The organism is Streptomyces sp. BK022 (genome assembly GCF_004217355.1).
Classification (GTDB): Bacteria; Actinomycetota; Actinomycetes; order Streptomycetales; family Streptomycetaceae; genus Streptomyces; species Streptomyces griseoluteus.
Map to the genome: position 1 here is coordinate 623865 of NZ_SHKU01000002.1, position 57671 is coordinate 681535.

At 72.9% G+C, this 57671-nt stretch carries 48 protein-coding genes and 1 tRNA gene (1 of these 49 only partly in view); 36 read left to right on the forward strand and 13 right to left on the reverse strand.

Features of this window, described 5'->3' with window-relative positions:
* On the reverse strand, positions 1 to 1876 hold a 1876-nt coding region (locus EV284_RS08985), incomplete at its 3' end, for a DEAD/DEAH box helicase (RefSeq protein WP_242625651.1).
* Between the two features lie 507 nt (positions 1877 to 2383).
* Here EV284_RS08985 and EV284_RS08995 point away from each other — a divergent pair.
* Positions 2384 to 3136, forward strand: coding sequence for a ferritin-like fold-containing protein (locus EV284_RS08995; protein ID WP_130332087.1), 753 nt, complete (start codon positions 2384 to 2386; stop codon positions 3134 to 3136).
* 17 nt (positions 3137 to 3153) lie between these two features.
* Here the strand turns inward: EV284_RS08995 and EV284_RS09000 are convergent, their stop codons facing one another.
* From EV284_RS09000 to EV284_RS09015, 4 genes are all read right to left on the reverse strand, one after another.
* On the reverse strand, positions 3154 to 3423 hold the full coding sequence (locus tag EV284_RS09000; RefSeq protein ID WP_130332089.1) for a hypothetical protein: 270 nt from the start codon (positions 3421 to 3423) through the stop codon (positions 3154 to 3156).
* Positions 3424 to 3592: 169 nt separating this feature from the next.
* The gene (locus EV284_RS09005; protein ID WP_030807269.1) at positions 3593 to 3820 is read right to left on the reverse strand and encodes a DUF3107 domain-containing protein; all 228 of its coding nucleotides are present in this window, start codon (positions 3818 to 3820) and stop codon (positions 3593 to 3595) included.
* 136 nt (positions 3821 to 3956) lie between these two features.
* The gene (locus EV284_RS09010; protein WP_030807272.1) at positions 3957 to 4598 is read right to left on the reverse strand and encodes a TetR/AcrR family transcriptional regulator; all 642 of its coding nucleotides are present in this window, start codon (positions 4596 to 4598) and stop codon (positions 3957 to 3959) included.
* Between the two features lie 144 nt (positions 4599 to 4742).
* Positions 4743 to 4970 (reverse strand): hypothetical protein, encoded by a 228-nt coding sequence (locus EV284_RS09015; protein ID WP_130332091.1) that lies wholly within the window; start codon positions 4968 to 4970, stop codon positions 4743 to 4745.
* A gap of 211 nt (positions 4971 to 5181) precedes the next feature.
* On the opposite strand from EV284_RS09015, the gene EV284_RS09020 reads away from it, so the two are divergent.
* The 13 genes from EV284_RS09020 (at position 5182) to EV284_RS09075 (ending at position 19836) form a co-directional block, all read left to right on the forward strand.
* Positions 5182 to 6162, forward strand: a complete 981-nt coding sequence (locus EV284_RS09020) for an alpha/beta fold hydrolase (protein WP_130332093.1) — start codon at positions 5182 to 5184, stop codon at positions 6160 to 6162.
* Between the two features lie 8 nt (positions 6163 to 6170).
* Positions 6171 to 7475 carry a DUF3152 domain-containing protein gene (locus EV284_RS09025; RefSeq protein WP_242625629.1) on the forward strand — a complete coding sequence of 435 codons (1305 nt, stop codon included), beginning with the start codon at positions 6171 to 6173 and terminating at the stop codon, positions 7473 to 7475.
* Positions 7476 to 7556: 81 nt separating this feature from the next.
* Positions 7557 to 7652 carry an Ms4533A family Cys-rich leader peptide gene (locus EV284_RS33675; RefSeq protein WP_341866572.1) on the forward strand — a complete coding sequence of 32 codons (96 nt, stop codon included), beginning with the start codon at positions 7557 to 7559 and terminating at the stop codon, positions 7650 to 7652.
* 184 nt (positions 7653 to 7836) lie between these two features.
* Positions 7837 to 9549, forward strand: a complete 1713-nt coding sequence (locus EV284_RS09030; RefSeq protein ID WP_130332097.1) for an ABC transporter substrate-binding protein — start codon at positions 7837 to 7839, stop codon at positions 9547 to 9549.
* Between the two features lie 4 nt (positions 9550 to 9553).
* Positions 9554 to 10549 carry an ABC transporter permease gene (locus EV284_RS09035; protein ID WP_130332099.1) on the forward strand — a complete coding sequence of 332 codons (996 nt, stop codon included), beginning with the start codon at positions 9554 to 9556 and terminating at the stop codon, positions 10547 to 10549.
* Positions 10546 to 11544: an ABC transporter permease gene (locus EV284_RS09040; RefSeq protein WP_130332101.1), complete on the forward strand. Its 999-nt coding sequence runs from the start codon at positions 10546 to 10548 to the stop codon at positions 11542 to 11544. The genes EV284_RS09035 and EV284_RS09040 overlap by 4 nt, the downstream gene beginning before the upstream one ends.
* Entirely contained in the window at positions 11541 to 13136 is a 1596-nt protein-coding gene (locus tag EV284_RS09045; RefSeq protein WP_130332103.1) for an ABC transporter ATP-binding protein, read from the forward strand. Before EV284_RS09040 ends, EV284_RS09045 begins: the two co-directional genes overlap by 4 nt.
* 202 nt (positions 13137 to 13338) lie before the next feature.
* A complete protein-coding gene (locus EV284_RS09050; protein ID WP_130332105.1) occupies positions 13339 to 14994 on the forward strand; it encodes a DUF3492 domain-containing protein in 1656 nt (551 codons plus the stop codon).
* Positions 14995 to 15023: 29 nt separating this feature from the next.
* Positions 15024 to 16157, forward strand: a complete 1134-nt coding sequence (locus tag EV284_RS09055; RefSeq protein ID WP_242625652.1) for a hypothetical protein — start codon at positions 15024 to 15026, stop codon at positions 16155 to 16157.
* A gap of 180 nt (positions 16158 to 16337) precedes the next feature.
* Positions 16338 to 17297, forward strand: coding sequence for an NAD-dependent epimerase/dehydratase family protein (locus tag EV284_RS09060; protein ID WP_030807303.1), 960 nt, complete (start codon positions 16338 to 16340; stop codon positions 17295 to 17297).
* The gene (locus tag EV284_RS09065) at positions 17285 to 18025 is read left to right on the forward strand and encodes a spherulation-specific family 4 protein (RefSeq protein ID WP_130332109.1); all 741 of its coding nucleotides are present in this window, start codon (positions 17285 to 17287) and stop codon (positions 18023 to 18025) included. Before EV284_RS09060 ends, EV284_RS09065 begins: the two co-directional genes overlap by 13 nt.
* A 64-nt stretch (positions 18026 to 18089) precedes the next feature.
* Complete coding sequence (moeZ, locus tag EV284_RS09070) at positions 18090 to 19268, forward strand: adenylyltransferase/sulfurtransferase MoeZ (protein ID WP_130332111.1); 1179 nt, start codon at positions 18090 to 18092, stop codon at positions 19266 to 19268.
* A gap of 124 nt (positions 19269 to 19392) precedes the next feature.
* A complete protein-coding gene (locus tag EV284_RS09075) occupies positions 19393 to 19836 on the forward strand; it encodes an SUKH-3 domain-containing protein (protein WP_130332113.1) in 444 nt (147 codons plus the stop codon).
* Positions 19837 to 19914: 78 nt separating this feature from the next.
* Here the strand turns inward: EV284_RS09075 and EV284_RS09080 are convergent, their stop codons facing one another.
* Complete coding sequence (locus EV284_RS09080; protein WP_130332115.1) at positions 19915 to 21456, reverse strand: alpha/beta fold hydrolase; 1542 nt, start codon at positions 21454 to 21456, stop codon at positions 19915 to 19917.
* 137 nt (positions 21457 to 21593) lie between these two features.
* On the opposite strand from EV284_RS09080, the gene EV284_RS09085 reads away from it, so the two are divergent.
* Both EV284_RS09085 and EV284_RS09090 read left to right on the forward strand, forming a co-directional pair.
* Positions 21594 to 22133: a winged helix-turn-helix domain-containing protein gene (locus EV284_RS09085; RefSeq protein ID WP_130332117.1), complete on the forward strand. Its 540-nt coding sequence runs from the start codon at positions 21594 to 21596 to the stop codon at positions 22131 to 22133.
* Complete coding sequence (locus tag EV284_RS09090; RefSeq protein WP_207228978.1) at positions 22130 to 23425, forward strand: MFS transporter; 1296 nt, start codon at positions 22130 to 22132, stop codon at positions 23423 to 23425. The genes EV284_RS09085 and EV284_RS09090 overlap by 4 nt, the downstream gene beginning before the upstream one ends.
* 36 nt (positions 23426 to 23461) lie before the next feature.
* Here EV284_RS09090 and EV284_RS09095 read toward each other — a convergent pair whose 3' ends face one another.
* Positions 23462 to 26218: a lysylphosphatidylglycerol synthase transmembrane domain-containing protein gene (locus tag EV284_RS09095; RefSeq protein ID WP_130332119.1), complete on the reverse strand. Its 2757-nt coding sequence runs from the start codon at positions 26216 to 26218 to the stop codon at positions 23462 to 23464.
* 184 nt (positions 26219 to 26402) lie between these two features.
* Here EV284_RS09095 and EV284_RS09100 point away from each other — a divergent pair, with 184 nt between their 5' ends.
* The 5 genes from EV284_RS09100 (at position 26403) to nudC (ending at position 36453) form a co-directional block, all read left to right on the forward strand.
* Positions 26403 to 26774 (forward strand): MGMT family protein, encoded by a 372-nt coding sequence (locus tag EV284_RS09100; RefSeq protein WP_207228979.1) that lies wholly within the window; start codon positions 26403 to 26405, stop codon positions 26772 to 26774.
* A gap of 157 nt (positions 26775 to 26931) precedes the next feature.
* Positions 26932 to 30441: an ATP-dependent DNA helicase gene (locus tag EV284_RS09105; protein WP_130332123.1), complete on the forward strand. Its 3510-nt coding sequence runs from the start codon at positions 26932 to 26934 to the stop codon at positions 30439 to 30441.
* An 85-nt stretch (positions 30442 to 30526) separates the two neighbouring features.
* Positions 30527 to 33940: an ATP-dependent DNA helicase gene (locus tag EV284_RS09110; RefSeq protein WP_130332125.1), complete on the forward strand. Its 3414-nt coding sequence runs from the start codon at positions 30527 to 30529 to the stop codon at positions 33938 to 33940.
* Between the two features lie 10 nt (positions 33941 to 33950).
* Entirely contained in the window at positions 33951 to 35357 is a 1407-nt protein-coding gene (locus tag EV284_RS09115) for a dipeptidase (protein ID WP_130332127.1), read from the forward strand.
* Between the two features lie 151 nt (positions 35358 to 35508).
* Positions 35509 to 36453, forward strand: a complete 945-nt coding sequence (nudC, locus tag EV284_RS09120) for an NAD(+) diphosphatase (RefSeq protein WP_031181100.1) — start codon at positions 35509 to 35511, stop codon at positions 36451 to 36453.
* Positions 36454 to 36513: 60 nt separating this feature from the next.
* On the opposite strand, the gene EV284_RS09125 is transcribed toward nudC, so the two are convergent.
* The gene (locus EV284_RS09125) at positions 36514 to 36771 is read right to left on the reverse strand and encodes a mycoredoxin (RefSeq protein ID WP_130332129.1); all 258 of its coding nucleotides are present in this window, start codon (positions 36769 to 36771) and stop codon (positions 36514 to 36516) included.
* Positions 36772 to 36970: 199 nt separating this feature from the next.
* On the opposite strand from EV284_RS09125, the gene EV284_RS09130 reads away from it, so the two are divergent.
* From EV284_RS09130 to EV284_RS09145, 4 genes are all read left to right on the forward strand, one after another.
* Positions 36971 to 39196 (forward strand): ATP-dependent DNA helicase UvrD2, encoded by a 2226-nt coding sequence (locus EV284_RS09130; protein WP_207228980.1) that lies wholly within the window; start codon positions 36971 to 36973, stop codon positions 39194 to 39196.
* A 141-nt stretch (positions 39197 to 39337) separates the two neighbouring features.
* Positions 39338 to 39658, forward strand: a complete 321-nt coding sequence (locus tag EV284_RS09135) for a hypothetical protein (RefSeq protein WP_165425489.1) — start codon at positions 39338 to 39340, stop codon at positions 39656 to 39658.
* A gap of 177 nt (positions 39659 to 39835) precedes the next feature.
* Positions 39836 to 40204: a WhiB family transcriptional regulator gene (locus EV284_RS09140; RefSeq protein ID WP_030807350.1), complete on the forward strand. Its 369-nt coding sequence runs from the start codon at positions 39836 to 39838 to the stop codon at positions 40202 to 40204.
* The gene (locus EV284_RS09145) at positions 40201 to 40542 is read left to right on the forward strand and encodes a hypothetical protein (RefSeq protein ID WP_130332133.1); all 342 of its coding nucleotides are present in this window, start codon (positions 40201 to 40203) and stop codon (positions 40540 to 40542) included. Before EV284_RS09140 ends, EV284_RS09145 begins: the two co-directional genes overlap by 4 nt.
* 201 nt (positions 40543 to 40743) lie before the next feature.
* Here EV284_RS09145 and EV284_RS09150 read toward each other — a convergent pair whose 3' ends face one another.
* Both EV284_RS09150 and EV284_RS09155 read right to left on the reverse strand, forming a co-directional pair.
* Entirely contained in the window at positions 40744 to 42162 is a 1419-nt protein-coding gene (locus EV284_RS09150) for an AarF/UbiB family protein (protein ID WP_130332135.1), read from the reverse strand.
* A complete protein-coding gene (locus tag EV284_RS09155) occupies positions 42155 to 43417 on the reverse strand; it encodes a TOMM precursor leader peptide-binding protein (protein WP_130332137.1) in 1263 nt (420 codons plus the stop codon). Before EV284_RS09155 ends, EV284_RS09150 begins: the two co-directional genes overlap by 8 nt.
* Before the next feature lie 247 nt (positions 43418 to 43664).
* Here EV284_RS09155 and EV284_RS09160 point away from each other — a divergent pair, with 247 nt between their 5' ends.
* From EV284_RS09160 to EV284_RS09175, 4 genes are all read left to right on the forward strand, one after another.
* Positions 43665 to 44243, forward strand: a complete 579-nt coding sequence (locus EV284_RS09160; protein WP_130332139.1) for a M48 family metallopeptidase — start codon at positions 43665 to 43667, stop codon at positions 44241 to 44243.
* Between the two features lie 111 nt (positions 44244 to 44354).
* Entirely contained in the window at positions 44355 to 45968 is a 1614-nt protein-coding gene (locus tag EV284_RS09165; RefSeq protein WP_130332141.1) for a TerD family protein, read from the forward strand.
* 11 nt (positions 45969 to 45979) lie between these two features.
* Positions 45980 to 46660, forward strand: coding sequence for an AIM24 family protein (locus EV284_RS09170; protein WP_086694703.1), 681 nt, complete (start codon positions 45980 to 45982; stop codon positions 46658 to 46660).
* Positions 46661 to 46677: 17 nt separating this feature from the next.
* The gene (locus EV284_RS09175; protein WP_130332143.1) at positions 46678 to 47433 is read left to right on the forward strand and encodes an AIM24 family protein; all 756 of its coding nucleotides are present in this window, start codon (positions 46678 to 46680) and stop codon (positions 47431 to 47433) included.
* 154 nt (positions 47434 to 47587) lie between these two features.
* Here the strand turns inward: EV284_RS09175 and EV284_RS09180 are convergent, their stop codons facing one another.
* Both EV284_RS09180 and EV284_RS09185 read right to left on the reverse strand, forming a co-directional pair.
* Positions 47588 to 48109, reverse strand: coding sequence for an NUDIX hydrolase (locus EV284_RS09180; protein WP_130332145.1), 522 nt, complete (start codon positions 48107 to 48109; stop codon positions 47588 to 47590).
* Positions 48106 to 49569 carry a zinc-dependent metalloprotease gene (locus EV284_RS09185; RefSeq protein WP_130332147.1) on the reverse strand — a complete coding sequence of 488 codons (1464 nt, stop codon included), beginning with the start codon at positions 49567 to 49569 and terminating at the stop codon, positions 48106 to 48108. Before EV284_RS09185 ends, EV284_RS09180 begins: the two co-directional genes overlap by 4 nt.
* 191 nt (positions 49570 to 49760) lie before the next feature.
* Between EV284_RS09185 and EV284_RS09190 the strand changes: the two genes are divergently transcribed.
* The 4 genes from EV284_RS09190 to EV284_RS09200 all read left to right on the forward strand — a co-directional run bounded on the left by EV284_RS09190 (position 49761) and on the right by EV284_RS09200 (position 52894).
* Positions 49761 to 50888, forward strand: coding sequence for an SDR family oxidoreductase (locus EV284_RS09190; protein ID WP_130332149.1), 1128 nt, complete (start codon positions 49761 to 49763; stop codon positions 50886 to 50888).
* Positions 50889 to 50967: 79 nt separating this feature from the next.
* A complete protein-coding gene (locus EV284_RS09195) occupies positions 50968 to 51429 on the forward strand; it encodes a molybdenum cofactor biosynthesis protein MoaE (protein ID WP_130332151.1) in 462 nt (153 codons plus the stop codon).
* Positions 51430 to 51573: 144 nt separating this feature from the next.
* Positions 51574 to 51747, forward strand: a complete 174-nt coding sequence (locus tag EV284_RS32640) for a hypothetical protein (protein WP_165425490.1) — start codon at positions 51574 to 51576, stop codon at positions 51745 to 51747.
* Positions 51748 to 51796: 49 nt separating this feature from the next.
* On the forward strand, positions 51797 to 52894 hold the full coding sequence (locus tag EV284_RS09200; protein WP_130332153.1) for a PDZ domain-containing protein: 1098 nt from the start codon (positions 51797 to 51799) through the stop codon (positions 52892 to 52894).
* A 66-nt stretch (positions 52895 to 52960) separates the two neighbouring features.
* On the opposite strand, the gene EV284_RS09205 is transcribed toward EV284_RS09200, so the two are convergent.
* Complete coding sequence (locus EV284_RS09205) at positions 52961 to 53509, reverse strand: PPA1309 family protein (protein WP_130332155.1); 549 nt, start codon at positions 53507 to 53509, stop codon at positions 52961 to 52963.
* A 157-nt stretch (positions 53510 to 53666) separates the two neighbouring features.
* Between EV284_RS09205 and EV284_RS09210 the strand changes: the two genes are divergently transcribed.
* From EV284_RS09210 to EV284_RS09220, 3 genes are all read left to right on the forward strand, one after another.
* Positions 53667 to 56543 (forward strand): UPF0182 family protein, encoded by a 2877-nt coding sequence (locus tag EV284_RS09210; RefSeq protein ID WP_242625653.1) that lies wholly within the window; start codon positions 53667 to 53669, stop codon positions 56541 to 56543.
* 43 nt (positions 56544 to 56586) lie between these two features.
* Positions 56587 to 56660: transfer RNA gene (locus tag EV284_RS09215), tRNA-Met, on the forward strand.
* A 205-nt stretch (positions 56661 to 56865) separates the two neighbouring features.
* A protein-coding gene (locus EV284_RS09220) for an SEL1-like repeat protein (RefSeq protein WP_207228982.1) crosses the window boundary here: on the forward strand, positions 56866 to 57671 show its start. 1027 nt of this gene lie beyond the right edge of the window; 806 of the gene's 1833 nt are visible here — the first part of the coding sequence; the start codon lies at positions 56866 to 56868; its stop codon lies off the right edge, out of view.

The following is a 57671-nucleotide window of genomic DNA, read 5'->3' on the forward strand; positions in this document are numbered from 1 at the left end:
CGGGCGCCTCGACCGCGTCCACGGCCGTCTCGGCGGCAGCCGCCTTGCGGGTGCGGCGCTTCGGCGCCTCGGCGACCGGCGCCTCGGCGACGGCCTCGGGAGCGGCCTCCGCGGCCTTGCGCGTACGGCGACGCGGCTGCTTCGGGGCCTCGGCGACGGCGGTCTCGGGGGCCGTCTCCACGACGGGCGCCTCGGCGACGGCCTCGGGAGCCGTCTCCGCGGCCTTGCGCGTACGGCGACGCGGCTGCTTCGGGGCCTCGGCGACGGCGGTCTCGGGGGCCGTCTCCACGACGGGCGCCTCGACGACGGCCTCGGTCACGGCCGGAGCGGCCTCGGCGCGCTTGCGGGTGCGGCGACGCGGCTCGGCCGGAGCCTCGGCCACGACCTCCGGCGTCTCGACCGCCTCGACGACGGCGGCGGGGGCAGCAGCCGCCTCGCCCGACCCGCCGCGCGTACGGCGACGGCGGCGCGGGGTGCGGGGAGCCTGCGGCTCCTCGACCGAGGTGGTCTCCGCCGGGGCGGCACCGGCCTCCACCGGGGCGGCACCGGCCTCCACCGGGGCACCGCCGCGCATCCGGCGGCGACGGCGCGGAGTGCGCTCGGAACGCTCCGCACGCTCGCGCTCCGGAGCGGCCTCGGGACGCCCGCCACGGGCGGGACGGCCACCGCGCGCACCGCGGCCGCCGGTCTCGCCGAGGTCTTCCACCATTTCCGCGTCGAGCCCGGCGCGCGTGCGCTCCGTGCGCGGCAGGACACCCTTGGTGCCCGCGGGGATGTTCAGGTCGGAGAAGAGGTGCGGGGACGTCGAGTACGTCTCCACCGGCTCGTTGAAGTCCAGCTCCAGCGCCTTGTTGATGAGCTGCCAGCGCGGGATGTCGTCCCAGTCGACGAACGTGACGGCCGTGCCCTTGGCGCCCGCGCGGCCGGTGCGGCCGACCCGGTGCAGGTAGGTCTTCTCGTCCTCGGGGGACTGGTAGTTGATGACGTGGGTCACGCCGCCGACGTCGATGCCGCGCGCGGCCACGTCGGTGCAGACCAGTACGTCCACCTTGCCGTTGCGGAAGGCGCGCAGCGCCTGCTCGCGGGCGCCCTGGCCGAGGTCGCCGTGGACCGCGCCGGAGGCGAAGCCCCTGCGCTGGAGCTGCTCGGCGATGTCGGCGGCGGTGCGCTTGGTACGACAGAAGATCATCGCCAGACCGCGGCCCTCGGCCTGCAGTATGCGGGCGATCATCTCCGGCTTGTCCATGGAGTGGCCGCGGTAGACGAACTGCTTGATGTTGGCGACCGTCGCGCCCTCGTCGTCCGGCGAGGTGGCGCGGATGTGCGTGGGGCGGGACATGTAGCGGCGGGCGAGACCGATGACCGCGCCCGGCATGGTGGCCGAGAACAGCATGGTCTGACGCTTGGCCGGCAGCATGTTGACGATCTTCTCGACGTCGGGCAGGAAGCCCAGGTCGAGCATCTCGTCCGCCTCGTCCAGCACCAGGCACTTGACGTGGCTGAGGTCCAGCTTCTTCTGGCCCGCGAGGTCCAGCAGTCGGCCGGGGGTGCCGACGACGATGTCGACGCCCTTGTTCAGGGCCTCGACCTGCGGCTCGTAGGCACGGCCGCCGTAGATGGCGAGAACGCGCACGTTGCGCACCTTGCCGGCGGTCAGCAGGTCGTTGGTGACCTGGGTGCACAGCTCGCGGGTGGGCACGACGATGAGCGCCTGCGGCGCGCTGGTCAGTGCCTCCGGGGCGGCACGGCCGGCCTCGACGTCGGCGGGAACGACGACGCGCTCCAGCAGCGGCAGGCCGAAACCGAGGGTCTTGCCCGTGCCGGTCTTGGCCTGGCCGATGACGTCACTGCCCGACAGGGCGACCGGAAGGGTCAGCTCCTGGATCGGGAAGGGGTTGATGATGCCGACGGCTTCCAGGGCCTCGGCGGTCTCGGAAAGAATGCCGAGGTCACGAAATGTCGTAGTCAGGGTTTTGCCTCTTCTTGTGTGTGCGGTGCGAGGCGAGCGCGCGGATCATGTCTGACCGTGCCGGGCACGTCGGCCGCCGTACGGGCGAACCGACTGGGGCAAGCCGTAAGGCACGGGACATATGCCGACGCTCTAGCGCTCGAACCGCTAAGGATGTCCCTCCGCTCGCCGTACGCGCGGTGCCGTACGGCCCAGGAGGGCTGTCAGGTCGGAGCCGATCGGGCCACCGACCGGGCATCCTCATACGTGCGCCGCTGCCACAAAGGCGTTGAGCGCACCGAACACCGTCGGCGCACTCAGCAGGCGCATTACCACCATACCCCGGATTGCCGCACACGCGATGGCCGAATTGGTCACGTAGTCGTGGTCACAGTGGTTGACCAGGGGCTTCCGGGACGGGGCGAGCGGGCTATTGTGCGCCTCATGACTAGCTCTGACAAGCCTGAGAACTCCGAGAACGCGGGCGCCCCCACCGGTGTGGCCGCCCAGGACTGGGCGACGGCCGCGGCGGACCCGCAGTACCGCGCCGCGGTCGTGGACCTGCTCGGCGCGCTCGCGTACGGCGAGCTGGCCGCGTTCGAGCGGCTCGCGGAGGACGCCAAGCTGGCGCCGACCCTCACGGACAAGGCGGAGCTGGCCAAGATGGCCTCGGCGGAGTTCCACCACTTCGAGCGGCTGCGCAACCGGCTGACCGAGATCGGCGCCGAGCCCACCGCCGCGATGGACCCCTTCGTCGCCGCGCTGGAGAGCTTCCACAAGCAGACGGCGCCCTCGGACTGGCTGGAGGGCCTGGTCAAGGCGTACGTCGGCGACTCGATCGCCAGTGACTTCTACCGCGAGGTCGCGGCCCGCCTCGACACCGACACCCGGGAACTCGTCCTCGCCGTGCTGGACGACACCGGGCACGCGGAGTTCGCGGTGGAGAAGGTGCGTGCGGCCATCGACGCCGACCCGCGCGTGGGCGGCCGGCTCGCGCTGTGGGCGCGGCGGCTGATGGGCGAGGCGCTGTCGCAGTCGCAGCGGGTCGTCGCGGACCGGGACGCGCTCTCCACCATGCTGGTCGGCGGGGTCGCGGACGGCTTCGATCTCGCGGAGGTCGGCCGGATGTTCACCCGGATCACCGAGGCGCACACCAAGCGGATGGCCGCGCTGGGCCTCGCGGCCTGACCGTCCGTCAGGGGCGGCTACGCGGGCGCGGATCGCCGGCGGAGCCGCCCGGCCGGGCGCAACAGCAGCGACAGCGACGCGGCGGACACGACGGCCGCGCCGAGCAGGGTGAGCAGGACCGGGGCCGGGCCCAGGGCGCTGTGCGTGACGAAGTCCCCGAAGAGCGCACCCGCCACCGCGGTGGCGAAGACCAGCGGGCGGGCGGGCATCCGGTGCGGCAGGCGGTGCGCCGCCGCGAAGGCGAGGACGAGTCCGAGCGCGGCCGAACCGAGCACTTCGAGGATCATCGAGGGGTCCCTCCCACGTCTGCGTGCTCATACGGTCACAGCCCGACATACCCGTGACCTGCGCGTTGCAATCCTCCCCCGGGCCCACCGGGTGCGCGAGCCGTGCGCGCCGGGGACAACGGAAAGGGCCCGGTGGCGGATGCCACCGGGCCCTTCACGGGTGTCGCGCCTACAGCGTGCCGAAACCGACCTTGCGCGCGGTCGGCGCGCCGATCTCGACGTACGCCAGACGGTCCGCGGGGACCACGACCTTGCGGCCGCGCTCGTCCTCCAGGCTCAGCAGCGGCGACTTGCCGGCCAGGGCGTCGGCCACGACGCGCTCGACCTCCTCGGCGCTCTGACCGCTCTCCAGAACGATCTCGCGGGGCGCGTGCTGCACGCCGATCTTGACCTCCACGGCTATGTCCCTCCGACGGTCAGTGATGTGCGCGTTCTGCCGCGCCGTACCCAGCACACATTAGCCCGGTGAGGGGACGCGCATGCTTCCGGCGGGAACGCCATCAGCGAACACGCCCCACCGGCGCCCCGGCCGGTCAGTGGTGGTCGGTGCCGTGCAGCGGGAAGCCGGCGATGCCGCGCCACGCCAGCGAGGCGAGCAACTGCACCGCCTGGTCGCGCGGCACGCTGCGGTCGCTGTGCAGCCAGGAACGCGCCACCACCTGGGCGAGGCCGCCGAGCCCGGAGGCCAGCAGCATCGACTCCGCGCGGGACAGGCCGGTGTCCTCCGCGATGACCTCGCAGATCGCCTCGGCGCACTCGGTGGTCACCTTGTCGACGCGCTCGCGCACCGCCGGCTCGTTCGTCAGGTCCGACTCGAAGACCAGACGGAAGGCGCCGCCGTCGTGCTCGATGTACGCGAAATAGGCGTCCATGGTCGCCCGTACGCGCTGCTTGTTGTCGGTCGTCGAGGCGAGCGCGGCGCGCACCGCCTGGATCAGGGCCTCGCAGTGCTGGTCCAGCAGGGCCAGATAGAGGTCGAGCTTGCCGGGGAAGTGCTGGTAGAGCACCGGCTTGCTGACTCCGGCGCGCTCGGCGATGTCGTCCATCGCGGCCGCGTGATAGCCCTGGGCGACGAAAACCTCCTGGGCAGCGCCCAGCAACTGGTTGCGCCGGGCTCGGCGCGGCAGACGGGTGCCGCGCGGGCGTGCTGCCTCTGTTTGCTCGATGGCTGTCACGCCGCCTCCCAATGTCGTCCTCATGCGGTGTCGGCCGCGCGGCCATCGTACTTTTCGGTAACCCCGGCGTGCGCGGTGCGAGCGCAGAATTTCACGTACCGGACGACGGCGAAAGCCGTTGCCCCGGCCCCGGCGCGCGTCCGGTCAGCGGTAGTCCTCCTCGTCGATCCTGACCACGCGGGCCTGCTCGATGAGATCGCCCTCGCTGCCCCGGGCCGGGTCCACCTCGGTCAGCGGCTCGTCCCGCTCCTCCGTGAGGGGCAGGCGCTGCTCGACGGCGTCGTGCTCGGGGGCCTCGACATCGGTGATCTCGGACTCGGTGTCGTCGTCGGGGCTCTCGATCTCGTCCGGCTCGATGGGGTCGTGGGCCATGACGGCCTCCCTTTCTTCCAGCTTCCGTCCGGAGAGCTCCTCCGGAACCTCTGGCTCGGGCGGGTACCCCGCGGCCGCGCTGTCATACGAGCCTAGGAGACCGCCCAGGGCCGCGCCATGCCGTCGGCGCCACCGGACGGCCGCCCCGGGTGCCCCCGCCTGTGAGGGCGAACACACGAGGTGCGGTGTGATCGTCTCGTAACATTGCCGCATGTCTTCGACCGAGTCACCTTCCGTGCCGGCCGCGAGCGTGCTCCCTCGGGTCGCACCCGTAAGGGTGGGCGAGGGCGAGCGGATGAGGTCGGTGCGGCTGCCCGGGGTCACCCTGACGGTGCGGTCCCGGCCGCCCGCGCGGGAGGGTCTGGAGCCCGCGCTGTTCGTGCACGGGCTCGGCGGTTCCTCGCAGAACTGGTCCCTGCTGATGGCCGCGTTGGACGGTGTCGTCGACCCCGAGGCCGTGGACCTGCCGGGCTTCGGCGACTCCCCGCCGCCGGACGACGGCGACTACTCGGTCACCGGGCACGCGCGCGCGGTCATCCGCCACCTGGACGCGGCCGGACGTGGGCCGGTCCACCTGCTGGGCAACTCGCTCGGCGGCGCGGTCTCCACGCGGGTGGCCGCCGTCCGTCCGGACCTGGTGCGCACCCTGACGCTGGTCTCGCCCGCTCTGCCGGAGCTGCGCATCCAGCGCAGCGCGGTCCCCACCGCCCTCCTGGGCGTGCCCGGTGTGGCCGCGCTGTTCAACCGCTTCACCCGTGGGTGGACCGCCGAGCAGCGGGTGCGCGGGGTGACGGCCCTCTGTTACGGCGATCCCACGATCGTGACGCCGGAGGCGTTCGGCTACGCGGTGGAGGAGCTGGAACGGCGCCTGAGGCTCCCGTACTTCTGGGACGCGATGACCCGCTCCGCGCGCGGGATCGTGGACGCCTACACGCTGGGCGGGCAGCAGGGGCTGTGGCGGCAGGCCGAGCGGGTACTCGCGCCGACCCTGCTGGTCTACGGTGGCCGTGACCAACTCGTCGGCTTCCGTATGGCCGCCAAGGCCGCCCGCTCCTTCAGGGACTCCCGTCTGCTGTCCCTGCCGGACGCCGGGCACGTGGCGATGATGGAATACCCGGAGCTGGTGGCCAGGGCGTTCCGCGAACTTCTCGCGGAGAGCGCCGCATCGGGCGCCACGGACGCGGAGAACTGAGGGCAGGGGTGGGACGACACAGTCGCCGAGGACCGGCTCCCAAGGGGGACGCCTCGGCCATAGAGGGCACCGACCCGGCGGCCGGGGGTACCCAGGACGTCACCGGGACGGGTGATGTCGCCGCGAGGTCGCGACCGCGCCCACGCGGCGGTGAGTCGTGGAGTGCCGGACCTCAGGAGTCCTTCGGCCCGACCGTCAGCGGTGCCGGACGCCATCTGCCGTCGGACCGGCGCGAGGGCGACCGGGTGCCGGGCGCCTCCGGGTCCGCGCGGGGCGGTCACCCCGAGCAGCACGAAGCGGGCGGCGGCTGGGGGGAGTTCGAGAACCGGCGCGCCACCCCGACCCCCTTCCCGAGGCAGCGGCGCGCGGAGTCGGCGGACCCGGGCTCCGGCCCCCGCCGGGAGTACCTGGACGCCTTCGCCGAGGGTGCCGCACCCCAGGCGCCCCGGCGGTCCGAGGTGCCCGGGCCGAGGACCGCGCCGGGTGAGGGCGGGGCACCTCCGGTGCTCGTGCCCGCCGCCCGGCACGGCGGCAGGGGGCGGGCCTTCACCGGCGTCGCGGCCGCCGCCGTGACCACCGTGCTCGCCGTCGTCGTCGCCGGGCAGGTGGCCGACGGCCGGGCCCAGGGAGAGTCGCGGGCCCAGGCCGCGGGAGGCGGCCTGCCGCCCGCGGCCCAGGCCGTGCCCTCCAGCGCGCCGAGCGCCGTCCCGCTGACGTACGCCCAGAAGATGGGCCGGCTCTATCCCCTGGGGGCGACCCTCAAGGGTTCCGGCACGTTCGACACCGTGCCCGGCTCGGCGAAGGCGCCCGGCAAGGGACCGAAGATGACGTACCGGGTCGATGTCGAGCAGGGGCTCGGCCTGGACGGCGCGCTGTTCGCCGACGCCGTGCAGCGCACCCTCAACGACGACCGGAGCTGGGCGCACGGCGGGGAGCGCGCCTTCGAGCGGGTCTCCACCGGCAAGCCGGACTTCGTGATCACGCTGGCCAGCCCCGGCACGACCGCCGAGTGGTGCGCCAAGTCGGGCCTGGACACCACCGAGGACAACGTCTCCTGTGACTCGGCGGCCACCGAGCGCGTGATGATCAATGCCTACCGCTGGGCGCAGGGCAGTGCCACCTACGGGGACGCCAAGATCCACGCCTACCGCCAGATGCTGATCAACCACGAGGTCGGCCACCGGCTCGGGCACGGGCACGTCAGCTGCCAGAAGGACGGCGCGATCGCCCCCGTGATGCAGCAGCAGACCAAGTTCCTGGACCACGACGGAATCCACTGCCTGCCCAACGCCTGGCCGTATCCCAAGAGTTGACGTACGAGTAGCCGCAGGAGTTGACGGGGGCCGACTCATGTCACATTGACATGAGTCGCAAGTTCGTTCATATTTCTGCGCATGTGGTCCCGTCACTCCGTCTTCCGCAGCGCCGCCATCGAGCTGGCGCTCATCGGTGTGACCGCCCTCTGCGTGGCCGACATCGACTGTCGCTGACGCCGCCTTCCTGGCGTCCGCGTCGATGCGTGCCGTTTTCATCCCGCCGCCCGTGAGCTTCCTCGCGGGATCTCTCGACGACTGACGCCGGGGCCGACACCTGTCCGCAGGTGTCTCATCCCTCGTCCCCATGTCTCACCCCTCGGACAATCCGGGGGGTCCCCCCGAGAGGTCGTCATTTCCGATGCGTCAATCGTCCGTCATAGCGCGCCGCGTGGCAGCGGCATCCGTAGGCCTGGTCGTGGCAGCGGGCGCCGCCGCCTGCGGCCCTGAGGACAACGATGCCAAGGGCGCCGGTGGCGACTCCACGCCCCACAAGGGCGGCACCCTCACCGTGCTGAACGCCGAGGCCCAGACCGACTTCGACCCGGCCCGCCTCTACACCTCCGGCGGCGGCAACGTCCCCTCGCTGGTCTTCCGCACCCTCACCACGCGCAACCGCGAGAACGGCGCCGAGGGCGCCAAGGTGGTCCCCGACCTCGCCACCGACACCGGCCGCCCCAACAAGGACGCGACCGTGTGGACGTACACCCTGAAGAAGGGGCTGAAGTACGAGGACGGGACGCCGATCACCTCGGCCGACATCAAGTACGGCATCGAGCGCTCCTTCGCCCCCGAACTCTCCGGTGGAGCGCCCTACCTGCGTGACTGGCTGAGCGGCGCCGCCGACTACCAGGGGCCGTACAAGGACAAGAAGGGCCTCTCCGCGATCGCGACGCCGGACGCGCGCACGATCGTCTTCCATCTGAACAAGCCCGAGGGCGAGTTCCCGTACCTCGCCACCCAGACGCAGTTCACCCCGGTGCCGAGAGCCAAGGACACCGGCACCAAGTACGAGCAGCACCCGGTCTCCTCGGGGCCGTACAAGGTGGTCAAGAACCAGAACGACGGCGAGCGCGTGCTGCTGGAGCGCAACCCGCACTGGAGCGGTGACGACGAGCGCAAGGCCTACCCGGACAAGGTCGACGTGCGCTCCGGGCTCGACTCCTCCGTCATCAACCAGCGGCTCGCCGCCTCCCAGGGCGCCGACAAGGCCGCCGTCACCACCGACACCAACCTCGGCCCGGCCGAACTCGCCCGTGTCAGCGGCGACAAGAGCCTGGCCGCCCGCGTCGGCACCGGCCACTTCGGTTACACCAACTACATCGCCTTCAACCCGAAGGTGAAGCCCTTCGACGACCCGAAGGTGCGCCAGGCGATCTCGTACGCCGTCGACCGCTCCTCGGTGATCAACGCGGCCGGTGGTTCCGCGCTCGCCGAGCCGGCCACCACCTTCCTGCCCGACCAGAAGTCCTTCGGGTACGCCCCGCACGACCTGTTCCCGGCGGGCAGGTCCGGCAACGCGGCCAAGGCGAAGGAACTGCTGAAGGAGGCCGGGCACCCGAACGGGCTGACCGTCACCCTCACGCATTCCAACAGCAAGGACTTCGAGACCAGCCCGGAGATCGCCACCGCCCTCCAGGACGCCCTGAAGAAGGCCGGGATCACGGTCAAACTCCAGGGGCTCGAGGACAACGACTACCGGGACAAGATCCACAGCATCAAGACGGAGCCCGGCTTCTTCCTCGCGCACTGGGGTGCCGACTGGCCCTCCGGCGGCCCCTTCCTCGCCCCGATCTTCGACGGCCGCCAGATCGTCAAGGACGGCGCCAACTTCAACACCGGTCTGCTGGACGACAAGTCGGTCAACACCGAGATCGACGCCATCAACAAGCTGACCGACCTGAAGGCCGCCGCCGCCCGCTGGGGTGCGCTGGACAAGAAGATCGCCGGACAGGCCCTCGTCGTCCCGCTGTTCCACCCCGTCTACAAGCGCCTGTACGGCTCGGACGTCAAGAACATCGTGATCAGCGACTGGACCGGCGTGCTGGACATCTCCCAGGTCGCGGTGAAGTGACCCGGTGAGCGAAGCACTCGTCGCCGTCGAGGCCGCCGGGGCGGACATCACCGCCCCGGCGGCCTCGGGGGCCCGTCAGTTCTGGCGGCGGCTGCGCGCGCAGGGGGCCGCCCTGGTCGCCGCGGCCGTCGTCGCGCTCCTCGTCCTGGTCGCGCTCGCCGCGCCCCTGCTCACCGCCGTCGAGGGCCAGGACCCCACCACGTACCACCCCGCCCTCGTCGACTCCGCGCGCGGCGGCGTGCCCATCGGGTCGCTCGGCGGGATCAGTGCCGAGCACTGGCTGGGCGTCGAACCGCAGACCGGCCGCGACCTGTTCGCCCGGCTGGTGGAGGGCGCCCGTGTCTCGCTGGGCGTCGCCTTCGCGGCCACCCTCATCCAGGTGCTCATCGGCGTCACCGTCGGTGTGGCCGCCGCCATGGGCAGCCGTTGGCTGGACCAGGTCCTCAGCCGGATCACCGACATCATCGTGGCCCTGCCGCTCATGATCATGGCGCTGGCGCTGCTGGCCATCGTGCCCGCGAGCTTCCCCCGCCCGGTGCTGGTCGCGCTCGTCATCGGGCTGATCGCCTGGGGCAACGTCGCCAAGATCGTGCGCGCCCAGACCCTCACCCTCAAGGGGCTCGACCACGTGGCCGCCGCCCGGCTCAGCGGATGGGGCGCCGTGCGCGTGGCCCGCCGCGAGCTGCTGCCCGGCCTCGCCGCGCCCGTCATCACCTACGCCGCGCTGCTGGTGCCCACCAACATCTCCGCCGAGGCGGCCCTGTCCTTCCTCGGGGTGGGGGTGAAGCCGCCGACGCCGTCGTGGGGACAGATGATCACCGCCGCCGACGTCTGGTACCAGGCCGCGCCGCAGTACCTGCTGTTCCCGGCCGGCGCGCTGTTCACCACCGTGCTCGCCCTCACCGTCCTCGGCGACGGCGTGCGCACCGCACTCGACCCCCGCGCCGCCTCCCGGCTGCGCGTCGGCACCGGCCGCGCCCGGAAGGAGGACGCCGCGTGAACGGCTTCGGCGGATTCCTGCTGCGCCGCGCGGCGGGCACGCTCATCACCCTGCTCGCCGTCTCGGTCCTCGTCTACGTGGTCTTCTACGCCACCCCCGGCAACGTCGCCCAGATCACCTGCGGCCCGCGCTGCTCCCCGGAGCAGGTGCACCAGGTCGCCGCCCAGCTCCGGCTCGACGACCCGCTCTACCTGCGCTACCTCCACTTCCTCCAAGGCCTGTTCACCGGCCAGGACTACTCCACCGGCACCTCGGTCGAGCACTGCGCGGCACCCTGCCTCGGGCTCTCCTACCAGAGCGACCAGCAGGTGCTCACGCTGCTGCTGGCCAAGCTGCCGGTCAGCCTCTCGCTGGTGGCCGGCGCGATGGTGCTCTGGCTGGTCATCGGTGTCGGTACCGGCGTCCTCTCCGCCTGGCGGCGCGGCCGGCTCTCCGAGCGGGTGCTCACCGTGCTGACCCTGGCCGGCTGGGCCACCCCCGTGTTCGTGCTCGGCCTGGTGCTGATGATCGTGGTCTGCGGCGAACTCCAGCTGCTGCCGTTCCCGCAGTACGTGCGCTTCGGCGACGACCCCGAGCAGTGGGCGTGGAACCTGCTGCTGCCCTGGCTGTCGCTGGCCCTGATCGAGGCGGCCGCGTTCGCCCGGCTCACCCGCTCGGCGATGCTGGAGACCCTCGCCGAGGACCACATCCGCACCTTCCGCGCCTACGGCGTGGGCGAGCGGGCCATCGTGGGACGGCACGCCCTGCGCGGCGCGCTCGCCCCCGTGATCGCCCTCAACGCCAACAACGTCGGCTCCGCCATCGGCGGCGCCGTCCTCACCGAGACGCTGTTCGGGCTGCCCGGCATCGGCCAGGAGCTGGTGCACGCGGTCAAGGTCGTGGACCTGCCCGTGGTCGTCGGCATGGTCCTGGTCGTCGCCTTCTTCGTCGTCATCGCCAACGCCGTCGCGGACGTCCTGTACGCGCTGGCCGACCGCCGGGTGGTCCTCGCATGAGCCTGGTCGAAGTCACCGATCTCACCGTCGAGTTCGGCGCCCTGCGCGCCGTGGACGGACTCTCCTTCACGCTGGAGAAGGGGGCCGCGCTGGCCCTGGTGGGCGAGTCCGGCTCCGGCAAGTCCACCGTCGCCGGCGCCCTGCTGGGCCTGCACCGGGACACCGGGGCACGGGTCGGCGGCTCGGTGCTGGTGGCCGGTACCGATGTGACCGCCGCCTCCGACGCCGAGCTGCGCGGGCTGCGCGGGGCCAAGGCCGCCATGGTCTTCCAGGACCCGCTGTCCTCCCTCGACCCGTACTACGCGGTGGGCGACCAGATCGCCGAGGTGTACCGCGTCCACACCCGCGCCGCACGGCGGGCCGCACGCGCGCGTGCCGTCGAGGTGCTGGACCGGGTCGGCATCCCGGACGCGGCCCGGCGAGCCCGTTCCCGGCCGCACGAGTTCAGCGGAGGCATGCGCCAACGCGCCCTGATCGCCATGGCGTTGGCGTGCGAACCCGAGCTGCTCATCGCGGACGAGCCGACCACCGCGCTCGACGTCACCGTGCAGGCCCAGATCCTCGACCTGCTGCACACCCTGCGCCAGGAGAACGGGCTCGGCCTGCTGCTCGTCACCCATGACGTGGGCGTCGCCGCCGAGAGCGCCGACGACGTGCTCGTGATGCGGCACGGCCGCGCGGTCGAGCACGGGCCGCTGCGCCAGGTGCTGGCCGCGCCCGGGCAGCCCTACACCCGTCAACTCCTCGCCTCCGTACCGCGCGTGGACGCACCCCGTACCGCGCCGGCCGAGGAGCCGGGGGAGACGGTGCTCGAAGCGACCGGTCTGCGAAAGCAGTTCGGGCGCGGGCGGGGGGCGTTCACCGCCGTGGACGACGTCTCGCTGACCCTGCGCCGGGGCGAGACCCTGGGCATCGTGGGGGAGAGCGGCAGCGGCAAGACCACCCTGGGCCGCATGCTGGTCGGGCTGCTGGAGCCGACCTCGGGCACCATCCGGTACGACGGGCGCGCGCACAGCGGGGTCGACCCGGCCGTGCAGATGGTGTTCCAGGACCCGGCGTCCTCGCTCAACCCCCGCCGGACGGTGGGCGAGTCGATCGCCGACCCGCTGCGCGCCAAGGGCGAGAGGGACGACACGGCCGTACGGGAGCGGGTGACCGGACTGCTGGAGCGGGTCGGTCTGGAAGCGGCCCACCACGACCGCTACCCGCACGAGTTCAGCGGCGGCCAGCGCCAGCGCATCGGCATAGCGCGGGCCCTCGCCGCCGACCCGCGCGTCATCGTCTGCGACGAACCCGTCTCCGCGCTCGACGTCACCACCCAGGCCCAAGTGGTCGCGCTGCTGGACGAGTTGCGCCGGGAGCTCGGGCTCGCGCTCGTCTTCGTCGCGCACGACCTCGCCGTGGTCCGCCAGGTCAGCGACCGGGTCGCCGTCATGCGCCGGGGACAGGTCGTCGAGACCGGTCCGGCCGACGAGGTGTACGAGAACCCGCGCGACCCGTACACCCGCCAACTCCTGGCCGCCGTACCGGCGCTTGACCCGGAGGTCGCCGCTCGGCGCCGGGCGGCCCGGCGGGAGCCCGCTCCGGCGTAACGTTTCGGGTGCGGAACGTCACCGCACGATCTCCTAGCGTGTCGGAACGCGGCTCGCCCGCGAAAGTTACGACCGTTCACCCCTTTTGGTGGCGCGACGGACAACCGTCCGCCGCGCCACCGCCCTCTCCGCGTACGTTCGTCCCGCTGCGAGCCGCCGGGACGACGGCGGCTCCCACACACGGGAGATCGGGGGTGCACGCGTGCGCATCGGACTGCTAACCGAGGGTGGCTATCCGTATGTCGGCGGTGACACCGGGCTCTGGTGCGACCGGCTCGTGCGCGGGCTCGGGCAGCACGAGTTCGACGTCTACGCGCTCAAGGGCGGCCGGCGGCAGGAGGACGACGGCTGGGTGCCGATCCCGCCGCAGGTCCGGCGGGTGCGCACCGCCCGGCCGTGGGCGGCCGGGGACGACGGCGCCCCGCTGGGCCGCCGCGCCCGCAGGCGGTTCACCGAGCACTACGGCGAGCTGCTCGGCGCGGTCTGCGCCCCGCAGGAGGACGCCGCCGCCGAAGTGGCGGACCGTTTCGGCAACGCGCTGTACAGCCTCGCCGAGCTCGCCCGCGACACCGGCGCCCTGATCGGAGCCCTCCGCTCCGACCACGCCGTGACCGCCCTGGAGCGCGCCTGCCGCGCCCCCGGCGCGCCGCGCGCGGCGCACGGGGCGCGCGTCCCCGACCTGCTGGCCGTCACCGACCACCTCGCCCGCGCCCTGTGCCCCGTCTCCCTCGACTGGTACGGCGAGGACGCCCTCGCCGCCGTCGACCTCTGCCACGCCACCTCCGGCGGCTCCACCGCCCTGCCGGGCCTGCTCGCCCGGCACTTCTCCGGCGTGCCCCTGCTGGTCACCGAGTACGGCGTCCAGCTCCGCGCTCACTACCTGGCTCTCGGCCCCGACAGCGCCGCCCCCGCCGTCCGCGCGCTGCTCGCCGCCTTCCACGGGCGGCTCGCCGGCGAGGTCTACCGGCGGGCCGAGATCCTCACCCCCGGCAGCAGCCACGCCCGCCGCTGGCAGGAGCGGTGCGGCGCCGACCGGGCCCGCATTCGCACCGTCCATCCGGGCATGGACGCCGACCGGTTCGCCGAGGTCGGAGAGGCGCCCGACCGTGCCGACGCCGGCACGCTGGTGTGGGTGGGCCGGATCGAACCCGGCCGGGACCTGGTCTCGCTGCTGCACGCCTTCACCGAGGTCCGCAAGGAGGAGCCGCACGCGCGGCTGCGCATCGTGGGCGTGCCGGTCGGAACCGAGGGGGAGGCGTACCTCGCGCAGTGCCGGGCGCTGGCCGCCCAGCTCTTCCCGGACGAGGCGGAGGGGCTGCACGCCGTGGGGGACAACCCCGTGTCGTTCACCGAGGTGGGGGCGCCCGAGGCGCCGACGCTGCCCGACGCGTACGCCGCTGGGGCCGTGGTCGTGCTGTCCAGCGTGGTCGAGGGGTTCCCGGTCAGCCTGGCCGAGGCGATGTTCTGCGGCCGGGCCACGGTCTCCACGGACGTGGGCGCGGTGGTGGAGGTCATCGGGGGCACCGGGCTCGTCGTACCGCCGCGCAATCCGAGGGCGCTCGCGGAGGCGTGCGTGGCGCTGCTGCGCGACCCCGAGCGCCGGGCGCGGCTGGGGGCGGCGGCGCGGGCGCGGGCGCTGGAGCTGTTCGGCGTCGAACAGAACATCGCGGCATTTCACGGCATTTACCTGGAGATCATGTCGCACTGTCCGGTGCGCCGGGTCGCGGTGGACGAGGCGGGGGAGCCCCTGCCGTTCGCCGTACCCGCCGAGGCCCACGTGCCCGGCCGCTGGACCGTCCCCACCGTGCTGCGCGACTCGCCGGCGCCGGTCCGCGCAGGGGCGGAGGGAGGGCGATGAGGGGCGTGGACGGCGCGGGCGCGGGCGCGATGGCGGCGTCCGGGGCCCCTTCCGGGGCCGAGGCCGCTCCCCGCAGGGGTGCCGTCGACCCGGTGAAGGCCCTGCTGCACCAGCACCGGGAGCTGTGCGAGCGGGCCGTGGACCCGCTGGAGATCGCGGCCGGGCTGGAGGCGCACGGCTTCACCGACCGCTCCGCCGCCCGCTACCGGCACCGGGACGTGTTCTCGCTCGCCGAGGAGCTGTACGCGCGCGTCCCCCGCGACGCCGACCCGGCCCCCGAGTCCGCCCCCGGCCCCGCCCCGCGCATCCGTACCGGCTGGGTCGTGCTCAGCCTGCTGCCCGGCGCGGTCGCCTGCGGCACCGTGGCGGGACTGCGGCTCGGCCCCGGCACCGCCCGCCCCCTGGTGGCCCTCGGCGGCCTCCTCGCGGTGACCCTCGCCGTACGCGCCGCCCTCGGCCGGGGCCCCCTCGCGGCCCGCCCCGGCGCCGCCCCGCGGCCCTCCGCGCCCCTGTGGACCGTCTGCCTGCTCGGGTACGCCCTCCTGGGCGACGGCCTGCTGGACGCCGTGGTGAGCGGCGGCCCCGACGCACTGCCCACCGGCGCGCCGGACGGCCCCTGGCCCGCCGCCACCGCGCCCGTACTGGCCCTCGCCCTCGCCTGTGCCCCCGCCGCCTGGTGCGCCCACCTGCTCGACCTCGGCGCCCGCCGGCGGCTCGCGGGCAGCCGGGGCCTGGAGGACTTCACCTCCGGGGCGCGCCCCCTGCTCCTCGGTGTCCTCGCGCTGTACCTGGCAGCCCTGACCGGTCTGCTCGCCCTGACCGGCGCCGTGCTGCACGAGGACCCGGCCTACCCGCAGGGACTCACCCTGGGCGCCCTGCTGTTCCTCGCCCGCCTCCTCACCGTCCACCGGCACCGGCACGCGCCGGCCGTGATCCTGGGCGCGGCGGCGGCCGCCGAGGTGGCGGGGCCGGCGCTGGTGCTGAGCGGGCGGCTCCCCGGCTGCGGGTTCCTCGCCGTGCCGGTGACCACGCTGGTCGACCCCCTGGGGGCGGCGGTGATCCCGGCCCTGAGCTGCGGCTGCGCGGCCCTGGTCCTGCTGGCCCACGCCCTGCGCACCCTCACCCGTGCCTCGGCCCACGCGCCCGTGGGGGGCCCGGAGTGAGCGCGCCCCGCCTTCCCCCACGGCACCGGCGCCCCACCGCCGCCCCGCCCTCTCCCCCCGCCATCCCTGAGACCTTCATCCCTGAGAAGGAGAACACCAGATGACCACCTCCCGACACGGAGTCACCGCAGTGGCCGGGTCCGTGGGAGCAGCCGCGGCGCACACCTCGGGGGCCGCCCTATGAGGGTCCTGCTGATCGGAGCCAACGGGTACATCGGCCGCTTCGTCGCCGACCGCCTCCTCGCCGACCCCGCCGTGCAGCTCACCGCGCTCGGCCGGGGCGACGACGCCGACGTCCGCTTCGACCTCGCCACCGGCAGCCCCGGCGCGCTCACCCGGTTCCTGGACGCCGTGCACCCCGGCGTCGTCGTGAACTGCGCCGGTGCCACCCGGGGCGGCGCCCGCGACCTCACCCGGCACAACACCGTCGCCGTTGCCACCGTCTGCGAGGCGCTGCGGCGCAGCGGCTGTGGGGCCCGGCTGGTGCAGATCGGCTGCGGCTCCGAGTACGGGCCGAGCCAGCCCGGCTCCTCCACGGCCGAGGACGCCGTACCCCGGCCGGGCGGCCCCTACGGGGTCAGCAAGCTCGCCGCGACCGAACTGGTCCTCGGCTCCGGGCTGGACGCCGTGGTGCTGCGGGTCTTCTCGCCCGCCGGACCCGGCACCCCGGCAGGGTCGCCCCTCGGGAGGCTCGCCGAGGCCATGCGCCGGGCCATGCAGGCGGGGGACGGCGAACTCAAGCTCGCCGGGCTCGGCGTACAGCGCGACTTCGTCGACGTACGCGATGTCGCCAGAGCCGTGCACGCCGCCTCGCTGTCCGCCGCGCAGGGTGTGATCAACATCGGCTCCGGCCGTGCCGTACGGCTGCGTGACGCGGCCACGGTCCTCGCCCGGGTCGCCGGGTACGGCGGTGCGCTGAACGAACTTGACGCGCCTCCCGGCCCGTTGCGCGGGCAGATCGGGCATCCGCGCGGTGACCTGGACCACGCGGTGCCGGTCGCGTACCCCTATCCGGACGGCTGCGGGAGCTGGCAGCAGGCCGATGTGCGCACCGCCCGCGACCGGCTCGGCTGGCGGCCCCGGATCAATCTGGAGGAGTCGCTCGCGGACATCTGGATGGAGGCGGCATGCCGCATCTGACCAGCGCGCCCGCTGTCACCGGGCTACGTACCGCGATCGGCGTTCCCGACTACGCGCATCCGCTGACCGCGCCCGCCCAGTGGTCCGAACTTGCCCGGCCCGGAACGCCGTTGGACTGGGTGGTGCTCAATGTCGCCGCCGGACCGGGCACCCGCCCCGACCCGCACTGCCTTCAGGCGGCGGGCCGGCTGCGGGGCGCCGGGGTCCGCGTGCTGGGCCACCTGGACCTCGCGCACGGCATGCGCCCGTTCGCCGACCTGGTCACCGACGCGCACCGCCACCTCGACTGGTACCGCGTCGACGGCTTCCTCCTGGAACGCTGTCCCGGTGACCGGACGGCACTGCCCGCGGTCCGGCGCGTGATCACCACGCTGCGCGCGCTCGCCGGGGACACCCACATCGTGCTCGGCCACGGGGAGCACCCCACTCCGGGGTACGCGGAGAACGCCGATCAGCTGGTGACCTTCCGGGGCTCCTGGGCCGACTACCGCTGGTCGCAGGTGGCCGAGTGGACCGCAGACCATCCGGAGAGCCGCTTCTGCCACTTCGTGCACGGGGTGCCGCGCGGCCATCTGGAGGAGGCGCTGCGCATCGCGCGCTGGCAGGGGGCCGGGACGGTCTACCTCACCGACCGCACGGACCAGGGCGGCCGGGCCAACCCCTGGGAGACGATGCCCGGCCACTGGGACGAATTCGTCTCGCGGGTCGGAACGGGTGTCTCGGAATGAAGAAGGCCGTGGCAGTGTTACGGGAAGAACAACCCGTAGTGATCGACCGACCAACGGAGTCCCCGTGTCGCTGCCACCCCTGGTCGAGCCCGCTTCCGAGCTCACCGTAGACGAGGTCCGCCGGTACTCCCGCCACCTGATCATCCCGGATGTGGGGATGGAAGGGCAGAAGCGGCTGAAGAACGCCAAGGTGCTCTGTGTGGGCGCCGGCGGCCTGGGTTCACCCGCACTGATGTACCTCGCGGCGGCCGGTGTCGGCACGCTCGGCATCGTGGAGTTCGACGAGGTCGACGAGTCCAACCTCCAGCGGCAGATCATCCACAGCCAGGCGGACATCGGCCGCTCGAAGGCGGAGTCCGCGCGGGACACGGTCAAGGGCATCAACCCGTACGTGGACGTGGTCCTGCACGAGGAACGGCTCGAGGCCGAGAACGTGCTGGAGATCTTCGGCCAGTACGACCTGATCGTCGACGGCACGGACAACTTCGCCACGCGCTACCTGGTCAACGACGCGTGCGTGCTGCTGAACAAGCCGTACGTGTGGGGCTCGATCTACCGCTTCGACGGCCAGGCGTCCGTCTTCTGGTCCGAGCACGGCCCCTGCTACCGCTGCCTCTACCCGGAGCCCCCGCCGCCCGGCATGGTCCCCTCCTGCGCCGAGGGCGGCGTACTCGGTGTGCTGTGCGCGTCGATCGGCTCGATCCAGGTCAACGAGGCGATCAAGCTGCTCGCGGGCATCGGTGACCCGCTGGTCGGCCGCCTGATGATCTACGACGCCCTGGAGATGCAGTACCGCCAGGTCAAGGTCCGCAAGGACCCCGACTGCGCGGTGTGCGGCGAGAACCCCACGGTCACCGAGCTGATCGACTACGAGGCGTTCTGCGGTGTCGTCTCCGAGGAGGCCCAGGAGGCCGCGGCCGGCTCCACGATCACTCCCAAGCAGCTCAAGGAGTGGATCGACGACGGCGAGAACATCGAGATCATCGACGTCCGCGAGCAGAACGAGTACGAGATCGTCTCGATCCCCGGCGCCAAGCTGATCCCGAAGAACGAGTTCCTCATGGGCACCGCCCTGGAATCCCTCCCGCACGACCGGCGCATCGTCCTGCACTGCAAGACGGGCGTCCGCAGTGCGGAGGTCCTGGCCGTCCTGAAGTCCGCGGGCTTCGCGGACGCGGTCCACGTGGGCGGCGGTGTGATCGGCTGGGTCAACCAGATCGAGCCGAGCAAGCCGGTGTACTGAGCCTTCCCGGCCTCTTGAGGCCCACGGTCCCTGATCACCGGGGGCCGTGGGCTTTCACCGTATTGCCGGCCGCCGACGTCGGTCGCGGGCTCTCCACCCCGATGCGCACCCGGAGGACCTCGATATGCACGACTGGACCCCCGAGGTCGCCGAGGTGCTGGCGGCGGCGGGGTGGGCGCCTGGGCGGAGGGTCGGCACCGGGCGCTGGCGGGCCATGTTCGAACCCGCCGGGCTTGCCCTGCACGGTGCCGCGGAGACCTTCCTGCGCGAGTTCGGTGGTCTGACCGTCAACGTCAGCGGGCCCGGAATCTCCTGCGCCCGCACCCCGTTCGCGCTCGACCCGGAGCTGGCGCGGGGCGAGGAGGACCGGTTCCTGGAGTGGGGCGAGTCCCTCGGGCGCAGCCTCTTCCCGCTCGGCGAGCTAGATCACGGCCGGTTCTTCCTGGCCATCGACGAGGCCGCCGAGATCTACCTCGTCGAGACCTGGCTCGCCTGCTTCGGCCCGGCGCCCCGGGCCCTGGAGAACCTCGTGCTCGGCGTGGCTCCGCACCGGATCGACGCGGGGTAGGGCTGCCGGGAGGGCACCCGTGTGCGCCCGGCGGGAATGCAGAGCCGGCCGTGCCGGAGAGCCGTCGTAGGTCAGCCGTCAGGAGCACACCGTGTTCGGCTCCGGGGTTCTGCCCGTCAGCAGGTAGTCGTCGACCGCCTTCTGGACGCACTTGTTCTTGCTGTCGTACGCCCCGTGTCCCTGGCCCTTGTAGGTGAGTTCGACGGCGACCCCCTTGCCGAGGGCGTCGACCATGGCGCGGGCGCCCTCGTAGGGGGTCGCGGGGTCGCCGGTGTTGCCGACGACCAGGATGGGGGCGGAGCCGGGGGCGCGGACGTCGGGGTGATCGGCGGCGCCGGGGACGGCCCAGTCGGTGCAGCCGGCCATGCCCCAGGCGAGGTAGTCGCCGAAGACGGGGGAGGCCCCGCGGAAGTCGGGCAGCTTGGACTGGATGTAGGCCGGGGTGTAACGGGGCTTCTCGTCCGAGCAGTTGATGGCGATGTTGGCCGGGGCGATGTTGCTGTACTCGCCGTTCTCCGACCGCCCGTTCATCGAGTCGGACAGCAGCATCAGCACCCTGCCGTCCCCGTCGTACGCCTGCTCCAGGCCCTCGGTGAGGTACTCCCAGAAGTCCTTTGAGTACAGCGACTGCGCGATGCCGTTGGTCGCCGCCGTCTGGGTCAGCTGGCGTGGAGGGATACCGGGGATGGGCTTCCTCTCCAGGTCCGCCAACAGCTTGGCGATACGGTTCTTCACGTCGTCAGCTGTGTCCCCGAGGGGGCAGTCCTCGACCTTGGACGTGCAGTCCTCGGCGAAGTTGTCCAGCGCGAGCTGGAACCCGCGCGCCTGGCTGAGCGCCCCCTCCTCCGGCGTCTCGGTGGGGTCCACCACCGCGTCGAAGACGGCGCGCCCCACGTGCTGGGGGAACAAGTGGGCGTACACACCGCCGAGTTCGGTGCCGTACGAGATGCCGAAGTAGTGCAGCTTGGCGTCGCCGAGCACCTGCCGCATCAGGTCCATGTCGCGGGCCGCGTCCGTGGTGCGCACATGGGGCAGGACCTTCTTGGACCGCTGCTCGCACGCGTCGTTGAACTTCCGGGTGCGGTCGATGAGTTGCCTCTGCTCGGCGGTGTTCTCGGGCGTGGCGTCCTGCTGGAAGAACGCATCGAGCTGGGAGTCGCTCTCGCACAGCACCGGCGCGCTGCGGCCGACCCCGCGCGGGTCGAAGCTGACCAGGTCGTACCGGGTGCGCAGCGCCGCGTAGTCCTCGCCGAACGCGGGCAGCGTGGTGACGCCGCTGCCGCCGGGACCGCCGAAGTTGAAGACCAGCGAGCCGATCCGGTCCTTCGCCGGGCCGTCCGCCCTGGCGCGGATCAGCGCGATGCCGATGGTGTCGCCCTTGGGCTTGCCCCAGTCCAGCGGCGCCTTCATGGTCGCGCACTGCCACATCGTGCCACCGGGCAGCGGTGAGGGGGCCGAGCCGCCGCCCTCCGCCTCGGAGGGGGCCGGACAGTCCTTCCACTCGAGCTTCTGCTTCGTCAGATCCCCGTGCCCCGACCCGCCGCAGCCGGCCAGCAGGGTGGCCATCAGCACGGCACTGGTGGTCAGGGCGGCGGCGCGCGGCCGGGAAGGGTTCGGCATACAGCCATCCTCACGGCGCGCCCGCGACCGCGCGCGGGGCGCGGGCCGTAAGGAGTACGGCGGCGCCGGGCGGCGGATTCCCGGAGCCGGCGCACATTCCCTTGCCTAATGGTCAAGAATCGTTGACCATTAGGGGCATGCCTAGCGACGATCTTCCAGAGGCCTTCCACGTCACCACGGACGACCAGCTCCGCGCGGTCTCCAACCTCACCCGGCACCGGATCATGGCCGTGCTCCGCTTCGAGCCCGCGACGATCACCCAGATCGCCGAGCGGGTCGGCCTGGCGAAGGGAAGTTCCAGCTACCACGTGCGGCTGCTCGAAAGGGCCGGGCTGGTGAAGGTGGTGCGGACGCGGAAGGTCCGCGGCGTCACCGAGCGGTACTACGCGATGGCGGCACGGTCGATCGTGCTGCCCGATCCGGGCGAGGGCGGACCGGACGTGCTGATGCGGCACGCGGTCGCGGACCTGGAGGCGTCGTCGGCGCAGAGCGAGCGGCACGTACGGATGGCGCATCTGCGGCTCACCGACGAGCAGTTCGCGGAGCTGGGAGCGCGGCTGGAGGCGCTGGCGGACGAGTTCCGGGAGCTGTCCGATCCTTCGCTGCCGGACGCGTCACTCGTCTTCGCGCTGTTCCGTCCGGCGCGCCGCGACCAGGCCGAGGAGGGCGCCAAGTGAGTGCAGACAGAAAGGAGTTGCCGACCGGTTTCGGGCGTCTCTGGACCGCGCAGACGGTCTCCTCGCTCGGTGACGGAGTGACGCACGCGGCACTGCCGCTGCTCGCGCTGACGCTGACGCGGGACCCGATGGCGCTCGCCGTCGTCACGGCCGCCGGGACGCTGCCCTGGCTGCTCTTCGGAGTGCTCGGCGGTGCGCTGGTGGACCGCTGGGACCGCCGCCGCACGATGTGGGTCGCGGACGCCGGGCGCGCGGTGCTGCTCGCGATACCGGGGGCGGCGGCCGTGCTCGACGTGCTGAGTATTCCGCTGCTCGCGGCCGTCGCCTTCCTGCTCGGGCTCGGCGGGCTGTTCTTCGACACGGCCGCCACGGCCTTCCTGCCGGAACTGCTCCGCCGCGACCCCGAGCTGCTGGAGCGGGCCAACTCCCGGCTGCGTGGCTCCCAGACCGCCATGTCCGGCTTCGCGGGGCCGCCCGCGGGCAGTGCGCTGCTCGCGGTGGGGCGGGCGGTCCCGCTGCTGGCCGACGCGGTGTCGTTCCTGCTCTCCGCGCTGCTCGTCCGTACGCTGCCCGCCATGCCCCGTCCCGTGCCGGAGGCCCGCGAGTCGCTGGTCCGGCAGGCGCGGGCCGGGGCCTCGTACGTCTTCCGCGACCGGCTGCTGCTCGGGCTCGCGCTCCGCCCCGCGGTCGGCAACATCGCCTTCCTCGCGGTGGAGACCGTCCTCGCCCTCTTCGCGCACGACCGCCTCGGCATCGACACCTACGGCTTCGGCCTGCTCCTCACGGCGGAGGCCGGCGGCGGCCTGCTGGGTGCGGGCATCGCCTCCCAGCTCGGCCGACGACTCGGCACCGGCACCGCGTTGACCTGCACGGCCGCGATCGAGGGGCTGGCCGTCCTGGGCCTGGCCGCCGCCCCGAACCCGTACGTGGCCGGGTCGGCGCTCGCCGTCTGCGGGGCCGGGATGGGCGCCACCATGGTGCTCGCGCCCTCTCTCCGGCAGGCGATCGTCCCGGCCCACCTCATGGGCCGGGTCGCCTCCACCTCCCGCATGCTGGCCATGTGCGCCGCGCCCGTCGGGGCGTTCCTCGGCGGCTGGCTGGCCACCGCGTACGACGTCCGCACGCCGCTCTGCGCCGCCGCCGGTCTCCTCCTGGCGATGACGGCGATCACGGCATCCATGACCAGCAACCGCCGGGTCGAAGCGGCGCTGCGTGCCGCCGCTCCGGCCCCCGACGCGGACCCCGCGGCGTCCCGGGCTCCCGTCCCCGGGACCGCCCCCGAGATGTCGTGACCCCTGCTCAGCGGCGCCCCTGCCCCGCGGGCTCCCCTACAGGGCTCCCTTACGGGTCAGGTGGTTGAACGCCAGCCATCCCGGCAGCACCGGCAGCCACAGCGTCAGCAGCCGGAACAGCAGCACCGCCGGGGCCGCCACCTCCTTGGGCAGCCCGACCGCGATCAGACCCACGGTGAGCGTCGCCTCCACGGCCCCGACCCCGCCCGGCGTCGGCGCGGCGGAACCGAGCGCGTTGCCCGCGAGGAAGACCACCGCGACGCTGGCGATGCTGATGTGCGCCGACTCGTCGCCGAACGCCCGGATCGAGGCGTCCAGGCACATCACGAAGCACCCGGTGAGCAGCAGCATGCCGCCGATACCGGTGACCAGCTTCTGCGGCCGCTGGAGCACGTCCAGCATGCGCGGCACCACCCCGGCGAACAGCGACCGCACCCGCGTGACGACGAACTTCCGCAGCAGCGGTACCGACGTCACCACCAGCACCAGCACCGCGACCGTCAGCAGACCCGCGATGACGGTCCGGGACGGTGACAGCGAGGGCGTCTTCTCGGTGCCGGTGAGGTAGCCGAAGGACAGCAGCATCAGGATGTGGCAGCCGAGGCCGAACAACTGCGACGCGCCCACACTCGCCACCGCGAGCCCCGGCCGCACCCCCTGCCGCTGCAGGAACCGCGTGTTCAGCGCGACACCGCCGACCGCCGCCGGAGCGACGATCTTCACGAAGGACCCGGCGACCTGCGCCGCCACCGTCCGCACGAACGGCACCCGCTCCGGCACGAACCCGAGCAGCGCCATCGCGGCGGCCACGTAACTGAGCGCGGAGAACGCCACGGCGGCCGCCACCCAGCCCCACTGGGCCTGCGCGAACAGCTTGCCGAACTCGATGTGGGTGAGCTGGGTGAGCAGGAAGTACGCGCCGATCGCACCCGCGATGACGCTGATCAGGGTGCGCGGCCGGATGCGCTCCAGCCGGGCCGGCTCGACCGGGGCCTGCGGCCTGATCCGGAGCACCTGGTGCCGGATCTGGGTGAGCAGGTCCTCCTCGCGGGCCTCGTCGATCGCCTCGTCGATGGCCCGCTTCTCGGCCCGCTGCTCGGCCCGGACGGTCTTCTTGTCGGGCTTGCCAGGAGGCGCCGCGCCCTCCTCGGACGCCGCCTCCAGCCGGGCCTGCTTGGCCAGCCGGGACGACTCCAGCACCGCCTCCCGCTCCCGCTCGGCCCGCTCGCGGCCCAGCTTGCGCAGGGTGGCGCGGGTGGAGCGGGTCAGCGCGATGGGCTGGAGCATCGGCAGGCAGTCGGCCACCGCGTCCGGGCCGAGCACCGCGACCGCCGCGGCCACCGCCCGCTCGGCGCCGACCCGCAGGCCGAGCGTGGTGAGCATCTGGGCCACGTCCATGCGCAGCAGCAGATCGCCCGCCGCGATCTCCCCGCCGCGCAGCTCGGCGAGGATCACCTTGCCGGAACGATCCACCAGTACGGCGTCACCCGCGAGCCTGCGGTGCGCGATGCGCCGGGACTGCAGCGCGCGCACCTGGTGCCAGACCTTGTGCAGCAGCTCGTCGGTGATCTCGTCGTCGGCCAGCGAGTCCAGTGTGCGGCCGCCGGTGTGCTCGTAGACGAGGATGACCGCGTCCGGACCCAGCTCGGAGGTGGCGATCAGCTTGGGGGCGTTGGCGCCGGCCGCGATGGCCGCGTAGGCGAGGAGCGCCTCCTGCTCCAGGGCCTGTCTGAGGGACTGGAGGCTGGAGCGGGTGGCGAAGCCGCGCAGGGTGAGATTGCGCCAGGCCCGGTAGAAGAAGCCCTGGGCCTGCTGCTCCCGGTCGACGACCGTGACGTCCAGCGGCGGGCCGTCCTCCAGGGTGACGAAGTAACGCCGCCCCCGGTCGCCGTTCTCCGCCTCCGGACCCTCCTCGCGGACCGCGCTGACCGGATGGAAGCCGACGTGGCGCAGGCCCGCCATCAGGGTGCGGCCGGTGGGGCGGACGTTGGGGGAGCCGACGGCGTAGAGGGTGCCGTAGGCGACGGTCCAGCCGATGAGCACGGTCAGGATGATGGCGAACGGCGTGGTGTAGCCGGTGACCAGCATGGAGAACGCGTCGAGCAGCAGCACGATCCACAGCACCGCGCGCCAGCGGGGTCTGCGGGACATGCCGACGGCCGTCATGTAGGCGATGACGGGCGCGAGGTAGCCGTGCACCGGGTCGGTCAGCGCGTGGATGTCACCGGGCGCGGGCTGGGTGAGCGCCTCCTGGATGGAGTCGGGGGCGGCGCGGGCGACCCAGAGGTCCGTGGCGAGGGTGACGCCGTGCGCGAGGACGGCCGCGAGGACACCGTCCGCGATCCGCAGCCCGTCGCGTTTGATCAGCCGCTCGATGGCGAAGGCCACCGGGACCAGCAGGATGGCGATGCTGGACGCCAGTCCCGCGATCTTGATCAGCAGGTCGGGCGCCTGGCCGGTGCCCTTGTTGATGTCCTGTTCGAGCCCCGAGGTGGTGCCGTGCGCGAACGCGGCGATGGCGAGCAGCAGGGCGATCGCCAGCACGCCCGCCAGGAGCCGCATGAGGTCCGAGGGGCGGTGCACGCGCGCGGGGAGCAGCGGTTCGTCGCCCTCGACCTCGTCCAGGACGTCCTCGGAGGGACGCCTGGAGGCGTACGCCCGCGCGGGGGCGCCCGCCTCGCCGCCCTCACGCGCGCGGGTGCCCGCGTGCTCGGCGGGGCCGTGGGAGGCGCCGGGGCGCGCGGACGCGCCGGAGGTGCCCTCCGCGTCGTCGTGCACACCCTGCTTGTTCATGGTCTCTTCTTGGTCTCGTATCACCAGTCACCGCCCGCACGATGGTGGCACGACTGAGGGGCACGAGGGGGCATCAGGGTGCGGATGGGGTGCGAAAAGTGCGATCGGGCGGAAGTGCGGGCCCGTCCGGACACCCCTGGCCGGCCTCGTCCCATTGTCGTAGGCGTACGGCAGGATGGGATGGATGAGCGAGCAGAGCCCTGCCGGGGAGGGGCGCCCGGACGAACTTCCGGAGTACGCCGAGCGCGTGCTCGACGTGGCCGAGCGGATTCCGCCGGGCCGGGTGATGACCTACGGCGACGTCGCGGAGTGGCTGGAGGAGGGCGGACCGCGCCAGGTGGGCCGGGTCATGGCGCTGTACGGGGGCGCGGTGCCGTGGTGGCGCGTGGTGCGGGCCGACGGCACGCTGCTGCCCGGCCACGAGCTGCGCGCCCTCGACCGGTACCGGACCGAGGGCACCCCGCTGAAGCAGGCGTCCCGCGGCGCGGAGGGGCATCTGCCGCGCCTGGACATGAGACGGGCGCGCTGGGACGGGGACCCGGTGCACCACAGCTGAGGGCCCCCGGCAAGGGCCGCGGCTCACATCCGCTCGTACGGGGGACATCGGGCACGTCCCCGACATGACGTACGTTCGTTGAGGCGGACGCCCCGAGGCGCCCGCCCGCGTACGTCCCCACGACCACCCCGCACCACCACCAGGACCGGCGAACCACGTGAGCACCACCTCCTCCACGAGGCGCCTGCCGCACCCTCAGGGCCGGCAGGCGCCTCGTGGTGCCTACCGGCTGCTCCGCACCCCGCCCGTCCAGGCACCGCCGCCCCGCCCGGACGCCGCCCAGCGCGCGGTGATCGAGCACGGGAGCGGCCCGCTGCTCGTCCTCGCGGGGCCCGGCACCGGGAAGACCACGACCCTGGTGGAGTCCGTCGCCGCGCGCGTGGCCCGCGGCGGCGACCCCGAGCGCATCCTGGTGCTGACCTTCAGCCGCAAGGCCGCCGTCGAGCTGCGCGACCGGATGGCCCGGCGCATGGGCGCCGCCCGCGCGCCCCGCGCCACCACCTTCCACTCCTACTGCTACGCCCTGGTCCGCGCCCATCAGGACAGCGACCGGTTCGCCGAACCGCTGCGGCTGCTCTCCGGCCCCGAGCAGGACGTCACCGTGCGCGAGCTGCTCGCCGGGCAGCCCGAGCTGGAGCGGCTCGGGCTCACGCATGTCCGCTGGCCCGACGACCTGCGCGCCTGCCTGACCACGCGCGGCTTCGCCGACGAGGTCCGCGCGGTCCTCGCGCGCAGCCGCGAGCTGGGGCTCGCGCCCGGCGCGCTGGACGCCTTCGCGCGGCGCATCGGACGCCCCGACTGGCGCGCGGCCGCCGCCTTCCTCGCCGAGTACCTCGACGTGATCGACCTCCAGGGCGTCATCGACTACGCCGAACTCGTCCACCGCGCGGTGCTCCTCGCCCACCGTCCCGAGGCCGCCGAGCGCCTCGCCGCGTCCTACGACGCCGTGTACGTCGATGAGTACCAGGACACCGACCCCGCGCAGGTACGGCTGCTGCACGCGCTGGCCGGAGGCGGGCGCACCCTGGTCGCCCTCGGTGACCCCGACCAGTCGATCTACACCTTCCGGGGCGCCGACGTGAACGGCATCCTCGACTTCCCGGCCGCCTTCCCGCGCGCGGACGGCCGCCCCGCGCCCGTCGAGGTGCTGCGCACCTCCCGCCGCTCCGGGGCACACCTGCTGGACGCGACCCGCCGGATCACCCGGCGCATGCCGCTGTCCCAGCTCCCCGCCGACAAGCTCCGCGTCCACCGGGAGCCGACGGCGGTCCGCGCGGGCGGGCGCGTGGAGGTGTACACCTACCCGACCCCCGGCACCGAGCTGGACAACATCGCCGACATCGTCCGCCGCGCCCACCTCGAGGACGGCGTCCCGTGGAACGAGATGGCGATCCTCGTCCGCGCGGGCTCCCTCACCATCCCCACACTCCGCCGCGCCCTCACGGCGGCGGGCGTCCCCCTGGACATCGACGGCGACGACCTGCCCCTGCGCCACGAGCCGGCCGTCGCGCCCCTGCTGACGGCGCTGCGGGTGGTGGCGGAGGCGGAGGCGGGCCCCTCCGCCGGTGCGGCCGGGGCGGGAGCACCCCCGCCCGGTCCGGGGGCCGCTGACGCCGATCGGCCGGAGGGCCCGGCTTCCGAGGGGCGGCTGGATGCCGACGGCGCCGATGAGCCGGAGGCGTTCGCTGCCGACGAGCTGCTCGCGCCCGCGCCGGAGGCTGCCGACGACGCCGCTCAGCCGGACGCCCCCGCGGGCCCTTACGCCGAGTCCGCCCCGCAAACCGCCTCCACCCCCTGGCTGGACCCTGAAACCGCGATCACCCTCCTCTCCTCCCCGCTGGGCGGCATGGACGCCGCCGATCTCCGCAGGCTCGGCCGGGCCCTGCGCGAGGAGGAGCGGGCCGCCGGAGAGGCCCTGCCCGCCCCCTCCGACGTGCTCCTCGCGCGGGCGCTCGCGGAGCCCGAGCGGCTCGTCGCGCATGACCCCGCCTACGCGCGCGGGGCGCAGCGGCTGGGCGCGCTGCTGCGCAAGGCGCGCGTGTGCCTGGCCGAGGGCGGCACCGCCGAGGAGGCGCTGTGGGCGCTGTGGAACGGCACCCCCTGGCCCAGCAGGCTGGAGCGGTCCGCGCGGCGCGGGGGCGCTGCGGGCCGCAACGCCGACCGTGACCTGGACGCCGTCTGCGCCCTGTTCGCCACCGCCGCCCGCGCCGAGGAGCGCACCGGCGGACGCGGCACCCTGAACTTCCTGGAGGAGATCGCCGCCGAGGACATCGCCGCCGACACCCTCACCCGCCGCGCCGTCCGCCCCGACGCGGTGCGCCTGATGACCGCGCACCGCTCCAAGGGGCTGGAGTGGCGCCTGGTCGTCGTCGCGGGCGTGCAGGAGGGGCTCTGGCCCGACCTGCGCCGCCGGGGCTCCCTGCTGGAGGCCGACCGGATCGGCCGGGACGGCCTCGCCGAGCCGCTGACCCCGGGCGCCCTGCTCGCGGAGGAGCGCCGGCTGTTCTACGTGGCCGCCACACGCGCGCGGGACCGTCTGGTCGTCACCGCCGTGAAGGCACCGGCCGACGACGGCGACCAGCCGTCCCGTTTCCTGACCGAGCTGGGCGTCGAGCCCCGCGACGTCACCGGCCGCCCCCGCCGCCCGCTGGCGGTCGCCGCGCTCGTCGCCGAGCTGCGCGCCACCACCGTCGACCCGGACGTCTCGGAGGGGCTGCGGGACGCCGCCGCACGCCGGCTGGCGCGGCTCGCCGCCCTCGCCGACGAGGACGGCCGCCCGCTGGTGCCCGCCGCCCACCCCGACCGCTGGTGGGGGATGTACGAGCCGACCGCGAGCAAGGTGCCGCTGCGCGACCGGGACCAGCCCGTGGTGCTCTCCGGCAGCGCGCTGGACCAGCTCGCCAACACCTGCGCCCTCCAGTGGTTCCTGGGCCGGGAGGTGAAGGCCGACGCGCCCGCCACGGCCGCCCAGGGCTTCGGCAACGTGGTCCACGTCCTGGCCGACGAGGTCGCCTCCGGCCGTACCCCCGCCGACCTCGACGTCCTGATGGAACGCCTGGACTCGGTGTGGAACGCGCTCGCCTTCGACGCGCCCTGGAAGTCCGTCCAGGAGAAGGAGACCGCCCGCGCGGCGCTCGAACGCTTCCTGAACTGGCACGTCCTGGACCGCGCCACCCGTACGCCCATAGCCAGCGAGCGGGACTTCGACGTGACCCTGGAGGCCGGCGAGTACCAGGTCCGCATCCGGGGCCAGATGGACCGCGTCGAGACGGACAGCGACGGCCGGGCCTACGTCGTGGACTTCAAGACCGGCAAGAACGCCCCCACCGCCGGCGAGGTCGCCCGCCACCCCCAGCTCGCCGTCTATCAGCTCGCGGTGGCCGAGGGCGCGGTGGACGACGCCTTCGACGGCGAGCGCCCCGAACCCGGCGGCGCGGAACTCGTCCAGCTCCGGCAGGGCGCGGCGAAGAAGGACGGCGGCGAGACGCTCCCCAAGGTGCAGGCCCAGGAGCCGCTGGAGGGGGAGTGGGTCGGGGACCTGCTGGCCACGGCGGCCGGAAAGGTGCTGGACGAACGGTTCACCCCCACCACCGGCCAGCACTGCGCGCACTGCTCCTTCCGCGCCTCGTGCAGCGCCCGCCCCGAGGGACGGCACGTGGTGGAGTGACGTACGGCACCGCGGTACCTCGCTGACCTGCGCTTTCCACAGCCTGCGCGCCCGTCTGTCGGCGGTCGCCGCTAGCCTTCCCCGCATGCCCGCACACCTCACCGACCCCGAGCAGCTCAAAGAGCTGCTCGGCATCCCGTTCACCCCGGAGCAGACGGCCTGCATCATCGCGCCGCCCGCCCCGCAGGTGATCGTGGCCGGAGCCGGTTCGGGCAAGACCACCGTGATGGCCGCCCGCGTCGTCTGGCTGGTCGGCACCGGCCAGGTCGCCCCCGAGCAGGTGCTCGGCCTGACCTTCACCAACAAGGCGGCCGGCGAACTCGCCGAGCGCGTCCGCAAGGCGCTGATCAAGGCCGGGATCACCGACCCGGACGCGATCGACCCGGACAACCCGCCCGGCGAGCCCGTCATCTCGACGTACCACGCCTTCGCGGGGCGGCTGCTCACCGACCACGGTCTGCGCCTCGGCCTGGAGCCCAGCTCGCGGCTGCTCGCCGACGCCACCCGCTTCCAGCTCGCCGCCCGGGTGCTGCGCGAGGCGCCGGGCCCCTACCCGGCGCTGACCCGCTCCTTCGCCGACCTCGTCACCGACCTGCTCGCGCTCGACTCCGAGCTGTCCGAGCACCTGGTCGACCCCGAGGAACTCCGCGTCTGGGACGCCGGTCTGCTGACCACCCTGGACGGGATCAGGCTCAGCAACGCCGATCTGCGCAAGGTGCCCGAGACGCTCGCCGCGCGCGGGGAACTCGCCGGGCTCGTCCAGCGCTACCGGGCCGCCAAACGCGCCCGGGACCTGCTCGACTTCGGCGACCAGATCGCCCTGTCGGCCCGCCTCGCCCGCATCCCCGAGGTGGGCCGCCTGCTGCGCGAGGAGTTCCGGGTCGTCCTGCTGGACGAGTACCAGGACACCTCCGTCGCCCAGCGCGTCCTCCTCGCGGGCCTCTTCGGGCACGGCACCGGCCACCCCGTCACCGCCGTGGGCGACCCCTGCCAGGCCATCTACGGCTGGCGCGGCGCGTCCGTCGCCAACCTGGACGACTTCCCCGAGCACTTCGCCCGCGCCGACGGCGGCCCCGCCACCCGGCAGGCGCTCAGCGAGAACCGGCGCAGCGGCGGCCGCCTCCTCGACCTCGCCAACGGCCTCGCGGAGCCCCTGCGCGCCCTGCATGAAGGCGTGGAGGCGCTCCGTCCCGCCCCCGGCGCCGAGCGCGACGGCCTGGTCCGCTGCGCCCTGCTGCCGACCCACGCCGAGGAGATCGGCTGGCTCGCCGACTCCCTCGCCCACCTGGTGCGCACCGGCACCCCGCCCGGCGAGATCGCCGTCCTGTGCCGCACCGCGACCGACTTCGCGGAGATCCAGGGCGCGCTGGTGGCCCGCGACGTGCCCGTGGAGGTCGTCGGGCTGTCCGGGCTGCTGCACCTGCCCGAGGTCGCCGACCTGGTCGCCGTCTGCGAGGTGCTCCAGGACCCCGGCGCCAACGCGGCCCTGGTCCGCCTGCTCACCGGCCCGCGCTGGCGCATCGGCCCGCGCGACCTGGCCCTGCTCGGCCGCCGCGCCCGGCTGCTCGTCGCCCACGCGCGCGTGGACGGCGCCGACGACCCCGACCGCAGGCTCGCCGAGGCCGTCGAGGGCGTCGATCCCTCCGAGGTCACCTCGCTCGCGGACGCCCTGGACACCTTCCTGGAGACCTCCTTCGGCACCGAGGGGTACGACGACGACCTGCCCTTCTCCCCGGACGCGCGCGTGCGTTTCGCCCGCCTCGCCGCCGAACTGCGCGACCTGCGCCGCAGCCTCTCCGACCCGCTGATGGACGTGCTGCACCGGGTGCTCGCCGTCACCGGCCTGGAGGTCGAGCTGTCGGCGTCCCCGCACGCGCTGGCCGCCCGCCGCCGCGAGACCCTGTCCAACTTCCTCGACGTGGCCGCCTCCTTCGCGGCCGGTGACGGGGAGGCCACCCTGCTCGCCTTCCTCGCCTTCCTGCGCACGGCCGCCCAGTACGAGAAGGGGCTCGACAACGCGCTGCCCGGCGGCGAGAACACCGTCAAGGTCCTCACCGCGCACAAGTCCAAGGGGCTGGAGTGGGACGTGGTCGCCGTCCCCGGCCTGGTCAAGGGCACCTTCCCCAGCGCCCAGGGGCGTGAGAAGTGGACCGCGCAGGCCAAGGTGCTCCCGCACGCCCTGCGCGGCGACACCGCCACGCTGCCCGACGTCGCCTCCTGGGACGCCAAGGGCATCAAGGGCTTCCAGGAGGCGATGAAGGAACACCAGCTCACCGAGGAGCTGCGCCTCGGCTACGTCACCTTCACCCGCCCCCGCTCCCTCCTGCTCGGCTCCGGCCACTGGTGGGGCCCCAGCCAGAAGAAGCCGCGCGGCCCCTCCGACTTCCTCCAGGCCCTGCACGACCACTGCGCCGCCGGGTACGGCGAGATCGAGGTGTGGGCGGACGCCCCCGAGGAGGGCGAGGAGAACCCCGCCCTGCACACCGCCGACGCCGGCCAGGCGTGGCCGCTGCCCCTGGACGCCACCGCCTTCGAACGCCGTCGCCGGGCCGCCCGCACCGTCCGCGCCCACCTCCAGGCTCCGCCCACCGCCGCCCCGGTCCCCTACGACGACCCCGAGTGGCCCGCCGAGCCCCCGGAGGACGGGGAGCCGTACGACGCCTTCGAGGAGCCCGGCGCCCGGGACTTCCTGAGCGGGGAGGGGGCCGCCCTGCCCGTGCCGCACCAGGCGTCCGCCCCCGAGCCGCTCACCCCGGAGGAGGCCCGCGCGGTCGCCTCCTGGGACCGCGACCTCGACGCCCTCGCCGGGGAACTGATGCGCGCCCGGCGCGGTGTCGTCGACGTACCGCTGCCCGCCGTCCTCACCGCCACCCAGATGCTCCGGCTGGCCGAGGACCCCGACGGCCTCGCGCAGGAGCTCGCGCGCCCCATGCCGCGTCCCCCGCAGCCGGCCGCACGCCGCGGCACCCGCTTCCACGCCTGGGTGGAGTCCCGCTACGAGGAGCTGACGCTGCCCCTGCTGGAACCGGACGACCTGCCCGGCACCGACGCCGAGATCGCCGACGAGGCCGACCTCGAAGCCCTCAAGGAGGCCTTCGAGCGCACCGAGTACGCCCGGCGCACCCCGTACCGGGTCGAGGTCCCCGTACAGCTGACCCTCGCCGGGCGAGTGGTACGCGGCCGGATCGACGCCGTCTACAAGGACGGCGAGGGCGCGGACGCCACGTACGAGATCCTCGACTGGAAGACCGGCCGCACGCGCGGGGCCGACCCGCTCCAGCTCGCCGTCTACCGGCTGGCCTGGGCCGAGCAGCAGGGCATCCCGCCCGAATCGGTCACGGCCGCGTTCCTGTACGTGCGCACCGGCGAGGTCGACCGTCCGGACCCGCTGCCCGGCCGGGAGGAGCTGGCGCGACTGCTCGAAGGGGAACGAAACGGGGCGACGGGGACGCCCGGGTGTGACGAACCGCCCGCCGAGGATGTCCGCGCGGGCCGATAGGCTCGTGAGCATGAGCCAGACCCCGGACAGCGCCGTCCACGCGTACATCGAACGACACCGCGCCGCCTTCCTCGACGACCTCGCCGCCTGGCTGCGCATCCCGTCCGTGTCCGCCCAGCCGGAACACGCCCCCGATGTCCGCCGCAGCGCCGACTGGCTCGCCGCGAAACTCACCGGGACCGGCTTCCCGGTGGCCGAGGTCTGGCCCACCCCCGGCGCCCCGGCCGTCTACGCCGAATGGCCCTCGGACGACCCCGACGCCCCCACCGTGCTGGTCTACGGCCACCACGACGTGCAGCCCGCCGCCCGCGAGGACGGCTGGGACACCGATCCCTTCGAGCCCGTCGTCCGGGGGAACCGCCTCCACGCGCGCGGTGCCGCCGACGACAAGGGCCAGGTGTTCTTCCACACACTCGGCGTCCGCGCCCACCTCGCCGCGACCGGCCGTACCGCGCCCGCCGTCAACCTCAAGCTGCTGATCGAGGGCGAGGAGGAGTCGGGCTCCCCGAACTTCCGCGCCCTGGTCGAGGAGCACGCCGGCCGGCTCGCCGCCGACGCCGTGATCGTCTCCGACACCGGCATGTGGTCCGAGGACACCCCCACGGTCTGCACGGGCATGCGCGGTCTCGCCGAGTGCGAGATCCGGCTGTACGGCCCCGACCAGGACATCCACTCCGGTTCCTTCGGCGGCGCCGTGCCCAACCCCGCCACCGCCGCCGCCCGCCTGGTCGCCGCCCTCCACGACGAACAGGGGCGCGTGGCCGTGCCCGGCTTCTACGACGGTGTCGTGGAGCTGACTGAGCGCGAGCGCGCCCTCTTCGCCGAACTGCCCTTCGACGAGTCCGAGTGGCTGCGCACCGCCAAGTCGCACGCGGCCCACGGCGAGGCCGGGTACAGCACCCTGGAGCGCGTCTGGGCCCGCCCGACCGCCGAGGTCAACGGCATCGGCGGCGGCTACCAGGGCGCCGGCAGCAAGACGATCATCCCCTCCTCGGCCGTGGTGAAGCTGTCCTTCCGGCTGGTCGCCGGCCAGGACCTCGGCGCCGTCGAGAAGGCCGTGCACGACTGGGCCGAGCGGCAGGCGCCCGCCGGAATCCGGCTGGAGATCGACTTCAGCCCGGGTACGCGCCCGTGCCTCACCCCGCTCGACCACCCCGCTCTGCAGTCCGTCGCCCGCGCGATGGGCCGCGCCTTCGGCACGACCGTGCGCTTCACCCGGGAAGGAGGCTCCGGCCCCGCCGCCGACCTCCAGGAGGTGCTCGGCGCCCCGGTCCTCTTCCTCGGCATCTCCGTCCCCTCCGACGGCTGGCACGCCCCCAACGAGAAGGTCGAGCTGGACCTGCTCTTCAAGGGCGTCGAGACCAGCGCCCACCTGTGGAGCGACCTCGCCGAGAACTGGCGCCCCGCACCCCGCTGAACAGCCGCCGTTGGGGAACGGCACCGCGCGCCGGGCACACTGGAAGGACCGCCCGGCCCGGCCGCCCCCGCCCGGCCGCGGTGCCCCTGACCCGTGTCCCGCCGAACCGCCCGCCGAACCGACCGTTCCATTGGGGGAGTTGGAAGCACCAGTGACCACCCGGACCGACCACACCGCTGACCGACCCATCTCGCTCACCGCCCCGAGCGGCATCGACCGAGCCGCCCACCACCGGCTCGACGAAGCCTGGCTCGCGGCGGCGTGGAGCCACCCCACGACCCGCTGCTTCGTGGTCTCCGGCGGCCAGGTGCTCATCGACGAGACGCCCGACGGGCGCACCGAACTCGTCATGACCCCCTCCTTCGAGGCCCCCCTCACCGAGGCCCACCGCTACTTCCTGGGCGAGGACGAGGACGGAGTCAGCTACTTCGCACTCCAGAAGGACTCCCTGCCCGGCCGCATCGACCAGTCCGCGCGCCCCGCCGGACTGCGCGAGGCGGGCCTGCTGCTCTCCCCGCGCGACGCCGGACTGATGGTCCACGCGGTCGGCCTGGAGAACTGGCAGCGCACCCACCGCTTCTGCTCCCGCTGCGGCGAGCGCACCGTCATCGCCGCCGCCGGGCACATCCGGCGCTGCCCGGCCTGCGGCGCCGAGCACTACCCGCGCACCGACCCGGCGGTGATCATGGCGGTCACCGACGGCCAGGACCGCATCCTGCTCGGCCGCCAGGTGCACTGGCCCGAGGGCCGCTTCTCCACGCTGGCCGGGTTCGTCGAGCCTGGCGAGTCCATCGAGCAGTCGGTGCGCCGCGAGGTCTTCGAGGAAGCGGGCATCACGGTCGGCGAGGTCGAGTACGTCGCCAGCCAGCCCTGGCCGTTCCCCTCCAGCCTGATGCTGGGCTTCTTCGCCCACGCCACCTCCACCGAGATCGACGCCGACGGCGAGGAGATCGAGGAGGCCCGCTGGTTCTCCCGCGACGAGCTGGGCGCCGCCTTCGAGTCCGGTGAGGTGCTGCCGCCCTACGGCATCTCCATCGCCGCCCGGCTGATCGAGATGTGGTACGGCAAGCCGCTGCCGACCCGGAGCGCCTTCTAGACGCGGGAAACCCCGGCCGCCCTGGGTACGGGCGACCGGGGTTTCCGGCGGTGTCGGGGATCAGGCGGTGAGCGCCTGCTTCACCTGGGCGAGGCTCGGGTTGGTCATGACGACCTCGGAGCCGCCCCCGGCGGGCACGACGCGCACGGTCGGCACCGTCTGGTTGCCGTCGTTCGCCTTCTCCACGAACGCGGCGGACTCCGGGTCGTGCTCGATGTTGATCTCGGTGAAGGGGATGCCCTCCCGGTCGAGCTGGCCCTTCAGCCGGCGGCAGTATCCGCACCAAGTCGTGCTGTACATCGTCACAGTGCCCTGCATGTCTCGCGCTCCTCAGGCGGCCGGGGGGTTACGTCCTACGTCGTGCACTGGGCCAACGCGGGAGACCCGACGCGCATTCCCGCGGATGTGACGCCCGCCGCACGCGGCCGCTGTGACACCCGCCGCATTAAAACGACTATCGGGGCCCGCCTGTGGACAACCGACGCGATGGTCCCGGCCGACCTGGCAGCATGGCCATGTGACAGCAGCAACGCCCTCCCCTCTCTTCCCGCGGACCCCGGACTCGGCCGACGCGGTGCTCGAAGGGCTCGACCCCGAGCAGCGCGAGGTCGCCACCGCCCTGCACGGGCCGGTGTGCGTCCTGGCCGGAGCGGGCACGGGCAAGACCCGCGCGATCACCCACCGCATCGCGTACGGGGTGCGCTCGGGCCTCCTGACGCCCTCCAGCGTGCTCGCCGTCACCTTCACCAACCGCGCCGCGGGCGAGATGCGCGGCCGGCTCCGCCAGCTCGGCGCCCAGGGCGTGCAGGCCCGCACCTTCCACTCCGCCGCGCTCCGCCAGCTCCAGTACTTCTGGCCGAAAGCGATCGGCGGCGGGCTGCCCCGGCTGGTCGACCGCAAGATCCAGCTGGTCGCCGACGCGGCCGTCGCCTGCGGTCTCCGCCTGGACCGGGGCGAGCTGCGGGACGCCACCGCCGAGATCGAGTGGTGCAAGGTCACCCAGACCGTCCCCGCCGACTATCCGTACGCGGCCGTGAAGGCGGGCCGGGAGACCCCGCGCGACCCGGCCGAGATCTCCCACCTCTACGCGGCCTACGAGAACCTCAAGCGCGACCGCGCCGTCATCGACTTCGAGGACGTGCTGCTGTTGACCGTCGCCGTCCTCCAGGACCGGCACGACATCGCCGACCAGGTGCGCGCCCAGTACCAGCACTTCGTCGTGGACGAGTACCAGGACGTCAGCCCGCTCCAGCAGCGGCTGCTCGAACTCTGGCTCGGCGACCGTGACAGCCTGTGCGTCGTCGGCGACGCCAGCCAGACCATCTACTCGTTCACGGGAGCAACCCCCGACCATCTCCTCGACTTCCGGCTCCGCCACCCCGGCGCCACCGTGGTCAAGCTGGTCCGGGACTACCGCTCCACCCCCCAGGTGGTCCGCCTCGCCAACGGGCTGCTCGCCCAGGCCCACGGCCGCGCCGCCGACCACCGGCTGGAACTCGTCTCCCAGCGCGCCCAGGGGCCGGAACCCGTCTACACCGAGTACACCGACGAGCCCGCCGAGGCCGAGGGTGCCGCCCGCCGCATCCGCGAGCTGATCGCCGCCGGGACCCCGGCCGCCGAGATCGCCGTACTGTTCCGCACCAATTCCCAGTCCGAGACCTACGAACAGGCCTTGGCCGACGCCGGCGTCCCCTATCAGCTGCGCGGCGCCGAGCGCTTCTTCGACCGGCCGGAGGTGCGCAAGGCGAGTGTCGCCCTGCGCGCCGCCGCCCGCTTCGGCAACAACGACTCCCTGCTGGACGAGGCGGTCGACCTGCCCTCCCAGGTCCGCGCCGTGCTCTCCGGCGAGGGCTGGAGCAGCGAGCCCCCGGCCGGTTCCGGCGCCGTCCGCGAACGCTGGGAGTCGCTGGCCGCGCTGGTCGCCCTCGCCCACGACTTCGCCGCCGCCCATCCCAAGGCCACCCTGAGCGACCTGGTCGCGGAGCTGGACGAGCGGGCGACCGCCCAGCACGCCCCGACCGTCCAGGGCGTCACCCTCGCCTCGCTGCACGCGGCCAAGGGCCTGGAGTGGGACGCCGTCTTCCTGGTCGGCGTCGCGGAGGGCATGCTGCCGATCACCTACGCCAAAACCGACGAGCAGATCGAGGAGGAACGCCGCCTCCTCTACGTCGGTGTCACCCGCGCGCGGGAACGGCTCCACCTCTCCTGGTCGCTCGCCCGCTCGCCCGGCGGCCGGGCGGGCCGCAGGCCGAGCCGCTTCCTCGACGGACTGCGGCCCGGCTCCACCGCCACCGTCGGCCGCGCGGCGACCGGCACCGGCGGCGTCGAGCGCGGCACCCTCGGCGGCCTCCCGGCCGCTCCCCGGCGCGCCCAGCGCAGCCCGGCCCGCTGCCGGGTCTGCGGGCGCACCCTCACCGACGCCGGCGAGATGAAACTGATGCGCTGCGAGGACTGCCCCTCCGACATGGACGAGGGCCTGTACGAGCGGCTGCGGGAGTGGCGGGCGGTGGAGGCGGGACAGAGCGGGCAGCCGGACTTCTGCGTCTTCACCGACCGCACCCTGATGGCCATCGCCGAGACCCGCCCCGACTGCGCGGCCGAACTCTCCCGCATCCCCGGCGTCCTGGACCGCAAGCTGCGCCGCTACGGCACCGACGTACTGGCCATCTGCGCAGGCCAGGAGGTCGGCACCGGCCCGGCCCACGCGGCCGGGACCACTGATCGGAACTCGTCGCAAAAATAGTTTGCGCCCGCGCCAGGAATCCCCATAGGTTCTAGGCACGGAAACGGCGGCCTTCTCGAAGGCTGCGAATCCGTGCTGTACTTCCCTATCCGAGGACCGATTCACCCCGGTCCCCCGAGACGCCGAAAGGAGGCGAGCCCAGTGATCAGCATCGAGACCATCATCACCAGCCCGGTCAACATGACCGATCGTCCGGCCGTCTCCCTGTGCATGCTCGGCGCGCCCTCCCAGGGCACCGGTCTGTCCGGCATTCGTGCCGCCCGTCCGGCCTCCTCGCTGCTCTCCGCGGACCTCCCTGTCCGTGAGCGCAATGAGCGACCGACCAAGGCACTGGCAGCGGTAGAGGCACAGGCGCAGGGCGCCTATGCCTTCGCGGCGGCCGGTGCCGGATTCCGCAAGCAGACGCAGCACCACCAGATGTGGGCCTTCCGTGGGCCAGAACCCTGGAGTGATCCAGCCTGATCGCCGATCAGGCAGGCGCCTTCAGGGCCGCGGAACCCCATCCGGGAACCGCGGCCCTTCTGTTTTCCCCGAACAGGGAGAACACCCCCGAAGACGCCTCGGGACAACAAAAGAGAACCCGGTACCCAGCCGACACCCGGTGACCCGACCGGAACGACCAGACGAGGAAAACACCCCGTGCAACTCGAAGCGCACGCCCCGTCAGTACCGCCTTCACAAGCGATCACTCAGCTCGGCTCCACGGAGGACCCCGCCTTGCTCCCCCTCACCGCGCTCACCGCGCTCGACGACGCCATCGAGAACCTCGGCGTGCCCGTCCCCTGCCGTTCCTACGACCCGGAGGTCTTCTTCGCCGAGTCGCCGGCCGATGTCGAGTACGCCAAGTCGCTCTGCCGCACCTGCCCGCTGGTCGAGGCCTGCCTCGCGGGGGCCAAGGAGCGCCGGGAGCCCTGGGGCGTCTGGGGCGGGGAGCTGTTCGTCCAGGGTGTCGTCGTCGCCCGGAAGCGACCGCGTGGCCGCCCGCGCAAGAACCCGGTCACGGCATGAACGTCGCACGCACGCACCCCGCTGGAACGATCGACCGTCCCCTCACGTACGACCCCAAGAAGCAGGCCCCGATGAAGCCGTCCACCAGCGAGCCCACCGGCTCGGCGACCCCAGACCTCGGTACCCACGGCGTGACAGGCTCGCGCCAGACGAACAGGACCCGCGAAATGCAACTCATCCCAGAAGCCCTGGCTCGTGCGCATATGCACGAGCGCCTGCACGACGCCCAGCGGGAGCGCCGGGCCATGAGCCTGGCCACCGCCCGGCGGATGCAGCGCCGGGCGGAGCGCGCCTCCCTGCGTGCCCGCCGTGCGCTCGCCGCCGCCGTCATGCAGTAGGCGCCGCCCTCGACGCGCACTGAGCGCACCCACCCGAAGCGGTGGCCTCCCGGTTCAGGGAGGCGAAGTCTTCCCCTCGGGGGCCGGTCCGGCCGAACGGACCGGCCCCCGAGGCATGCCCGCCTCCCAGACCTGGCCGCCCCCGCCGGCCGGCGGCCCCACCAGGCCTACGCCTCCGCCGGGCCTAACCCTCCGCCGGGCCTACGCTTCCGCCGCGGGCACCTCCGGCAGGTCCTCCTCCGCTTCCCCCGCCACCGACTCCAACGCCCCCGGATCCGGCGAGTCCGCGTCCGGACCGAACCCCGGCAGCCACTCCTCCAGCTCCTCCCGGAGCCGCACCGTCGCGCCCAACTGGCACAGCACACCGATGGTGCTCAGCGTGACCCGGTGGATCAGCAGATAGGACGGCGGCAGATTGAGCTGCTTGCCGAGCTGGTACGCGGGGGAGCGGGGGTCGGCGACCCGGGCCGCCTGGCCGCGCATCCACGACCGCGTGAAGGTGAAGGTGTCCACCTGCGCGGGCTCGATGATCGGCAGCAGGTAGTCGAGGACGGCGTCGGGGTCCAGGTCCATGGACTCCTTGATGAACCCCTCCTCGCAGAGCATCTCGTAGACCGGATCGGCGTCCCCGTCCAGCGTCATCCGCAGCGCCACCCCGATGGTCGGGGGCAGCCCGCCGGGGAGCCGGTCCACCGTGCCGAAGTCCAGCACGCCCAGCCGCCAGCCGTCCTCACCGTCGGGGCCCGCCGGCAGCAGCCGGAAGTTGCCCGGATGCGGGTCGGCGTGCAGCAGCCCGGTGCGGGCCGGGCCGGAGAAGAGGAAGCGCGCCAGCAGTTGCCCCGCCCGGTCGCGCTGCTCCTCGGTACCGCCGGAGATGATCTCCGACAGCGGGATGCCGTCGATCCACTCGGTCACCAGCACCTGGTCGCACTGGTGCACCACCGCCGGGACCAGGACATCCGGATCGTCCGCGAACTCCGCCGCGTGCGCGGCCTGCGCCTGCGCCTCCAGTTCGTAGTCCAGCTCCTCGGAGACCCGGTCCTTCAGCTCCGCGATCAGCGGCTTGATGTCCATGCCGGGGATCAGCGGGCCCAGCAGGCGTGCGAACCGGCTCAGTTGGCCAAGGTCCGAGAGGAGTGCCTCACCGGCGCCCGGATACTGGACCTTGACCGCCACTTCGCGGCCGTCGTGCCACACCGCCCGGTGCACCTGGCCGATGGAGGCCGCCGCCGAGGGCTTGTCCTCGAACTCCAGGAACAGCTCCCGCCAGTCCTCGCCCATCCGCTCCGCCAGCACGGCGTGCACCGTACGGGTCGGCATCGGGGGCGCCGCCTCCTGGAGCCTGGTCAGCGCGGCACGGTAGGGCCCGGCCACCTCCTCGGGGAGCGCGGACTCGAAGACGGACAGCGCCTGCCCGAACTTCATCGCCCCGCCCTTCAGCTCGCCGAGGACCTTGAAGAGCTGCTCGGCCGTGCGCTGCTGAAGCTCCCGCCCCACCAGCTCGGCCGACTCGCCCACGATCCGCTTGCCCAGCCCCCAGGTGGCCCGGCCGGCGAAGCCGAGCGGGAGCGCGGCGAGCTTCGCGGTCCGGGTGACCGCCTTCCGGGGAAGATCAGACATGCGCCCTCCAAGTCCCTGTCGGCCGCGCCGCGCCGGTCTCGCGTCGCCGCTCGGCCGACGGCCGTTGCACCGCCATTGTCGCGCGCGTCGGCCCTCGCGTTGAGGAGTGCTCCCCCTCCGCTTTCACCCCGGCCCGCGCCGGGGTGCTTCCCCTCCTCCTGTCCTTCGCCCCGCAGCCGCATACCGGATGCGGAGCGACGGGATGAGCGTCCCAGGTCAGAGTGGGTAGGGCGGCTTCCCAGCGGGTGCCGGTGGCCGCGGGTTCGGCGCCGTCGAGAAAGCTCAGGGCGTGCGCCGCGGCGAGTCCGGCGACCGCCGTGGCGAGGGTCAGATCACACGCGCCCACCCGGCGCGCCCGGCCCGAACGCCACTGGGTGATCAGCCGGGGCCACGCCGCGTCCTCGTCGGTGCGGTGCTGCTGGAGACAGCCCGCGCACCCCGTCAGGCCGGGCAGCACCAGTGGTCCGACGACACCGGTCCCCTCCGCCACACCCGCGTACAGATGGGGAGTACCGGAGACCATGAGGGACTCGGCGAGGAACGGGTCCGGGGCGTGCACCGCCACCTCGTCGCGCGGGGCGAGGACCACCAGGGACAGCCCCGGCTCCTCCTCCGGGCCGCGCCCGGAGAGTCTGCCCTGACGGGTCCGGCGCGGTGGGCGGTCCGGTGCCGCACGGCGCACCGCGGTCCGCGCGGCCTCGTCCCGCCGCTCGCCCACCGCCTCCGCCGGCAGCCCGCCCGGCGCCACGTCCCACGGCTGCACCCGGCCCACGTCCCGCACATCGACCTCCCCGACCCCCGCCCCGGACAGCAGCGCCGCGATCACGGACCCGACCCGGCCCGCGCCGAGCACCCGCACCCGCAGGGCGCGCCGGGCGGCGAGGCGGGTGAGCGCGCCCCCGGGCTCCGCCGTGGTCAGCGACAGCGAGGCGAGGTCGGGACGCAGCCGCTCCAGCGCCTCCCCTCTCTCCCGCAGCGCGGTGGCGGCGGGGGAACAGGCCCGTGTGTCGTCGAGCAGCCCCGCCCTGCCCAGCCGGCTCACCAGCCGGTCGGCATGGCCGTCGGGCAGATCCATCCGCCGGGCCTCCTCCCGCAGTAACGCCACGTCACGGGTGCCGTCGAGCAGTTCGAGGAGGCTGCCCGTGGCCAGGTCCACCGGGCCCACAGTGATCGCGTGCGCGGGAGTCATCCCGAACTGCACGGTGCCGAGATCGCGCCAGCCGCGCCGCAGCGCGGGCTTCACCATCGGATGCATGACGGGCCCCCGTCTCCCAGGATTCGCGCACACCCGGCCGGGCGTGCGCGCTTCTGCCTCTCGTACGTCGGCCGAGCCGGTCCTGCTCGTGCCGACGGATGCCAGCATGGCCGGGCTCCGGAATCCGCGCCGAAAGTTGTCCACAGGCACGAGGTGATCGTCGTACAAGCTGCCTGCGGGTCCGGCGTCCACAGGCCGCTGTCCACAGGCCCGGCCCGCTGTCCGCGACGGCGGGTACCTTCGAGACGTGCCCACCGAACCGACCGAACAGCAGCCGCCCGCCGCACACGGCCCCGTCGAGGTCAGGCGGAGCGACCGGCGCCGCCGGACCGTCTCCGCCTACCGCGAGGGCGACCGCACCATCGTGCTGATCCCCGCCCGGATGTCCAAGGCGGAGGAGCGGCGATGGGTCACCGCCATGCTCGACCGGCTCGCCGCCAAGGAGGCGAAGCGGAGCGTGCCCGGCGGTGACACCGAACTGGCCGAGCGCGCCGGGCGGCTGTCCGAGCGGTACTTCGGGGGCCGGGCGCGGCCCGGTTCGGTGCGCTGGGTGACCAACCAGAACACCCGCTGGGGCTCGTGCACCCCGGCGGAGGGCACCATCAGGCTCTCGCACCGGCTGCGCGGGATGCCCGAGTACGTGGTCGACTACGTGCTCTGCCACGAGCTGGCGCATCTGCTGGTGCCCGGTCACGGCCCGGACTTCTGGCGGCTGTTGGATGCCTACCCGCGCACCGAGCGGGCGCGCGGCTATCTGGAGGGCGTGGCCGCCACCGCACGCACCCCGGACCTGCCCCCGGATGTGACGGACGACGAGGAGGTGTGAGGTCCGGGCCGCGGTTCTGTACCGGGTCTGTACCGGCTGAGGCCGATGTCGGTATTTGCGGTTAGCCTGACGCGACGTAACTGCTTTCGGGACGGGGGACGGACGTAACGCATGTCCAGGGAATTCCAACGCGGCCACAAGGCCCGGATCAGTGACCTCACCGCGGGTACGGATCTGTACGTGGGCGTGCAGATCTCCGCTCCCGGACTGACCTTCGACATAAGCTGCTTCGGCCTCGACGCCGACGAGCGGCTCTCCGACGACCGGTACTTCGTCTTCTTCAACCAGCCGAAGTCGCCCGAGGAGTCCATCCAGCTGCTGGGCCCCCAGGCGGGCGACACCGAGTCGTTCCGGGTCACGCTGGACCGTGTTCCGGCCGGCATCCACAAGCTGTCCTTCACCGCGACCATCGACGGCGACGGGCAGATGTCCCGGATCGCGCCCGGCTATCTGCGGATCGTGGCGGGCGGCGAGGAGGTGGCGCGGTACTCCTTCACCGGCGCGGAGTTCACCACCGAGCGCGCCGTGATGCTCGGCGACCTCTATCTCAAGGACGTCTGGCGGTTCGCCGCGGTCGGGCAGGGCTTCGACGGCGGACTGGAGGCGCTGCTGAAGAACTTCGGCGGCGAGGTCGCCGAGGAGGAGGCGCCCGCTCCGGCCCCGCCGGAGGCCGCCGCGCCGCCCGCCACCCCCGGTTTCGCCCCGCCCGCCTTCGCCGTCCCCGCCGGACCGGCCACGCCCCCGGCGCCCCAGGCGTTCACCCCGCCCCCGGCGCCCCGGCCCGACGTGCACGCGGCGCCCACGCTGGTCGAACCCCTGACCCCGCCCCAGGGCGCCGTCCCGCCGCCCGGCCCTGCCCCCGCCGCCTTCGGCCACCCCGCCCCGCCGAGCGCACCCCTGCCCCCGGGCTACGGCCAGCCCCCGGCGGCCCCCGCACCGCCCGGCTTCAACTCCCCGCCCTCCCACGGCGGTCCGCCGTCCGCTCCCATGCCCCCCGGCTACGGCCAGGTCCCCGGCCAGGGCACCCCTTCCTACGGTGTCCCGCAGGGCGCGCCCCAGGGCGCGGCCGGAGTGGGCGCCGCGCTCCAGAAGTTCAAGGAGGCGCCCACCGGGCAGCGCTGGACCCAGCAGAACCACAAGCTGATCCGCGTCGACCTGGGCGCCGGCGGCCAGCCGGTACTGGCGCGGCAGGGCAGCATGGTGCTCTACCAGGGCAAGGTCGACTTCAGCTACAAGGGCGCCGGAATCACCGGCCGGCTCGTGGGCAACGCCACCGGCCAGGAGATGCAGTTGATGCGCTGCACCGGCCAGGGACAGGTGTTCCTCGCCGACAACTCCACCCACCTCCACCCCGTCGAGTTGCAGGGCGACGCGATCTGCGTCTCCGCGGAGAACGTGCTCGCCTTCGACGAGAGCCTCCAGTACGAGGTCCGCCGCATCGAGGGCCACGGCATTCCCGGCGGCGCGCTGTTCACCATGCAGTTCCAGGGCACCGGCACGCTCGTCGTCAAGACCCACGGCACGCCCGTCGTGCTGCCGGTGACGCCGACGACCTTCGCCGACTGCCACGCGGTGGTCGCCTGGTCGGCCGCCTCGCAGGTGATCGTCTCCAGCCAGGTCCGGATGCGCCGCAACGCCTACGCGGGCGACACGGGGGAGAGCGTGAACCTCCAGTTCCGGGGCGCACCCGGCAACTTCATCGTCGTCCAGCCGTACGAGGTCTGAGGGAGCCCGTCATGAACCAGCCGCTCGCGGGCTTCGCCCCCGCACCCGTCACCGCACGCATGGAGAACCACGGCAGCCACATGCTGAAGGTCGCCATGCAGACCGGCAACGACCTCCTCGCGCGCGTGGGCTCGATGATCGCCTACGAGGGCTTCATCCAGTACGAGCCCAACCCGCCCGCCGTCCGCCAGATCGCCCGCGACTGGATGACCGGCGAAGGCGCCCCGCTGATGAAGTGCTCCGGCGACGGCCTGCTCTACCTCGCCGACTACGGCGCCGACGTGGTCGTGATCAACCTGAACGGCGACGGCATCTCCGTCAACGCCACCAATCTGCTCGCCTTCGACGCGGGCCTCACCTGGGGCGTGGAGCGGGTCAAGGGGCTCGCCAAGTTCGCCGGGCAGGGCCTGTGGAACACCAGGATCTCCGGACAGGGCTGGGTCGCGCTGACCTCGCGCGGCACGCCGATCGTGGTGGACTGCGGAGGCGGCGAGGACGAGACGTACGTCGACCCGGACGCCCTCGTGGCGTGGTCCCCGAACCTGAAGGTGAAGGGCAAGCGCAGCTTCAAGGCGCAGTCGCTGATCGGCCGGGGCAGCGGCGAGGCGTACCAGATGGCGTTCTCCGGGCAGGGCATCGTCGTCGTCCAGCCCAGCGAGGACAGCACCGACCGCCTCCGGTTCCGGGGCTGAGGGGGAGCACAGACACCATGCAGAGCCCGCTTTTCGCGCACAACGACTCCCAGACCCAGGAGCGTTGGAGCCTGCAGAACGCGCAGATGCTCCGCGTCGCCCTGGAGGGCCACGACGACCTGCTGGCCCGCAAGGGCGCCATGGTCGCCTACCAGGGCATGGTCGAGTTCGACGCCGAGTACCGCAGCCAGGGCCAGCGCCGGGCGCGGGCCCACACCGGCGAGGGCCTGGACCTGATGCGCTGTCACGGCCAGGGCACCGTCTACCTCGCCAACCTCGCGCAGCACGTCCATCTGCTGGACGTGGAGCAGGAGGGCCTGACCGTCGACAGCTCCTACGTCCTCGCCATGGACTCTTCGCTGCACCACGAGGTCATCGCGGTGGACAGCCTCTACGGCATCTCCGGTTCGGGGAAGTACCAGCTCAACATCACCGGCCGCGGCAAGGTCGCCCTGATGACCTCCGGCACGCCCCTGCTGATGCAGGTCACGCCGGACCGGTACGTCAACTGCGACGCGGACGCCATCGTCGCCTGGTCCACCTCGCTGCGGGTGCAGATGCAGGCCCAGACCCACTCGTCCGGAGTGTGGCGGCGGCGCGGCAGCACGGGCGAGGGCTGGGAGCTGAGCTTCATGGGCTCCGGCTTCGCCCTGGTCCAGCCCAGCGAACTGCTGCCGCCCCAGCACGCGCAGATAGGCGGCGGGGTCGCGGCCCAGTTCGGCATGGGCCAGCAGGGGGCACGCGGGCAGAACCAGGGCAACGTCTGGAGCTAGCCGGCGCGACGAGCGCAGCGCGGCGAACGTAAGGGGCGCCCACAGTGGCGGGCGCCCCTTACACGTTCAGAGCCGGCGCGCGCGCGGCGCCGGACCCCGTCCTCACCACCGCGCCGGACCCTTCAGACCCTGGCCCTCCGCGCCGCAGTCCGGCTCACAACCGCGCCCGCGTGTCCTCCAGCAGCCGTACCACCGACTCGTCCGCCACGTCGGCGACCTCGTCGTAGCCGAACCACCGCAGGTCCAGCGACTCGTCGCTGATCGCCTGCTCGGCACCGCGCGGGGCCAGCACCGCGTACTGCACGTCGAGGTGCCAGTTGCAGGGGGCCGGGATCGGGTGGCGGTCCAGCCGGACCGGGCCGCCGGGGAGCAGCGTCAGCCCGGCGATGCCGGACTCCTCCGTCGCCTCGCGCAGGGCCGCGCCCGCCATGGAGATGTCGCCCGGCTCGCAGTGGCCGCCCATCTGGAGCCACATCCGCAGCTTCCTGTGCAGGGTGAGCAGCACCCGGCCGTGCTCCGGGTCGATCACCAGCGCGCTGGCCGTGAGGTGCCCCGCGTCGCAGGACCGCCAGATGCCGTCCGGGTGGGCGGCGAGGTGGGCCTGGTAGGCGTCACGCAGCTCGGGCTGGCCCTCGTACCCCTTGAGTACGAGGACCGCGTCGTCGTACAGGCTCACTCGCTCTTGTCGCCCTTGCCCTCGTCGTCCGCGGCGCCCTCGGTGCCCGGGTCCTTCTTCAGGTCGGGCTTGTGCGCGCCGCCGCCGGCCGCCTCGCCGAGCATCTTGTCCAGCTCGGAGAAGTCCATCTGCTCGCGGTGCACGAAGCCGTCCGGGTCGTCCAGGTCGGTGGCCGTCGGCAGCATGTCCGGGTGGTGCCACAGGTCGTCCCGGCCGTCGACCCCGCGCGCGTCGGTGAGCGAGGCCCACAGGCGGGAGGCGTCGCGCAGCCGGCGCGGGCGCAGCTCCAGACCGATCAGCGTGGCGAAGGTCTGCTCCGCCGGACCGCCGCTCGCGCGACGGCGGCGCAGCGTCTCGCGCAGCGCGTCGGCGGAGGACAGGCGCGGCTTCGCGGCCGCGTGGACCACCGCGTCCACCCAGCCCTCGACCAGCGCGAGCGCGGTCTCCAGCCGGGCCAGGGCCGCCTTCTGCTCGGGCGTGTCCTCGGGCTGGAACATGCCCTGCTGGAGCGCGTCCTGAAGCTGCTCGGGGTTCTGCGGGTCGAACTGGCCGACCACGTCCTCCAGCTTGGCGGTGTCGACCTTGATCCCGCGCGCGTAGCCCTCGACCGCGCCGAACAGGTGCGAGCGCAGCCACGGCACGTGGGCGAAGAGGCGCTGGTGGGCCGCCTCGCGCAGAGCGAGGTACAGACGCACCTCCTCCATGGGCACACCCAGGTCCTTGCCGAAGACCTCCATGTTGACCGGGAGCAGCGCGGCCTTGCCCACCGGCCCCAGTGGCAGGCCGATGTCGGTGGAGCCGACGACCTCGCCCGCGAGCACGCCCACGGCCTGCCCGATCTGGGTGCCGAACATGGCACCGCCCATCGAGCGCATCATGCCGATCAGCGGGCCCGCCATGGCCTGCATCTCCTCCGGCAGGACGTCGCCCATGGCCGCGCCGACCCGCTCGGCGACCGGGTCGACCAGTTCCTTCCAGGCCGGGAGCGTCGCCTCGACCCACTCCGCGCGCGACCAGGCCACGGAGGTGTTGGCACCGGAGGGCAGCGAGGTCGCGTCGTCCAGCCACAGGTCGGCCAGGCGCACCGCCTCCTGCACCGCGGAGCGCTCCGACGGGCCGACGCTCGCGTCCTTGACGCCGTCCTGGGTGCCCTGGGCGACCGTCTGGCGGGCGATCTGCTTGGCCATGTCCCAGTTCACCGGGCCGCCCTCGTAGGAGAGCATCTGGCCGAGCTGCTGGAACGCCGCGCCCAGGTCATTGGGGTTCAGGGAGCCGAACATCGCGGCGAGCGGATTGTCGGCGCCGGGACCGCCAAGGCCCCCGGCTCCCGGCAGACCGCCGAAACCGAACGGGTCGGCCGGCCCCTGCCCACCACCGCTCTGCTGGTCCTTCTTCTTGCCCTCGTCGCCGTCGTCCGGCTCCTCCGGCGGAAGGCCGAATCCGAATGGGGTGTCACTCACGGGGTTCCTCGGCTGGTAAGGCCACCGGTTCTCTCCGGCGGCGCGGCTGCCCGACTTCACCACCCAGCGTAGACACCCGGACCGGATAGGGCCTCGGTGCTTCGCCCACAGATGGGCTGCGGCAGGATGGATGCACCTGGTACGGGCGCGTCGTCCGCGCTCGTACTGAAGACAACCGCTGGAGACGCCCGGTGAGTTCCCCAGATCCGCAGGTTCGCGCAGCGCGAAACCCCTCATCTCCGCCCGCATCGCCCTCGCCCGCGGTGCGCGGGCCCGTCGTCGCGGTCACCGGCGCCGCCACCGGGATCGGCGCGCTGCTCACCGAGCGGCTCGCTGCGTCCGAGGAGATCCGGCAGGTCGTCGCCATCGACGAGCGGCGCGGGGAGTGCGCCGAGGCCGAGTGGCACATCCTCGACGTGCGGGACCCCGCGATCGCGGAGAAGCTGCGCGGCGCCGACGTCGTCGTGCACCTCGCGCTCGACCTGGACCTCGGCAGCGACGCGGCCGCCCGCACCGCGTACAACGTGCGCGGCACCCAGACCGTGCTCACCGCCGCGGCCGCCGCCGGGGTGCACCGGGTCGTACTGTGCACCTCCGCCATGGTCTACGGCGCGCTGCCCGACAACGAGCTGCCGCTGTCGGAGGACGCCGAGCTGCGCGCCACCGCCGAGGCGACCGGGGTCGCCGACCTGCTGGAGATCGAGCGCCTGGCCCGCCGCGCGCCCCGCGCGCACCCCGGCCTGAACGTCACCGTCGTACGCCCCGCCCTGCTGGTCGGCGGCACCGACACCGCGCTGACCCGGTACTTCGAGTCGCCCCGGCTGCTGGTGGTCGCGGACTCCCGTCCCGCCTGGCAGTTCTGCCACGTCGACGACCTGTGCTCGGCGCTGGAGTACGCCGTGCTGGAGAAGGTCGACGGGGAACTCGCCGTCGGCTGCGACGGCTGGCTGGAGCAGGAGGAGGTCGAGGAGCTGAGCGGCATCCGGCGCATGGAGCTGCCCTCCGCGGTCGCCCTCGGCGCGGCCGCCCGGCTGCACCGGATCGGGCTCACCCCCTCCCCGGCAGGCGACCTGGCGTACACGATGTACCCCTGGGTGGTCAGCGGGAGCCGGCTGCACTCGGCCGGGTGGCGGCCGCGCTGGACGAACGAGGAAGTGCTCGCGGAGCTGCTGGAGGAGGTCGCCGGCCGGCACACCGTCGCCGGGCGCAGACTCGGCCGCAAGGACGCCACGGCGGCCGGCGCGGCGGGCGCGACCGTGGCCCTGCTCGGCGCGGCCGCGGTGGTCCGCCGGGCCCGCAAGGCGCGGCGCCGTATCTGAGCCGCCGCAAACGTCCCGCGCCCCCACCCGGCCGAGCGTCGCGTTCCGCCTCCTCCCCGGTGTGCGGCACCATGGAGGTATGGCACTCACGAACGAACACCCCGGTGAGCAGGCGGCCCCCAGCCCCATCAGGCTGATCGGGATCCGGGACACGCCGCTCTCGGTGGACGAGGTGTTCGCCGCGCTCGGCGACGAGGCGGCGGGCGGGATCTCGCTGTTCGTGGGTACCGTGCGCAACCACGACGGGGGCGCGGACGTCGACGCCCTCGGCTACTCCTGCCACCCCTCCGCCGCCGACGAGATGCGACGGGTGGCCGAGAAGGTCGTCGCGGAGTACCCGGTGCGCGCCCTGGCGGCCGTCCACCGGGTGGGTGACCTGGCCGTCGGTGACCTCGCCGTCGTCGTCGGCGTGGCGTGCCCGCACCGGGCCGAGGCGTTCGAGGCCTGCCGGAAGCTCATCGACGACATCAAGCACGAGGTGCCGGTGTGGAAGCACCAGCGCTTCTCCGACGGCACCGAGGAGTGGGTCGGCGCCTGCTGACGGCGGTGACCGGAGCGGTGACGTTCGGCCCATCGGGTGCTCCGGTTGCGTAACCGCACCCCGCGCGTGAGCGTTGTCCCTGCGAATGGTTAATCTGCTGATCACTCAGTTCGCAGCGGACACTCATGGGGTTGGGAGGTCGGCATGGCGGTGCTCGTCTGGTTGCTGATTCCGTTCATCGCCGCGGTCGCGGCCGGTCTGTGGGGAAGCTGGGCCAACCGGACCCGCAGAACCCGCGGCGACGGACCCGAACTCGACGGTTACGCGCGCTTCCGCGAAGCCATGGAGAAGTCCCACACGGGCGCTCCCGGCGCCTGACGGGGTGCCCTGACGGGGCGCCGACACACCTGTCCCGTACTGTCGTGCCATGCCACGCCGTACCGCGACGATGCTCGCGTCCACCCTGATGCTGATCGCGCTGCTCTGCGCGGGAGTGCTCATCCCCGTGCCGTACGCGGAGATGTCGCCGGGGCCGACCGTGAACACGCTCGGGGACCACGACGGCGAGCCGGTGCTCCAGGTCTCGGGCCACCGCACCTATCCGGCCGACGGTCACCTGAACATGACCACCGTCCGGGTGACCAGCGCGGACTTCCGGATGAACCTGGTCGAGGCGGTCTACGGCTGGCTGGCGCACGACACCAAGGTCGTCCCGCACGACACGCTCTACCCGGACGGCAAGACCGAGGAGCAGTCCACCCAGGAGAACGCCGAGGAGTTCAGCCAGTCCCAGGAGAGCGCCAAGGTCGCCGCCCTGAAGGAGCTGCACATCCCGGTGACGTCCTGGGTGATCGTCTCCACGGTGATCAAGGACTCCCCGGCCGAGGGCCGGCTGCACGCGGGTGACGTGATCAAGGCCGTGGACGGCACGCGGGTCAAGCAGCCGTCCGATGTGGCCAAGCTGGTGACCAGGCACAAGCCCGGCCAGAAGGTCGTCTTCACCGTCATCCCCGCCAAGGAGCAGGCGGCCGCCGAGAAGGCGCACCGGACGGCGACGAAGACCCAGGACGTGACGATCACGACCACCGACTCCGACGACAAGGGCGCCCACCGGGCCATCGTCGGGATCTCCGCCGGGACCGACCACACCTTCCCGTTCACCATCGACATCAAGCTCGCCGACGTCGGCGGCCCCAGCGCCGGCCTGATGTTCTCGCTCGGCATCTACGACAAGCTCACCCCGGGCAGCCTCACCGGCGGCAAGTTCGTCGCCGGCACCGGCACCATCGACGACGACGGCACGGTCGGCCCCATCGGCGGCATCGAGATGAAGACCGTCGGCGCGCGCGCCAAGGGCGCCCAGTACTTCCTGACCCCGGCCGACAACTGCGCCTCGGCCGCCAAGGACACCCCGGGCGGCCTCACCCTGGTCAAGGTGAAGAAGATCGGCGACGCCCTGGACGCCCTCAAGGACATCCGCGAGGGCCGCACCGCCGACCTGCCGAAGTGCACCACCAAGGGCTGAGAAACGGCCGTACGCGCGCGGGATCGCCCCCGCGCGCGTACGCGGCACTACGGAAAGATGCGAGGCTCAGTCGGCGAACGTCGCCGCCAGCGCCTCCGCCAGCCCCGGCACCAGGTCCGGACCGGTCAGCACCTCGGTCGCCGCGTCCTTCTCCCGCAGCCGGATCGCCGACTCGCGGTTGCCGTCGCGCAGCACCGCCACCGTCATCCGCACCTCCTGGCGCTCCGGACGGGCGGCCACCCACTTGGCCAGCTCGGCGTCGCTGAGCCCCTGCGGGACCTGCGTGTCGACGGACGAGGGGAGCATCAGGCGCTCCACGGTGAGCGCGCAGCCGATCACCGCGTCCGGCCAGGCGATGGTGGCGAGGAACTCGTCGAGCGCCTTGCCGGCGGGCACCTCGTCCTGCTCGATGGGGGTGTAGCCGGTGGCACCGGTCTCCTCGTCCAGGCCGAGCTGGGCCGCGAGAGAGGGTTCCTGGGTGCGCAGACGCGCGGTGTCGACGAGGGCGAAGAGGCGGGCCGGCTGGTCCCAGCCGAGGCCGGACGCGTACTCGTCGATCTCGAGTACGGCCCGGGTGAGCGGGCTCGCCGCCATGGGAGTGTTGGACATGGTCACAATCCTGCCTCGTTCCCGGCCGAAATCGGGAACCGAGTAAACCGTGAGTAAGTTGCATAGGTGGGGGCCCGCGAGCACAGGGGGCCACCAAGGGCCCGCGAACACGAGGGCCTGACGGATCGACAGCGACTTCGAGGTGCGCACCTTGGCTTTCCAGATGCCGGACCGCGGCGGAGGCCCGACGGGGCCACGGATCAGGGCGGGCCGTCCGTCCCGGCGGGTGAGGACCCTGCTCGTGACCCTGGGCGTCCTGGCCGCCCTCGGCATGGCCTTCACCATGTTCGCCGGCTTCTGGACGGACTGGCTCTGGTACCGGTCGGTGCACTACTCCTCGGTCTTCACCACCACCCTGTGGACGAAGATCGGTCTGTTCTTCGTGTTCGGTCTGCTGATGGCGCTCGCGGTGGGCTTCAACATCTGGCTCGCGCACCGGATGCGGCCCCCGCTGAGCGCCATGTCGATGGAGCAGCAGAGCCTCGACCGGTACCGGATGGGGATCGCGCCGTACAAGACCTGGCTGCTGCTCGCCGTCACCGCGCTGGTCGGCCTCATCGCCGGCGCCTCGGCGGCCGGCCAGTGGCGGGTCTGGCTGATGTGGGTCAACGGCGTGCCGTTCCACCAGAAGGACCCCCAGTTCCACCGGGACGTCTCCTTCTACGCCTTCGACCTCCCGTGGTACCGCTTCCTGCTGGCCTTCGGCTTCGCCACGGCCATCCTGTCGCTGATCGCCGCCGCGCTCACCCACTACCTGTACGGCGGACTGCGCGTCACCAGCCCCGGCTCGCGCGCCTCGTCCGCCGCGACCGGTCATCTCTCGGTGCTGCTCGGCGTCTTCGTGTCCCTGAAGGCCGTCGCCTACTGGCTCGACCGGTACGGCCTCGCCGTGAAGTCCAGCGACTTCCGGGCCACCGGCAACTGGACGGGTCTGCGCTACGTGGACGCCAACGCCTACCTGCCCGCCAAGAACATCCTGTTCTTCATCGCCGTCATCTGCGCGCTGCTGTTCTTCGCCACCCTGTGGCGGCGCACCTGGCAGCTCCCCGTCATCGGCTTCGGTCTGATGGTGCTCTCCGCGGTCCTGATCGGCGGCCTCTACCCGGCCATCGTGCAGAAGTTCCAGGTCCAGCCCAACGAGCAGGCCAAGGAAGCGCCGTACGTCCAGAAGAACCTCAAGGCGACCCGCGAGGCGTACGGGATCGACCACACCCAGGTCAGCGAGTACTCCGGCAGGGCCGCGACCGACGACAAGACCAAGCTGCGCGACCAGGTCGGCCAGACCGCCAGCATCCGCATCATGGACCCGAACGTGGTCTCGCCCACGTTCCAGCAACTCCAGCAGATCCGGAACTACTACGGCTTCCCGACCAACCTGGACGTCGACCGGTACCCCACCAAGGACGGCAAGGAGCAGGACACCGTCCTCGGCCTGCGCGAGCTGAACCTGGGCGGCATCCCGAAGAACAACTGGATCAACGACCACTTCCGCTACACCCACGGCTACGGCGTGGTCGCCGCCAAGGGCACCGAGTCCGACGACAAGGGACGCCCGGTCTTCACCGAGAAGAACCTGCCCTCCAAGGGCGACCTCGGCGAGTACCAGCAGCAGGTGTACTACGGCGAGAAGACCACCACGTACTCCATCGTCGGCGGTCCCCAGAAGGAGATCGACTACTCCGACGACGAGGGCGAGAAGACCACCAGCTACCAGGGAAAGAGCGGCGTCAACCTCGACAGCCCGCTCAACCGGGCGGCGTACGCGGTGGCGTTCAACGAGCCGCAGATCCTCTACTCCGGAGCGATCGGCGACGGTTCGCGCATCCTGTACAACCGCACCCCCAAGGACCGCGTCGAGTCCGTCGCGCCCTGGCTGACCATCGACGGTGACGCCTACCCGGCCGTGGTGGACGGGCGCATCCAGTGGATCGTGGACGCCTACACGACCAGCAACGGCTACCCGTACGCCTCGCGCACCACGCTCGGGGACACCACGGCCGACTCGCTGACCGCGAACAACAACTCCCGCGCGGTGGTGGCCCAGCAGAACCAGGTCAACTACATCCGCAACTCCGTCAAGGCGACCGTCGACGCCTACACCGGTGACGTCAAGCTCTACCAGTGGGACTCCGCCGACCCGGTGCTCAAGACGTGGATGAAGGCGTTCCCGGACACGGTGAAGCCCCGCTCGGACATCAGCCCGGCGCTGATGGCCCATCTGCGGTACCCGCAGGACCTGTTCAAGGTCCAGCGCGAGCTGCTCACCCGCTACCACGTGACCAACGCGCAGACCTTCCTCAGCGGCAGCGAGGTGTGGCAGGTCCCGGACGACCCGTCCAACGACTCGCGCGACTCGGTCCCGCCGTACTACCTGAGCATGAAGATGCCGGACCAGAAGCAGCAGGTCTTCTCGCTGACGACGACCTTCACGCCGAACGGCCGGGACAACCTGAGCGCGTTCATGGCCGTCGACTCCGATCCGCGCGCCAGCGACTACGGCAAGATCAGAATCCTCAAGCTGCCGACGAGCACCACGGTCGACGGCCCCAAGCAGGTGCAGAGCCAGTTCAACTCCGAACCGTCCATCGCGGAGACGATCAGCCTGCTGAGCCGGGGTCACTCCCAGGTGGAGTACGGCAACCTGCTCACCGTCCCGCTGGACGGCGGCCTGCTGTACGCGGAGCCGGTGTACGTGCGCGGCGGCACGCTGAAGTACCCGCTGCTGCGCAAGGTGCTGGTGACCTACGAGGGCCGGACTGCCTTCGAGGACACCCTGGACCAGGCGCTGGACAAGGTCTTCGGGGTCAAGGGCTCCGGGCCGCCGAAGTCCGGCACCACGGAACCGCCGGCGTCCACCAACCCGACGGTCCGCCAGGCCCTCCAGGACGCCCAGAAGGCGTACGACGCGGGCCAGGAAGCCCTGAAGTCCGGCCCGGACTGGGACGCCTACGCCAAGGCCCAGAAGGACCTCCAGGACGCGCTCCGGAAGGCCGAGGACGCCCAGTCCGCGGCGGACAAGCCCCGGACCAGCGGCGACTGACCGGACCTGCCCCCGCGCCGTGCTAGAGTTGTGAACACAACGGCGCGGGGTGGAGCAGCTCGGTAGCTCGCTGGGCTCATAACCCAGAGGTCGCAGGTTCAAATCCTGTCCCCGCTACTGAAAACGAAGGCCCGGATCTCATCGAGATCCGGGCCTTCGTGATGTGCGAACTCATGTGCTGCCTGTTTCATCGGCCGCGCCGCCGCCCGGAGTTGGGCCAACTGTGTTTGACTTGTCTCTCTGTGGGCATGTCGACAAAACGCTGAAGTGACCTCACGGGCTGCGGTACACCGGGTGTACCCAGGTTGCAGGTGGTGCGACGATGGACGTTATGGGGGACAAGGCAACTCTGTTCGAGACAGGGCGATTTGTGCAGCCTTCGGGTGAGGAACCGTCCCGCGATGTGGACGAGGTGGGGGAGGACGCCGAGGAGGTGCGCCTCGGAATGGCGGCGCGCACCGGCGACGCCGAGGCCGCCAGCATCCTCGGGGCCATGCTGCTGCGCCGCGGCGACCTCGACGCGGCCGAGCCCCAGCTCCGTGCCGCCGCGTCCGCCGGTGACCGCCCCGCCGCCAACAACCTGGGCGTCCTGCTGCACCAGCGCGGATACGCCGACGAGGCCGCCGACTGGTGGCGGATCGCCGCCGTCGCCGGTTCCGCGGCCGCCGCGCACGCGCTCGGCCGCCACCACCGCGAGCGCGGCGACGAACCCGCAGCCGAGTACTGGCTGCGCCAGTCCGCCGAGCAGGGCCATGTGCTCGGCGCCTACGCCCTCGCCGACCTGCTGGAGCACCGCGGCGACTCCCGCTCCGGGTACTGGATGCGCGCCGCCGCCGAGCGCGGCCACCGCGAGGCCGCCTACCGGCTCGCCCGCTCCCTGGACGGCGGCGACGTCGAGCCCGGCCTGGGGCGCGAGGAGGAGCCCGGCACCACCAAGGCGTCCACCGAGGCGGAGCAGTGGTACCGCCAGGCCGCCGCACGCGGCCACCGCCGGGCCGCGCTGCACCTGGGCGCCATCCTGGAGAAGCGCGGCGAGCTGAAGGAGGCCGGGCGCTGGTACCTCACCTCGGCCAAGGACGGCGAGGCCCGCGCCGCCTGCGCGCTCGGCTTCCTGCTGCGCGACGCCGG

Bases quoted from the DNA above. Each gene is read 5' to 3' on its own strand.
- EV284_RS09165 (WP_130332141.1), top strand. From the start codon at position 44,355: ATGTCCAGGGAATTCCAACGCGGCCACAAGGCCCGGATCAGTGACCTC.
- EV284_RS09200 (WP_130332153.1), top strand. From the start codon at position 51,797: ATGCCACGCCGTACCGCGACGATGCTCGCGTCCACCCTGATGCTGATC.
- EV284_RS09155 (WP_130332137.1), bottom strand. From the start codon at position 43,417: ATGCATCCGATGGTGAAGCCCGCGCTGCGGCGCGGCTGGCGCGATCTC.
- EV284_RS09000 (WP_130332089.1), bottom strand. From the start codon at position 3,423: ATGATCCTCGAAGTGCTCGGTTCGGCCGCGCTCGGACTCGTCCTCGCC.
- EV284_RS09150 (WP_130332135.1), bottom strand. From the start codon at position 42,162: ATGTCTGATCTTCCCCGGAAGGCGGTCACCCGGACCGCGAAGCTCGCC.
- EV284_RS09045 (WP_130332103.1), top strand. From the start codon at position 11,541: ATGAGCCTGGTCGAAGTCACCGATCTCACCGTCGAGTTCGGCGCCCTG.
- EV284_RS09080 (WP_130332115.1), bottom strand. From the start codon at position 21,456: ATGCCGAACCCTTCCCGGCCGCGCGCCGCCGCCCTGACCACCAGTGCC.
- EV284_RS09100 (WP_207228979.1), top strand. From the start codon at position 26,403: ATGAGCGAGCAGAGCCCTGCCGGGGAGGGGCGCCCGGACGAACTTCCG.
- EV284_RS09175 (WP_130332143.1), top strand. From the start codon at position 46,678: ATGCAGAGCCCGCTTTTCGCGCACAACGACTCCCAGACCCAGGAGCGT.
- EV284_RS09095 (WP_130332119.1), bottom strand. From the start codon at position 26,218: ATGAACAAGCAGGGTGTGCACGACGACGCGGAGGGCACCTCCGGCGCG.
- EV284_RS09145 (WP_130332133.1), top strand. From the start codon at position 40,201: ATGAACGTCGCACGCACGCACCCCGCTGGAACGATCGACCGTCCCCTC.
- EV284_RS09060 (WP_030807303.1), top strand. From the start codon at position 16,338: ATGAGGGTCCTGCTGATCGGAGCCAACGGGTACATCGGCCGCTTCGTC.
- EV284_RS09195 (WP_130332151.1), top strand. From the start codon at position 50,968: ATGGCACTCACGAACGAACACCCCGGTGAGCAGGCGGCCCCCAGCCCC.
- EV284_RS09020 (WP_130332093.1), top strand. From the start codon at position 5,182: ATGTCTTCGACCGAGTCACCTTCCGTGCCGGCCGCGAGCGTGCTCCCT.
- EV284_RS33675 (WP_341866572.1), top strand. From the start codon at position 7,557: ATGTGGTCCCGTCACTCCGTCTTCCGCAGCGCCGCCATCGAGCTGGCG.
- EV284_RS09030 (WP_130332097.1), top strand. From the start codon at position 7,837: ATGCGTCAATCGTCCGTCATAGCGCGCCGCGTGGCAGCGGCATCCGTA.
- EV284_RS09170 (WP_086694703.1), top strand. From the start codon at position 45,980: ATGAACCAGCCGCTCGCGGGCTTCGCCCCCGCACCCGTCACCGCACGC.
- EV284_RS32640 (WP_165425490.1), top strand. From the start codon at position 51,574: ATGGCGGTGCTCGTCTGGTTGCTGATTCCGTTCATCGCCGCGGTCGCG.
- EV284_RS09055 (WP_242625652.1), top strand. From the start codon at position 15,024: ATGGCGGCGTCCGGGGCCCCTTCCGGGGCCGAGGCCGCTCCCCGCAGG.
- EV284_RS09085 (WP_130332117.1), top strand. From the start codon at position 21,594: ATGCCTAGCGACGATCTTCCAGAGGCCTTCCACGTCACCACGGACGAC.
- EV284_RS09110 (WP_130332125.1), top strand. From the start codon at position 30,527: ATGCCCGCACACCTCACCGACCCCGAGCAGCTCAAAGAGCTGCTCGGC.
- EV284_RS09015 (WP_130332091.1), bottom strand. From the start codon at position 4,970: ATGGCCCACGACCCCATCGAGCCGGACGAGATCGAGAGCCCCGACGAC.
- EV284_RS09210 (WP_242625653.1), top strand. From the start codon at position 53,667: ATGCCGGACCGCGGCGGAGGCCCGACGGGGCCACGGATCAGGGCGGGC.
- EV284_RS09075 (WP_130332113.1), top strand. From the start codon at position 19,393: ATGCACGACTGGACCCCCGAGGTCGCCGAGGTGCTGGCGGCGGCGGGG.
- EV284_RS09125 (WP_130332129.1), bottom strand. From the start codon at position 36,771: ATGCAGGGCACTGTGACGATGTACAGCACGACTTGGTGCGGATACTGC.
- EV284_RS09115 (WP_130332127.1), top strand. From the start codon at position 33,951: ATGAGCCAGACCCCGGACAGCGCCGTCCACGCGTACATCGAACGACAC.
- EV284_RS09065 (WP_130332109.1), top strand. From the start codon at position 17,285: ATGCCGCATCTGACCAGCGCGCCCGCTGTCACCGGGCTACGTACCGCG.